We start from the raw sequence: 57,671 nt of genomic DNA, 5'->3' as shown, positions 1-57,671 counted from the left end.
CTTCCTGATGACTTTCATTATGATAGGTTAAACGAATCGCACTGTATTCACGACGATCCCAATAATTTTTACGCATAATATCAAACGCTTTGGATTGTTGTTCTGCTTGATTAACGCAAATATGGCGACGGAAAACCGCATCATCATGGCGGACATCATAAATCAACTGAGTCAAATTGTGCAGTAATGCTTGGTTTTTCTCGTCATCGGCACTCCAACCGCTTGATAATTGCACTTGAGGGATCGGAGCGACAGGAAGCAAGTCATCCGGATTTGCCCTTAAATCTAAACCAAGAAACTCGCAATAGCGATTAAATATCATGGTTGTGCCACGCGCTTTGCCTTCTAAACCATAGCCTGCAATGTGAGGAGTGGCAAAAGCTAACAATGGCAAAAGTTCTAAATCAACCAAAGGCTCTTGTTCGAAAACATCAAGTACTGCCGTAAATCCATCTTGTCGTTGTAAGCGATCTTTTAAAGCTTGGTTATCCACCACGGGGCCACGAGCAGCGTTGATCAATATTTGATCGCCACGTAGATCATTAAGCGTAGACTCATTCATTAAATGATGAGTGGGATGACTACCGGTTTGAGTAATTGGTGTATGTAACGAAATAACGTCAGCTTGCTTTAACAGCCTGCCTAATTCCGTAAAGTCACGAATATCACCTTCGGCCTGCTTAGGAGGATCGTTTAATAACACCTTGATGCCAATGGAGCTCAAGCATTGCGCTAAATAACTGCCAACTTGACCGGCACCAATAATCCCAACGGTTTTGTCAAAGATAGAAAAACCTTGTTGCTGCGCTATCACTAATAAAGAGCTGATCACATACTCGGCTACTCCGACTTTATTGCAGCCAGGAGCAGCAGTAAACGCGATACCTTTTTTCGCCAGCAACTCTTGGTCAACGTGATCCATTCCCGCTGTGGCAGTGCCGACAAATCTTAATTTATCGGCTTTTGCCAGTAAGTCGGCATTAACTTTGGTTACCGAACGAATCATCAGTGCGTCAACATCCACCAAATCATCCGCACACAGCGTTCGACCTGACTTCATCTCTACCTCACCTAATTGACTGAATAGGGCTTCGGCGTAAGGCATATTTTCATCAATGATGATTTTCATTTTAAGCTCTCGGAAATTTACAATAATGCCATCATAAAAAAATCCCCGACCTAAGCCGAGGATTTTTTAACATTCATATTCTTGGTACTTGAATAGAATTCAAAGCAATTAAGCTTCGTATTTCTTGATCACAAGCGTGGCGTTAGTACCGCCAAAACCGAAGCTGTTTGACATTACCGTCTTCAGCTCTTGCTCGCGAGGTTCGGTCACAATGTCCAAACCTTCTGCTGCTGGGTCTAACGTTTCAACGTTGATGCTTGGAGCAATAAAGTTATTAACGAGCATAAGCGTAGAATAAATCGCTTCATGTACGCCAGCCGCACCTAGTGCGTGCCCCGTCATTGCTTTGGTTGCAGAGATTGCAGGGCATTTTCCGCCGCTGTCTTTACCAAAGACTTCTTGAATAGCACCTAACTCTTTTACATCACCCACAGGGGTAGAAGTACCGTGAGTGTTGACGTAATCGATAGAATCGACATTTTGCATTGCCATCTTCATACAACGTACTGCGCCTTCACCTGATGGAGCGACCATGTCGTAGCCATCTGATGTTGCGCCGTAACCGACGATTTCGCCGTAAATTTTTGCGCCACGAGCAAGTGCGTGCTCAAGCTCTTCAATCACCACCATACCGCCGCCGCCAGAGATAACAAAACCATCGCGGTTTGCATCATAAGTACGAGACGCCTTTTCTGGCTCTTCATTGTACTTAGTTGATAGTGCGCCCATCGCATCAAACATCATTGCTGATGACCAATGCAGTTCTTCACCACCACCGGCAAAAACCACATCTTGTTTGCCTAATTGAATAAGCTCAAGTGCATGACCAATACAGTGTGCAGAGGTTGCACATGCTGAACTGATGCTGTAGTTCACGCCGCGAATTTTAAATGGTGTTGCAAGGCAAGCAGAAACCGTTGAAGCCATAGTACGTGGAACCATGTAAGGCCCAACACGCTTTACGCCTTTTTCACGAATTGTATCTACTGAAATCACTTGGTTTTGTGATGAAATACCACCAGAACCGGCCACTAAACCTGTACGGTCATTAGAAACTTGCTCTTCAGTCAGCTTAGAATCTTCTACCGCTTGTTGCATTGCAAGGTAAGCGTAAGAGGCCGTATCACCCATAAAACGCATTTGTTTACGGTCAATGTGCTCACTTGGTGTGATTTTTAGCTCACCCCAAACTTGAGAGCGTAGGCCTGCTTCTTTAAATTGCTCAGAACCTGTAATACCAGATTTGCCTGTTTTTAAAGACGCTAATACTTCTTCTACGTTATTACCAATACTAGATACAATGCCTAGACCAGTGATGACGGCTCGTTTCATGTGACGTTCCTATAATTCAAAAATCGCTTAATGATAACTGACTTAACTGTAAAAGTGGTCAGCTTTCCTAGAATAATGATTCTTTATCACAACTATTGCGTTGCTGTTTCTAACTTGTGACTATTAAAACACAAAATATCGCGTTGTGAGTCATGCTACCGAAAAGTCTTTAATGTTAAAAGCTTACCTTTAAATTGTATCGACCGTCAGAAGCCAGCATAGTTAGCTTGTTTGAGTGTGTCTTGGGTATATAATAGCCCCAAATTGATACAAAATGACAGGTAATATGAGCGTAATACGAAATGCACAATTAGATTGGAATGAATCTGGCACCCCTATTTCCAATCAGTTTGATGATGTCTACTTCTCAAATGCTAACGGGCTAGAAGAAAGCCGTTATGTCTTCATTCAACAAAATCATCTTACGACACGTTGGGATACGTTTAAGAAATCTCGCTTTGTGATTGCAGAAACTGGCTTCGGAACTGGGTTGAACTTCCTTGCTGTTTGGCATGCTTTTAAGCAATTTCGACAACAAACCCCAGATGCAGCGCTCACTCAATTACACTTCATCAGTTTTGAAAAATACCCAGTTAATATCGACGATTTAATAAAAGCGCATCACGCTTGGCCTGAACTGGCTGACTTGGCAAAGGAATTACAACAACACTACCCTATCGCAGTGCCTGAATGTCATCGCTTAGTCTTAGCCGATGGCATGATTACACTCGACTTATGGTTTGGTGATATTCACGATAGCCTGCCTAAAATAGCTCAGAATGAAGAAGGGTTAGTTGATGCTTGGTTCTTAGATGGCTTTGCCCCAAGTAAGAATCAAGACATGTGGAATGATGCACTTTTTTCTGGCATGGCGAAGTTAACAAAATCACAAGGCACTTGCGCGACATTTACTGCGGCAGGTTTTGTGCGTCGCGGTTTAATCGATGCAGGTTTTGACATGAAAAAAGTCAAAGGTTTTGGCACGAAACGCGAAATGATAGCAGGGACATTAACTCAGAAAATCGCACAAACCAACATCGCACCATGGTTTCAACGCGTTCCCTCTTCCCACATCAGTACAGAAGACAATATTGCCATCATTGGTGGAGGTATTGCCAGTGCGACGCTTGCTCTGGCGTTACATCGTCGCGGCGTAAACGTCACTTTATATTGTGAAGACAACACTCCCGCACTTGGTGCATCTGGCAATCGCCAAGGCGCATTATATCCTTTGATTGCCGAGCCAGAAGCGCCACTCAATCGTTTCTTTGCACCAGCATTTTTATTTGCAAGACAGTTAGTCAAGCAAGCCTCTCAACAGCTTGAATTTGATCATGACTTTTGTGGTGTTACCCAACTTGCTTGGAATGACAAAGCCAAAAGCAAGCTGGATAAAATGTTGTTGAATCAATACCCAGAACGCTTATTGCAATCATTAAACGCTGAAGAAACTTCCGAGACTCTTGGTTTGGAAGTGGATGTAGACAGTATTTATTACCCACTCGGGGGTTGGTTATGTCCTCAACAACTGACGCAAGCGCTGATTTATGAATTAGACCGACAGCCAAATTTTGACGCGAGATTTGAAACCAAAATCAAATCCTTGGTATTTAACACCGAAGATGAAAGCTGGAACTTAACCAGTGGCGATCAAAGTTTTCATCATGGTTGTGTGGTGGTGGCGAACGGTCATCAATTTTCTCGTTTTGAGCAATTACAACCTATCGCGGCAACCTCAGTAAAAGGCCAAGTGAGCCATATTCCAACCACAGACACTCTTGCCAAGCTCAATACCGTATTGTGTTACGACGGTTATATGACACCACAAAATACCAATAATGGTCATCACTGTATTGGCGCAAGTTATGACAGAAGTCATATTGATCATGAATTTGATCCTGACGCTCAACTCAGTAATGGCGAACGCCTTAAAAACTGTATTCCCAACCAACGTTGGCCAAATGACGTCGATACCAGTGGCAATCAATCTCGCCAAGGCATTCGCAGTGTCACGCGTGACCACTTACCGTTTGTGGGCAACGTGTGTCAATTTGAACCTGTGGTACAAGGCTATGCAGAGCTTGATCCGCAAATATTGCGTAAGCGATCTGATCTGATGCCTGATGTTCCGATTTATCCCAACTTGTTTTGCATGGTGGGATTAGGCGCGCGTGGGTTATGCTCTGCGCCACTATTAGCGGAAACCTTGGCATCACAAATCGTGGGAGACCCACTGCCTTTACCCATCGAAGTGTTAGAAAAAATTCACCCCGCCAGAATGTGGGTGAGAAAAATGCTTAAAGGCCGCCCAATCAACGAAAAGTCATGATTTAAACAGCAAAACGGGATGAGCGATAATCGTTCATCCCGTTTTTAATTTGATATTCACTTTAAACCGTTCAGCAAAAACTAAGCATGTAACGCTGCAGCAGCTTTAGCTAATTGTTCAGCAATCGCAGAATCTGTGACTTCGCCTTTTTCCATATCAAACACATCATAAAAACTTGGTACTGAAAGCGATGCTTTAAGATCCGCATGGAAAAATGCAGCTGAACCAACCGCTTGAGCTAATACGCTCTTCGCACCACCAGGACCTGGGCTCGTTGACAAGTACACGACGGGTTTGTGAGCAAACATTTGCTGATTGATACGTGATGCCCAATCGAACAAGTTTTTGTAATAAGCAGTATAAGTGCCATTATGCTCCGCAAAAGAAATCACGTATGCATCAGCGCTTTCAATCTTATCAAAAAAGGCTTGTGCGCCTGCAGGTCGACCCACTTCTTTTTCCGTATCTTCACTAAACATCGGAACCGGAAAATCATTCAAATCGAGCACTTCAACCTCAGCCCCTTCAACTAAGTTGGCAGTATAAGTGGCTAATGCTTTATTTATTGAACTGAAACTTGAGCTTGCGCCGAATGCGATAATTTTCATAATGACTCCGTAAACAATGAATAGGTAAGTAACTGAGATAACAATACTCTATTCTTTTGAGTCGAACAGCCAAGCAATCTAATAGACTTGTTCGAAAAATTAGAACAAGTCTATTAGATATTAAATCTGAGCCGCAAGAGATTGCCACATATCAGCAACAATAACCTGATCAGCAGGAGTTAACTCATTACGCGCTGCATCTAAACTGGCTTGAATGCGTTGCTTAAATATTGCCACCTCTTGAATGCCTTCCGCTTCACAATCAGCGGCAGACAACGAAATATGCCCACGCAAATAACCACCAGCAAATAATTCATCATCTGATGCGGTTGCGACTGTCAGGTCTATGGCTTCTAATAACTGTTCTTCTAATTCAATGATCATCCGTTACTCATTATTTAACGATTAATGTTACTTAATTATAAATTGGCTTAGGGTAATTTCTGGTGTTTGGTAGAAATTACGTAAGGCATCCGACAGCATCTGAACTCGCAATGGCAGTCCTTGCAGTAAGATTTGTTCGACTTCTTGATGTACTTTCGCCATAAAGGCTAAACGATCCGGTTCAAAATCGCCATTGAGATTATCGCAACTGACCGAAAAAGGCAGCCCCGCACTCACCGATAAAATCCACTCATAAGCTTGAGGGCGAATCTCTACCTTTTCAAATTCCGCTTGAACTTGCTCGGTACGCCCATCCGGTTCATACCAATACCCAAAATCTTCCAGTAATCTGCGCTTCGCACCCGCGACGCACCAATGCGCTATCTCATGCATGGCAGAGGCGTAAAAACCATGCGCAAATATCACTTGATGGTAAGGCACATCAGCATTAGCGGGTAGATAAATAGGCTCATCATTACCGCGCACTAATTTGGTGTTATACGCATCAAAAAAGGTACGGTTAAATATTGAGATAATATCGTCTGGTTTATGGGTTATATCAGCAAAGCTCATTCGATTTCATTACAACTATTGGTTTATTGGGCGCTATTGTCCTTACTTTTCACGCTTAGGTAAAGGCTAGAAAAGCCAACATGAATAATAACGAAGCTAACCACAATCCAACCATTAGTTTTTCTAATCAATACCCCATCCATTTTCACAAAAATTTTCATTCGTCATTTCTATTTTTTATCCCTACAATCCGCCCTCTATTTTGCTCTAGAAAAAATGTTAAGTGAGCACACCATGTTGTTAAGCATTATTTATATTATTGGAATTACGGCGGAGGCCATGACAGGTGCATTAAGTGCTGGTCGAAAAAACATGGATTGGTTTGGCGTGATGTTAGTCGCCAGCGCTACAGCGATTGGCGGTGGAAGTGTCAGGGATATTTTGCTCGGCCACTTCCCTTTAACTTGGGTACAACACCCTGAGTACCTATTAATAACGTGCGTCGCCGGCATTGTGACCACATTACTTGCAAAATGGGTGATTAAATTTCATGGCGTATTCATTCGATTAGATGCGTTAGGTCTTGCCGCCTTTAGTATTATTGGCTGCCAAGTTGGCATCAATATGGGGCTACATTACAGCATCTGCATTGTCTCAGCGATTGTGACTGGCGTGTTTGGTGGACTGCTGCGTGATTTGATTTGCCGACAAGCTCCGTTGGTATTGCATAACGAATTATACGCATCCGTTGCATTAGTGGTGGCGGTTTTATACTTAGCCATTTTACACTTTGGTTTTAGTGATCTAACCGCAACAGTGAGTGCTTTGGTGGTTGGTTATTTACTGCGCATGGCATCGGTAAGGTTTAAGTGGCGTTTGCCGAGCTTTCAGCTAACCGTTGAAGAATCCAGTTCACTAAAGCATTAAACTGTTAAATTTCAAATATAAAAGAGCCCACAATCAATAATGTGAACCATTGATTGTGGGCTCTTTCTTATTCAAATCTGAGACTAAGAATTAAATCTTCGGCGTTTCAGTTTGCACGTTATGATTTTGTCCACGATGGCGCAATAAGTGATCCATCAGTACAATCGCCAGCATGGCTTCGGCAATCGGTACCGCACGAATACCAACACAAGGATCATGACGACCTTTAGTGATCAATGATGTGGCTTCGCCTTTGCGGTTAATCGTTTCACCCGGAACGGTAATGCTCGATGTCGGTTTAAGCGCAATGCTTGCCACAATATCTTGGCCTGACGAGATCCCACCTAAAATGCCACCCGCATGGTTCGATTTAAAACCTTGTGGCGTCATTTCATCACGGTGCTCACTGCCCTTTTGGTTAGCAACTGCAAAACCATCACCAATTTCAACGCCTTTTACCGCGTTAATGCCCATTAAAGCATGAGCGATATCCGCATCTAAACGGTCGAAAATAGGCTCACCTAAACCAACTGGTACATTGGTTGCGACAACCGATAGTTTGGCACCAATAGAATCACCTTGCTTTTTCAAGTCACGAATCAATTCATCAAGGGCATCAACTTTATCCACATCTGGGCAGAAGAATGGGTTATTTTCAATCTCATCCCAATCGACTTTATCAATAGTGACATCGCCCATTTGAGATAAGTAACCACGGATCTCAATTCCAAATTCTTGCTTTAGGTACTTTTTAGCAATGCCCCCTGCGGCCACTCGCATCGCGGTTTCACGCGCAGAAGAACGGCCACCACCACGGTAATCACGTACTCCATATTTTTGATGGTACGTGTAATCTGCATGGCCTGGGCGGAATTTATCCATTATTTCAGAATAATCTTTTGAACGCTGATCGGTATTTTGAATCGTTAAACCTATAGATGTACCTGTGGTCTGGCCTTCAAAAACACCACCTAAAATTTCCACTTCATCCGGTTCACGACGTGCTGTGGTATAACGAGACGTTCCCGGGCGACGGCGATCCAAATCTTTTTGCAGATCGGCTTCACTCAACTCCAAACCTGGAGGACAACCATCAATAATACAACCTAATGCTTTACCGTGACTTTCACCAAATGTCGTCACTCGAAAATGTTGACCAATACTGTTCCCTGCCATGAATCCCTCTTTAACTTATTCTTATCGCTTTACAGCTCATTTTAATTGCATCATTGAATAGTGTCGTCAAGGCAGGGGCTTGTAAACCCCATTTTTGAAAATAATCGACGAATAGACAGAAATAAAAAATGCCAACCTAATCAAAGGTTGGCATTTATCGGATGTTCATGACCTTAGTTTGTCTTATTTTTTATAAATAGCAAACTCATCAGCATGTTCAATCAGTTGCTCACGAGTAAGTAAAAATACCCCATGACCACCATTTTCAAATTCAAGCCAAGTAAATGGAATATGTGGATACTGATCCATCACATGCACCATGGAGTTACCCACTTCGCAAATCAAAATACCATTGTCGGCTAAATAATCAGGCGCATCAGCAAGAATACGTCGCATTAATTTCAAGCCATCCGATCCCGCCGCTAAACCTAACTCAGGCTCATGCTTAAATTCTTCTGGCAAGCTATCCATATCATCTTGATCCACATAAGGCGGATTGGTCACAATGATATGGTATTTGTCTTCTGGAATATCATTAAATAAATCTGAACGCAGCGGGAAGACTTGTTGTTCTAAGCCGTGATCGTGAATATTACGCTCCGCCACTTGAAGAGCATCAAGTGAGATATCAACCGCGTCAACTTCTGCACCTTCAAACGCATAAGCACAAGCAATCGCAATACAACCACTGCCAGTACATAAATCCATAATGCGAGTTGGCTCTTCAATTAACCAAGGTTGGAATTGTTGTTGGATCAACTCTCCAATTGGTGAACGAGGCACAAGTACGCGTTCATCCACATAGAATTCAAGACCACAAAACCATGCTTTATTGGTTAAGTAAGCTGTAGGAGTACGTTCATTAATACGTTTAATCACACGCTCCACAATGCGCAAACGTTCACTGGTGATCAAGCGTGAATTTAATACATGCGGTGGCACATCAATTGGAAGATAAAGCGTAGGCAAAATAAGCTGAACAGCTTCATCCCAAGAGTTATCTGTACCATGCCCGTAAAACAAACCCGCCGCATTAAATCGGCTGACCGTCCAACGGATCATATCTTGAAGCGTATGAAGTTCCGATACTGCTTCATCTATAAAAATTTTATCCAAGTTTGCCTCCGCATGGCTACACTGCCAAACCTACATGTCTATGGCGAGTATATTGGAACTCGCTTCTTAGCTAGGCTTAGGGTTACAATACCGCCCTCATTCATAAGGACTTATCATGTGCGAAAAAGACACCAATTTTGATGATGAATTTGCGCTATTTAAACAAGAAATGAAGGGCGTAAAAAAGTTGTCACAGGATACCATAATCCAGCAACCGAAAAAGAACTTACAACAAAAAGAAATTCGTCGTACATTCCGAGACGCGAAGGACAATGAGTTTTATTTTTCAGATGAATTTGTGCCGTTACTCAATGAAGATGGTCCGACTCGCTATGCTCGTAGTGATGTTTCTAAATATGAATTGAAACGTTTACGCCGTGGCGTGTACGTACCGGATGTCTTTTTAGACTTGCATGGTATGACTCAAATGGAAGCGAAACGTGAATTAGGCGCAATGATTGCACACTGCATAAAAGAAGGTGTGGCTTGTGCTAGTGTGATGCACGGTATAGGCAAGCACATCCTCAAACAAAAAGTGCCACTTTGGCTCGCTCAACATCCAGATGTCATGGCTTATCACCAAGCACCATTAGAATTTGGCGGTAATGGCGCTTTATTAATATTACTTTCTATTCCTGAATAATTAAATAGCTCGCCACTGGGTCAAAACCAGATCAAAAAAGGAGACAGTTGACCGTCTCCATTCTTCTATAGTTGCCTACTTCTATGGCTGAGCTTGCCAAACTATTTGGCCTTTTCTGGTGTCTACATCGTAATCCACACACACCATGCCAGAAGTTGGAAACATAGGTGGTGGTATATCCGTTACAAAGTCTGCAGTTAAATACCCCACCAAAGGTAAATGCGATACTAATAGGATATTTTGCAAAAATTGTGTTTCCGCAAGAGCACAAACATATTCCACTACTGATTCAGAATCACCATAAGGTGTAATCTCTGCGCAGTCCTCAATATGATTAGCCATCAATATTGGTGAAATTGTCTGCCATGTTTGTTGTGCTCGTAAGTATGGACTCACTAGCACTAAATCAAATTCAACTTGCCCGTTCTCTTTGCAGTGCTGTGCCACTTTCAAAGACTGATCGTGCCCCATTTGGCTTAATGGTCGCTCTGCATCCGAAGCGGCAAACGTTTCCGCATCACCATGACGCATTATATAAATGTGCATAACATCAACCTTACATACCATCTAAACTAAAACTCGATCGCGGAAGGTCAACAACCCTTCGACTTTAGTATAACAAGTTGCCACCAGAGATTGTCGACATAAATAACATTCCTATCAAATAAATGCGATATACCTGACAAGCTTAAGCTATTTTCATCGATTTTATCCCACTCTGAGAACAATTTTTTCTATTATTCATCATTCCTTAAAGAAACCATTTGCAGCGATTCATTCCCAAGTCATAATTGAGCTATATTCAAAATATCCTCAAGGTGACGTTTCTGAACGTGACCCACTTGCTGAGCTTTCTTGTCTCAAATTCAGCAAGGTCATTTCTCATCGAAAAAGGGAGTGTACCGTGCACATTAGTCCAAATGATAAAAAACAATATCGCTATATCACCCTACCAAACGGGTTGCGAGTATTACTGGTGCATGATGAGGATGCGCAAAAATCTGCTGCAGCATTAGCCGTAAAAGTTGGTCATTTTGATGATCCTTACCATCGAGAAGGTCTTGCTCACTATTTAGAACACATGCTGTTTTTAGGCACTGAAAAATACCCAGTCATTGGCGAGTTTCAGTCATTTATTAGCCAGCACGGTGGAAAGAATAATGCGTGGACGGGTACTGAACATACTTGTTTTTTCTTTGATATTATTTCAACGTCTTTTGCTGAGGCATTAGATCGCTTCAGCCAATTTTTTATCGCTCCTCTTTTCAATCAAGAAGCATTAGAAAAAGAACGCCAAGCGGTGGAATCTGAGTTTCGCTTGAAATTAAAAGATGACATGCGTCGTTTATACCAAGTACATAAAGAAGTCGTCAATCCCGAGCATCCTTTCGCTAAATTTTCTGTTGGTAATGATGAAACTTTAAGTGACCTTTTCGATGATAATGGCAATCCAACAACCTCTATTCGAGATGAAATCATTGAATTTTATCGCCAACATTACTCTGCCGACCTGATGACCGCGACACTCATTAGCCCTCATTCTTTAGATCAGTTAGAAGAAGCGGCAACCACTTACTTTTCTTCGATTGAAAATAATCATAAACAAGATAAAAGCATCAATATTCCGCTATTAAGAGAACAAGATTCCGCCTTATTTGTAAACGTTGAGCCAGAAAAAGATTCACGTAAGTTAATGCTCACATTTAACTTTCCGGGCATGGACCAGTTTTATCAAACCAAGCCTCTCTCTTATATCGCCCATCTATTAGGTGATGAAAGTGAAGGCAGTTTATTGCAACATTTAAAATCTGAAGAACTGATCACGTCATTAACTGCAGGAGGTGGGATCAGTGGCAGTAATTTCCGTGAGTTTTCGATCAGTTGCAGCCTTACAAAACTCGGCATCGAAAAAGTTAACTACATTGTCAGCTGCATTTTTGAATTTATTGAACTGATACGCCAGCAAGGGTTAGAAGAGTGGCGATACCAAGAAAAACAAGCCGTTTTAGAATCTGCATTCCGTTTTCAAGAAGCGTCTCGTGCCATTGATGTGGCTAGCCATTTAGTGATCAATCTGCAAAACTTTTCACCTGAAGATGTCATCTATGGTGATTATATGATGACGCACTATGATGAGGGCCACTTGCGCCAACTTCTGCATCACTTTACTCCGTACAACATGCGAATCATGTTAATCGCGAAAGGGCTTACTTACGACAAACAAGCCAAATGGTATAACACCCCATACAGTGTCACGCCAATTTGTGATGAAGACCTTCACGCTTGGAGCCACCCTCCGATTAGCGGTGAATTACATTTACCTGAACCTAATCCTTATATTTGCTACGAACTTGATCCTGCACCACTAGAGCGTGACAACACATTACCAGAACTGATTGAAGATAAACCCGGATTTCGTTTATGGCACTTACAAGAAACCGAGTTTCGAGTACCCAAAGGACTCGCTTTTATTGCGATTGATAGCCCTCATGCGGTTTCAACACCTCGCACCATTGTAAAAACCCGCTTATGTGTGGAAATGTTCTTGGACTCTTTGGCGAAAGAAACCTATCAAGCTGAGATTGCAGGAATGGGTTACAACGTATATGCCCACCAAGGCGGTGTCACGTTGATGTTATCTGGCTTTAGCCAAAAACAAGCTCAATTATTAGATGTGATTATTCACCGCTTTGCTTCACGCGAATTTAACCAAACACGTTTTGATTCCATTAAAAAACAAATGCTGCGTAATTGGCGAAATACGGCAAAAGATCGCCCTGTTTCTCAATTATTCAATGCCATGACAGGGATACTGCAACCGAACAATCCTCCATACCCTGTGTTAATTGAAGCTCTAGAATCCATTGAAGTGGATGAACTGCCTTCATTCGTTGATGCGATGTTAGCCGAATTGCATATTGAAATGTTTGTTTATGGTGATTGGAGCCGAAAAGCCGCAATTCACTTAGCTGACAGTTTAAAAACTGCGCTTCATATGCAAGATCAGCAATATGAAGAGTCGTTAAGGCCTTTAGTGATGCTTGGGGAAAGCGGTACATTTCAGCGTGAGGTTTGTTGTGACCAAGCCGATTCGGCATTAGTGGTGTATTACCAGTCCCCCACAGTTTCACCAGAAAATGTTGCGCTGTATACACTGTCCAACCACTTAATGTCGGCCGCTTTTTTCCATGAGATACGCACCAAGCAGCAATTAGGCTATATGGTAGGAACAGGCAATATGCCACTTAATCGCCACCCGGGTCTGGCTTTATATGTTCAATCCCCTAATGCTGCGCCAAGTGAGTTACTCACCTCTGTCGATGAATTCCTTAATGCTTTTTATCTAGTGTTATTAGAACTCACAGAAGAGCAATGGCAAAGCAGTAAACAAGGTTTACTCAATCAAATAATGACACCAGATAGCAACCTGCGAGCGCGCGGTCAGCGTTATTGGGTTGCTATTGGTAATAAAGATTTAGAATTTAATAACCGAGACATTGTGGTGGAAAAAATCATCAAACTGGATCGCACCGAAATGATTCGCTTTGTGGTCAGTACCTTAAAGCCACGTACCGCCAATCGTTTGATTATGCATTCAAAAGGCCTTGAGCACCAAGAGGCACCCGACCTTAATGCAGGGTTGGAAATTGGCTCAATTGATGAATTTCAACTTAGACCCAAGAACCTCGATTTAGGATAAAAAGCATTACTCGTCCCTTAAAGTTTAAGGGGCGAGTTAATCAGATAATAAAATCGAGCCACCTCCCAACTCTGCACTTTAGGCTTATCGGTAACATTGCTACAATCGATACCACAATCAAAACGTAGGGTTCATCATGGAAAGCATTACCAAACATCTATTCCCTTTACCTAAGCAGCTATTACTTGATGAGCCAGTAAATCTTTGCCACGTTGATATCTATCTAGAAAATATTCCTACGGTGCTCCAACACACTTGTGATCACCCTAAGGTTAAATACATACATAACCAAAACCTTGCCGAACAAGGCTTTCGCTTAACCATTCAAAAACACAAAATCACCATTGAATACCATAGTGATGTAAGCCTGTTGTATGCCCATTATGCGTTACGTCAGATCAAGCAACGTTATCAACACCAAATGCCATGTTTATTGATAGAAGATGAGCCTAGCTTTGATAAAAGAGGCGTATTACTTGATATAAGCCGAGATAAAATCCCCACGATTGAGCGTTTGTTTCAACTCATCGATATCTGGTCAGAATTAAGATATAACCAACTCCAACTTTATACCGAGCATACTTTCGCCTATCAAAAACATGAAACGGTATGGAAAGACTATTCCCCATATAACGCGAGTGACATTCAAAGAATTGATGCTTATTGCCAAATAAAAGGCATTGAACTCATTCCTAACCAAGCCACTTTCGGGCACATGGAAAAATGGCTATGTCATTCTGACTATCAGCATTTAGCAGAACAAACAGAAGGCTTTTATGATCAACGCGGTGACTTTCGCCCGCAATCTTTTGGGCTCAATCCGATTAATTCTGACTTGCCTGCTTTTATTGAAGACCTACTCAACGAATTACTGCCCAATTTTACCAGTAAAACGTTGAATATAAATTTCGATGAAACAATGGATTTAGGGGTAAACGGCAGTAAAAAAGCCTGTGAAGAAAAAGGCAAAGGGCAAGTCTATTTAGAGTATCTACAACAAGTGGTTGCTATTGCGAAACAACAAGGCATGACCTGCCAAATATTCAGTGACATGTTATTCCAATACCCAGAAATATTACCTTATTTACCTAAAAACTTAGAGTTATTGAATTGGGGCTATGAAGAGAATCATCCTTACGACCAAGAGCATCAACAACTCGCCCATTATGGTTATCCTTTCCAAGTAGTCGTTTCAACCAATTGCTTTGCTTCAGTGATAGGAAGACGTCAGGCTGCCGAAGTACACATGCGTCGCGCAGCTATTTCAGCGAAAAAATATGGCGCAACAGGTTACATGGTGTCGGAATGGGGAGACATGGGGCATGCACAGTCGTTTTATGCGCCACTTTCTGGTTATATTTTTGGTGCAGCAATGGCTTGGGGTGAACAAGAACATAAATTTGTTCATACTCACGAGGCTCTCGTTCGAATACTTCCGGATGAGCCTTCTTCACTGATCACTCAACTGCTTCAGTTGCAAAACCGATATTTACACTCAGGAGTCGAGACACCAAATTGTGCTTTTTATGGCCCATTTGTATTTGATCAACTATCGAAGCGTCATATTAAACGAGCTAAGATCAAAGAAGATGATTCGTTAAAATTTTCTATTTCACAATTAGCAGTCGATCTTAAACAACTGCAATTGCTACCTTCAACCCAATTGCAACAACACCTAATTTGGTCAGTGCAAGTCATGACTCTCGCCAGTTATATTGCTTTGTATTATCAACAGCAAAATACTCGTGATGTCAGTAGATTACCCCCAGAAAGCAAAACACATTTATTAAGTTTACTTACCCCTATTCAATCAGACTACTTTCGTTTATGGCAGCAAGATTATCGTATTGGTGGAAGCCAACAAAGTTACGAGCGGTTACGGGTTTTAGAGCAAGCGCTTTCATAAACCCCACCCACCTCAACTAACAATACATTGCAAATGTGTAGTCAGCCTTAAAATACAAGGGCCTTTATACAAGGGCCTGTAAAAGAAAAAACCCCATGATTGAACCTATCATTGAAAACAACAGGGGAGCAATAACGGGGCTTTAATTGTTTATAAATATCTTATCCGTTATTAAGGATAAAACTTATCACCCGTACCTGCTCGAGTCAGTAAACCATCACAAGGCGCAAATCGTGAGCCGTATTTCTCCGTATATTCATTCATAGTTTCAACCAATTTAGCCGCGCCAATTTGATCAATATAACGGAATGGTCCACCTAAGAATGGAGGGAAACCAATACCAAAGATAGCGCCAATGTCACCGTCTCGTGGGCTCGCAATAATACCATCATCTAACGCACGTACCGCTTCGTTGATCATCAATAAAACACAACGCATCGCAATCACTTCTTCACTCAAAATCGATTCTGGCGATACATTCAACAAACGATATACCGACTTGTCGACGTCTTTCTTTTTACCTTTATAAGTGTAAAAGCCTTTGCCACTTTTACGCCCTTTACGGTTGTCTTTTAATAACGTATCAAAAACATCTGGCGCTTTAAAACGCTCACCTAGCTCTTCCACTAGAATGGGGGTAATTTTCGCACCGATATCCACACCAACCTCATCTAGTAATGCGATTGGCCCAACAGGGAAACCGAAATTAAGTAGCGCTTCATCAATATGTTCAATCGGCTCACCAGAAAGCAACACTTTAGCCGCTTCATTCATGTAAGGAGCAAGAATGCGGTTGACATAAAAACCCGCTTTATCCTTAACCACAATTGCGGTTTTGCCTTGCTTACGAGCAAATTTAACCGTCGTGGCAATCACTTCATCCGAAGTACCTTCATGTGGGATAACTTCCACTAGCGGCATTTTATCGACAGGGCTAAAATAATGTAGACCGATCACATTCTCAGGATTTATTGCGCCTTTCGCTATTTTCGCAATCGGTAATGATGAGGTATTAGTGGCGAAAATAACCCCCTCTTTAGCATGAGTTTGAACATCACGAACCATAGTTTGCTTCAAGCTTAAGTCTTCAAATACCGCTTCAATAACCATGTCTTTTTGCGAGAAACCGGTAAAGTCCGTTCCACCAGAAATAGACTGCATTTGTTTTTGTAATTGAGCTTGGGTAATTGCGCGGCGTTGAGCCAATTTACTCAGCAATTTGTAGCTATAGTTCATAGCATGCAAAATACCGTCGTTTGAAACATCTTTAATGCGAACCGGAACATTTGCCTTAGTTGCAGAAACGTACCCAATTCCCGCCCCCATTAACCCACCACCTAGCACACCCACACTTATTATGTCTTTCGGTTTCGCGTCAGTGCCAAAATCTTTTTTCATTTCTGTGGTTGCAAAGAAAATAGAACGTAAAGCACGCGATTCAGGTGTCATCACCAACTTACCAAATTCTTGTGCTTCTTTTTCTAAACCTTGAGTCATTCCTTTTTCTAAGCCATGTTGGATCACATCCAAAATAGCTTTAATCGCAGGATAATTACCACGGCTTTTGTGGTTGGCTTTTTTAGAGGCTTGGTCAAAAATCACTTTGCGACCAAAACCTGTGTTTGCCATCAATTTTTCTTTTACATCAGGCTTATTTTTACGTTTCGATTTAGAGATAAACTCTTGCGCTGCTTGCAATAAAATGGTCTGTGGTACACAAGCATCAGCTAATCCTAACTTTAATGCTTTTTTAGCACGAACCTGCTTGCCAGTTAAAATCATATCTAAGCTATCAAGCAAACCAATTAAACGCGGTAGACGTTGCGTCCCACCAGAACCAGGTAATAAGCCAAGTTGAACTTCAGGTAAACCAAGACGAGTGGCATTATCATCACTGCATACACGGTAATCACACGCAAGCGCTAGCTCTAAACCACCACCAAGGCAAGGCCCATGAATGGCTGCAACAACGGTAAACGGCAGCGCAGACAGCTGATTAAACATCTCCTGCCCTTGCTTACCCAATGATTCAGCTTCTTGAGCGGATTGGCAAGCATCCAACATACGCACATCTGCGCCCGCTATAAAGTTATCAGGCTTCAAGGAATGAATGACCATACCCTTGATGTCAGATTTCTTTTGCTCAAGTTGCTTAAAGATGCCCTGCATTTGTTCAGCGAATGCCGCTTGTAGGGTGTTCATTTTTTCATTCGGCACATCCACTGCTAACCAAGCAATTTGATTGTCATCAATGGTAAGCGTAAAGGCATTATTCGTTGCTTGACCTTCTGCAGTCGAAGTTTGAGTCTCAACAGTCATAATTATTTCGCTCCTTGTGTATGTGCATCGTTTTTATCGACTTCTAAAATCACCGCTGCGCCTAAACCACCAGCAGCACAGGCGGTTGTTAGTGCCACCCCACCACCACGGCGTTTTAATTCACGTAAGGTTTGCGTCATTAAACGCGCGCCTGTCGCAGCAAACGGATGCCCATACGCCAAAGAACCACCCAGCACGTTGAATTTTTCCATATCAATAACGCCAATCGCCTTATCTCGGCCTAACTTTTCTTTAGCAAACTTTTCTGAGGCAAACATTTTCACGTTCGCTAACGTTTGAGCAGCAAACGCTTCATGCATTTCAATTAAATCGAGATCGTTAAGTTCAAGCCCTGCTCGATCAAGAGCAATCGGTGTGGCATAAGAAGGCCCCATCAACATATCTTCTTCAACTTGAATAGCAGAAAATGCGTATGAGCGAATATAACCAAGCACTTCAAGCCCTAGCTCTTTGGCTTTGCTTTCACTCATCATCAATACAGCAGCCGCACCATCGGTTAATGGCGTACTGGTTGCTGCGGTAACTGAGCCAAATTTGCGATCAAATGCTGGGCGTAATTTTGCGTATTGCTCAATTTGACTATCTTCGCGAATATTGTTGTCTTTACTTATCCATTGCTTAAACGGTTCAGGGAAAGCGGTCATCACTTCATCTTGTATTAATCCATCTTCCCAAGCTTGAGCAGCAAGGGTATGAGAACGGTGAGCTAGCGCATCTTGTTCTTCACGAGGAATGTCATGGCTTTTTGCCATCTGTTCTGCTGTTTGTCCCATTGATAAACCGGTAGAGTACTCAGCAACCGCAGGAGGCACCGGCATTAAATCTTTAAAGGACAGCTTACGTAATACGGATAACTTTTGCGGTAAGGTTTTGGCCTTGCTTAGTTCAAGTAAGCCCTGAGCTAATGGCTTAGAAACACCAATAGGCAGAACAGAAGAAGAATCCGCCCCACCCGCAATACCAATTTCAATCGTGCCAGCCATAATACTTTCTGCCACATTGACAGCCGATTGAAAACTGGTCGCACAAGCTCGTGTGACACTGTAAGCATCCGTTGATACATCCATTCCAGTACCAAGCACAATTTCACGGGCAATATTGGGAGCAGCAGGCATTTGCACTACTTGCCCAAAAACCACTTGGTCAATCAATTTTGGATCAATGCGCGTTCTTGCCAACAATTCGCTGACCACCATCTTGCCTAAATCTACCGCGGGTACTTCTTTGAAGGCAGTACCTTGGCGAGCAAACGGTGTTCTTAGACCGGACACAATAGCAATACGCTCGCCATTGCGGGTTTTCACTTCCTGCTGACTCATATTCTTTCCTTATTTATTAGAAACGACAATCGACAACCAAAGAGGTCTGACCTGTTATTCTATACAAAGCACATTGAACTTAAAACCGAACAACGAGTCATTATCTGAATGATATTAAAAAATTGTGACATCTATACCGGACGCATGACAAAGTTTATGGCTACAGATTAAGATGCACAGCCAATTTTCAGGGTATTGACTGAGTAAAAGTCGTTAAAACCCTACAAAAATAACATTAATTACTTCTTTATTTGTGTTACAAAAACAGCACTCGATAAAAGGTGCATTCTTACATACTAACCATTTATCACTTAATTATAGAGTTATTGAATTATAATCAAGCTATTAGCGTAATTTTAATTCATTTTGATATTTGTAATGTGAAGCTTAAGTAAAGAAAAAAAGCACATATATTCACAGTGAGGGAACAAAAGTGGCTATTTCTCAACTTTTCGGAAAGAAAAAACGCCTAACTCGGTCAATAAGGATATGGATAAACAAAAACGTTACGAATCCCTTGTTAGGGCTTATCATCGAGATTTATATCGCTACGCCTATTGGCTGTGCAAAGACAAACACATTGCAGAAGATTTAGTGCAAGAGACTTGCCTGCGCGCTTGGAAATCACTTGATGCATTACAGGATGAAAAAGCGGCTAAAGCTTGGTTAATTACTATTTTACGACGTGAAAATGCTCGCCGATTTGAACGTAAGCAATTTGACTTGGTAGACATAGATGAACCCGGTAACAGTGGGAAAACAGATGATGATGCTCATCACCAGCAGAAGTGGCTCCAAAAACAAATTATGAAATTAGAAATAGAATATAGAGACCCTCTAATTTTACAGGTCATTGGAGGCTTTAATGGTGATGAAATTAGCCAAATTTTAGACCTCAACAAAAATACCGTCATGACGCGTTTATTTCGTGCTCGTAATCAACTTAAAGAATTAATGGATTCATCCACATCAGTTCAGGGGGTGACACATGGATGATTTAGAATTTAGACGACGCTTGCTCTCCGATCCAACAGATCGCAGCGATGAAATCATAGAACAAATTCAATCAAGCTCAGTTGACAGAAAGTATGCCGACAGCTTAACTGAGCTTAATCATAAGATTGAGCAAGCCATGATGGTTGATGTTCCTGATGATTTAGCAGATAAAATCATCTTCGCCACATCAGAAAGTAAACCCCGTATAAATATGACGAAACAGGCTTTTGCCTTGGCGGCTTCCATTATTTTTACTATTGGTTTGGCTATTGGGCAAATTAACTGGGGTGCTTTAGTTGTTAGCCCTGCCCATGCTAGTTTAGACAATATGGCAATCCATCATATACAAGAAGAAGATCCCTTTATTCAAGGAGTCAATGAAGCAAATAATGAGCAGGAAGTGCAAGCGAAATTAGGATCATATTCGTATAAAATGGCCTCTAGTTTCCCTTATCACATTTATTATTTGAATCATTGTGGCTTTAGCGCAGAACATCATGCATTGCATATGGTGTTCCAAGGTAAAAAAGGCCGTGTGACTGCCTTTATTTCTAATATTGCCGCCCCCAAGGCTAGCAACTTTACCAAAGATAATATGAAAGGTGTCATCACCCCCTTACCAAAAGGCAGCTTAATTGTCGTTGGTGATATGGATGAAGATGTCACCGAAATTTCACAACAATTAGCGCCAATGCTTACGCTAAAAAGCTAGATTTATTCAATTGATACACTATATACCTAAATCATCTAGGTATATTTCTTAATAAATAAGGGGCTTTTGTTATAAAAGCTCCATATTTACTCCAAAAGCACCCCCTCAAAACAAAAATCAATTACTTAGAACGTTTATCATTCACCAGATAAATATCAACTATACTATTCATTCAAGCAAACCACCAACAGCAACATATAAACCCAGCACAACATACAACCAAAAAACATTTTAACTACAATTTCATTGATTTTAATGAATTTTAGCGACCAAGTTTAAGATGGTCGGATATGTTGTTTGTTTTTTTAACACCATAATGCGCCTCCTTTAAGAACGACCCCCATTTTCAAACTCAACACTGAAAATAATAACAAGTAGGTATGACTAAATGAAAAAGTTGCATGTGTTAACCACATCTACTATTACTGGCGCATTACTTCTTGCCTCTCAATCTGTCTTTGCGGCTGGCTTTCAGATCAGCGCTCAATCTGCAACAGGTGCCGGCAGAGCGTATGCGGGTGACGGAATCATTGGGGATAATGCTTCTGTTATGGCGATCAACCCTGCAGCCATGGCACTGTTTGATAAAACCTCTTTTACCATGGGCGCAACTGCGATTAAGCCTAAGATTTCCGTAAAAGATGGTACATACACCAGTAATGTCTCCCCAAATTCTTCTGGATCTGTAGGTTATGATGATGCTGGCAGTTTGGCTGTTGCACCCAACATGTTTTTGGTCATTCCACTGAACGAAAAATTTGCTGTAGGTGCCGGTTTGTACTCTAACTTTGGTACAGCTTCGAGCTTTGATTCTTCTTTCCCTGGCGAATATGGCGGTGAATCCAGCATCATGAGTGGTGAATTAGCTTTAGCCGCTTCATATCGCTTAAATGAGCAATGGAGCTTTGGTGCGGGTTTGGATCTAATTTATGGTATTGGTCAATTTGCTCGTAACCTTCAAATTCAAGGTAACCCAACCGTTTCAATTACACCGAATGTAAATGGCAATAAATTTCAGCAGGCTTGCTCTGCATATAATATCAAGACGAATTCCAAAAACCCAAGCAAATGGAATAATTGTGACCATACATTCTCAGCAGATCGAGATGCCAATATGGCTGACGTCGATGCATCCGGTTTTGGTGTAGGCTGGAACGTGGGCACCACTTACGAGCTAGATGAAAATAACCGTTGGGGCATTTCATACCATGCTAGCCCCAAAATCACCGCGACTGGTGATATGGATGGTACTTTAAAAGCCACTGGTGCCGACGAACTTTACGTACCGCTACCTGACTTTGCACAATTCTCTGGTTATAACCGCATTAAGGGCACTAAGTTTGCTTTAAGCTATACCATAGGTTGGACTGACTGGAGTAAGTTCGATAAGTTAACCACCAATGGTACCCCAAGCACGTTAGAAAACTTTGAGTGGAAAGACACTTGGAACTTTGCAATTGGCGGCACCTACTACTTAACCGACAAATGGACACTGCGTACCGGTTACATGTTCGACCAAGGCGCACAAGATGAAGTGACTACCATTGCGGTGCCGGATTCAAACCGTAACTGGTTATCGGCGGGCTTCTCTTACGCACCAAGCAAGGATTCAAGTATTGACTTCGGCTTTACTTACTTGCTAGGGAAAGATGTGGATGCAACTCAATCTTATGATCATATATCAAGCATTGAAGCAACCACTCATACAGATGCCATCATTACGGGTGTTCAATACAGTAAGACCTTCTAGGTATATTCTATACTCAAAAATTAAGCCTTGGTTCATTAAATGAACCAAGGCTTTTTTGTTATCGACAGAACTTACATTCGAGTAACTTAGTAATCGTGACCTAAGTACTCTTCTAACAACTGTTCATCGAGCGCCTCTTTTGGCTCTTCTTTTATCTCAGCTTTGAAGTCCTGATGCTGTAAATAAATACTTTTACTCAACTGATAAGAATCCGGCGAATCTTTAAGCAATCCTTCCTGTCCAATCAACTCATAGCGAGATTCAAGCCCTTGGAATGTCCACTTGGTAGCTTTTTGCCAAAAGGTGAGCCAATTTAACGGAATATAAAGAGAATCGACCGTATCAGTAACATCTCTTGGTGTTAAAGGACCGTACCCTGGTAGCATCATATACATGCCATTTCCTACCCCATAATGACCTAACACGTCCCCAAACTCACGAGTCGTTCGAGGGATATCCACCATGGAAGCAACATCGATAAGCCCTAATAAACCAATAGTGGTATTAATCCAAAAACGGTTAAAGTTATTCATTGCTAACTTTCCATTTCCCATCAATAGATTATTTATCGCACTCGCAGGTTCATCTAAGTTATCTAAGAAATTATTGAAACCGGCTCGGATAGGTGAAGGAGTCCACTCCATATAAACGATAGACATAGGACGAACAAAATAAGGATCAAGATAATCATAATTGACACTCCACATCACACGGTTAAAACCTTCAAGTGGATCGCCAGACTCATCTTTAGGTTCAAACGTTGATGGATGGGGGTTTGTAACGTTCGTTTGTTCGACTTCGGATGTCTTTTCTTCAGGTACAGAGCTGCAGCCCGACAATAACAGTGACGTCAGAAGTAATAGCGGAGAAAGGCTGGTAGAGTTCATGTCACTCAAATGACAACATCCTGTATAATGGCTAACTAATAATTAGCTCTGCGTTCCTAGTCACATAAAAAGAAAAGGCAATTTTAATCATTGCCCTTTCTCTTCATGAGTAAATATACATACAGATATTAAGTGTATGGCATATTCAACCTAAATATCAATATTTCTTATCGATAGATACAACTGCATCATCACCCAGATGTATTGGTAAGCTTTCACCATGCCAGTCATTATCACGAGTCGAAACATTACCATCAGTATCAATACGAGCACGGACCATGATATCGGATAAGCTAGACAGCTTACGGCTTTCAATCATGCTATTACTATCATCCAGTACTACGGTTACCGGGAATTTAGTTAATGGATAACGTGCTGCGGCAACAGGCATTGGTGATCCATCTGCACTGTGAATTGAAACAATTAACACGCCCGATTTTGGTACTTCTACCTCTGGAGAGAGTGAAATTGTCACTTTAACAGGTGTGCCTTGATGCTGCTGTGATTGCGGATTAGCTTGTAGATCTAGTTCACGTTGTGCCGTGTTAATACTGCGTTCTAACATTGCATAACGCGAGTCATCTTCACCAATTTGCGCTTGTAACCCTTTCCAGTATTTAATCGCTTCAACATAGTTACCATCGTTGTAAGCTTTAAACGCCAATAAAGAGTAAACACGTAAATCAACTTGTGGCTGTTGCATCAAGTAATCAAGCATATTTTTTGCTTTATCCAAATCGGCTTGGTCACCTGAAAAAAGTAACGCTTGTGATAAGCTCAGCATAATATCTGGATTATTCGGCGTTAAGTTATCGGCTTTTGTTAATGCTCCGATTGCCGTTTCCACATCACGATTAGCTAATCCGATACGGCCAAGTAAAACCCAACCCGTAGCATCATCAGGCGTTAACTGTAAGCGCGTACGCAAGCCCAAAGTTAAGTCGTTCATTTCTTGATCGGTTAATTGAACGCCTTCAGGGTTCATCAATTTTTTTGACAGTTCAGGTAAGTTACTTTCTACTTTTGCCCAATCAGCAACTTTTGTCTGCGCCCCATACATGGCATACATTCCATAAGACATCGCTGCCATGAAAATAACAATGGGAATCGCCATCCACTTTACTTTTTCAGCGCCAGCCTTAACCTGAGTTTTCGACGTTGGAATATCATCTAACAATAACTGTTTAAGATCCGTCACCAAATCTTCTTTGTTATTCACGATACCCGCTTGATCTTCAGAATCGAGTTCTTCAAGGCGGTCTTTAAAAAATGCTTTATTTAAATCATCACGCTGTGTCGCTTCATCAATCTCTTTCGGATTAAACAAAGGATAAATAATCAATATGCAAGACACTGCCAGCAGTAGTACCGTGCCAATCCAAAATGCCATCATGAGTCAGTACCCTTTTTTTCATTAGAATCTGAAGAAGTTTCTTCCAATAGTTGCTTGAGACGCTGTTCTTGAGTTTCATCCAATGCTTCGCTATGAGCAGTTTTGCTTGAGGCTCTGCGACGGCTGCGTATTACGATGAACCCAAAACCAAACAACACGATAGAAATAGGTGCAACCCACAACACTGCCGTAGACGGTGTCATTGGTGGGTTATAAGTTACGAAGTTTCCGTAACGAGCAACCATATAATCTACAATCTCTTGCTTTGATTTTCCGGCTTTTGTCATTTGGTAGACTTTCAAACGTAAGTCTTTAGCAAGCTCTGCATTAGAGTCTGAAATAGAGTTATTCTGACACTTTGGGCAACGCAATGTATGACTTAATTCTTGAAATTGAGCCTCTTGCTGTGGCGAATCAAAGTCAAACACTTCGATAGCCGCCATCACAGGAAAAGCCATTACCATTAAAAAAGTTAACAGAATTGAAGAAGGCTTAATCATTGAACACGCTCCATTGGAACAGGGTTCAATGGCGCTTTCTGTCCGGCAAGCTTATTGTACAAAGGCAATAATGTTTCATTCCAATTATCGACATTCACATCACCAACATGACGATATTGAATCTTCCCTTCTGCATCAATCAAGAAAGTTTCAGGTGCGCCATACACGCCTAAATCCAAACCGAACATACCACTGCCATCAAAGAGCACAATTTGGTATGGGTCTCCTAATTCACGTAGCCACTTTTTAGCCTTCTCACGATCATCTTTGTAGTTCAAGCCAATAATGTTAACCCCTTGGCTTGATAACTTATTCAAAAATTGATGCTCAGCGTAACAGGTTGGACACCACGTCGCCCATACATTCAATAGCAAAGGCTTACCTTTAAATAAGCTTTGATCATAAGTTTTATTTTCTTCAAATAGATCTTGCAGTTGGAAATCAGGCACCGGCTTGCCCACCAATACCGACTCCAATTTCGTAGGATCATCACCGTCTGCATTTCTCGTTAATTGAGTTGCAAATACCGCGACTAAAACAGCAAATAAAGCTAAAGGCGCAAATAAAATATTACGGTTCATTGATTACGCCTCCTGCTCATTCAGCGTTGAGTTCTTAGAATCGCCATCTGACTTTTTACGGAAGCGATAACGTTTATCACTGATAGCCAAAATACCGCCAATCGCCATCAAAATTGCGCCAAACCAAATCCATCGAATGAATGGTTTATAATAAATACGTACTGCCCAAGCGTTTGTCCCTTCCAACTGCTCACCCATCGCAACGTACAAATCGCGAGTGAAACCACGATCAATCGCCGCTTCGGTCATCATCGAGCGAGCCGTATGGTAGAAACGTTTTTCAGCATGCAGTTCATTAATAAACTTGCCATCTTCTGTAATGTTAAAATCAGCAATAAAACCATCATAGTTCGGGCCATCATGATCACGAACACCAACAAAATCAAATTGATAACCTTCAATTTCAAACGTTTGCCCAGGTTCTAAGCGCACATCTCGCTCAATGCTGTAATTTTGCACCATCGCAATACCGATAATGGTAACAGCCAAACCAAGATGACCTAACATCATCGCCCAATGACTGCGTTGCAATTTAGTTAAACCTTTAAAGAAGGTATGACGGTGAGTAGCACGTTGATGCAATTCAAAACCATGCATCGCAAAGATCCAAATCGCCATAAACCAACCTAAGGTGGCAAGTGGCATAAACCCTTTTGATGACATCAAGGTAATAATCAAAGAGCCAATAACAGAAATCAGTAGCGAGACGATCATCGGAATTTTCACTTCCGCTAAGTTATCGCGCTTCCAACGAATCATTGGGCCCACACCTAAAATTAAGGTGAATGGGACGATTAACCAAGTAAACAAGGTATTAAAGAATGGTGCACCAATAGATACCGAGCCCATTCCTATTTGTTTATGAACAAGAGGTAAAAGTGTACCAATCAGCACCACAACTAATGCGGCCACCAATAGTATATTATTCGACAATAAAGCGTTCTCACGAGAGAACAATGCGTAGTTACCGCGTACACGCACCTTCGAACCTTTCAGAGCAAACAGCAATAATGAACCACCGATAACTATCGCTAAGAACACCAAAATGAACATGCCACGAGCAGGATCGGAAGCGAATGAGTGAACCGACACCAAAATACCCGAGCGAACTAAGAATGTACCAAGTAAGCTCAATGAGAAGGCGCTGATCGCTAATAATACCGTCCACGCTTTAAACGTACCGCGTTTTTCTGTTACCGTAAGGGAGTGCATTAATGCCGTACCCGCAAGCCATGGCATGAAAGAAGCGTTTTCTACTGGATCCCAGAACCACCAACCGCCCCAGCCAAGTTCATAATATGCCCACCAAGAGCCTAGTGCGATACCTACGGTTAAGAATACCCAAGCTGCGGTTGTCCAAGGACGAGACCAACGAGCCCATGCCGTATCTAAACGGCCTGTCATAAGAGAGGCAATGGCAAAAGAGAACGCAACCGAGAAGCCAACATAACCCATGTACAACATTGGTGGGTGAATAATCAAACCCGGATCTTGAAGCAATGGGTTTAAATCTCGGCCATCAATGGGGAAATAAGGCAGTGTTCGCAAAAATGGATTCGACGTTAGGATAATAAAGAGTAAGAATCCAACTGAAATCATGCCCATTACGGCAAGCACTCGAGAGACTGACTCTTGAGGCATTCCACGGCTAAAGGTTGCCACTGCAATCGTCCAGATTGCTTGGATAAGCACCCAAAGTAATAATGAACCTTCGTGTGCACCCCAAACAGCCGTTAGACGGTAATACCAAGGAAGCTGGCTATTGGAGTTACTCGCGACATATTGCAATGTAAAATCGTTGGTATAAAAAGCCCACAATAGCGTGATAAACGAAAAAGCTAACATGAGGAACATTCCCCAAGAAAGCGGCCTCGCCATACCCATCAGGGTGCGATTATTGGTGCTAGCCCCATACATAGGTAACACACTTAATAGAACCGAAAACCCTAATGCTAGAATTAAGGCAAAATGTCCAAGTTCAGCACTCATTACTCGTATCCTTGCTTAGTCTCAGCGTTCATTTTTGAATCAGACTCTAAGTTAGAATCCGGGTTATGGTTCTTTTTCATTGCCTCAGCAATTTCTGGTGGCATGTATTTTTCATCATGCTTAGCAAGTACTTCAAAAGCTTCAACCGTGGTAGCATTCACTAAAGTACCTTGCGCCACAATGCCCTGCCCTTCACGGAACAGATCCGGCAAGATACCGTTATAAGTAACCGTAACGGTTGGACCCACATCTTTTAGATCAAAGCTCACTTCAAGTGAATTAGGATCACGCTTCACAGACCCTTCAACTACCATTCCACCAATACGCAAGCGCTCACCCACATGAGGTTTCGTTCCGTCTGGTTTACCGTTAACCAATTCAGTTGGCGTATAAAATAAATTCATATTTTGGCTTAATGCATACATGGTTAAGCCAACTGTCCCAGCAACACCAATCAGAATGGCTAAAATAATTGCAAGTCGCTTTTTACGTCTAGGAGTCATAGTGTGTTTTCCATTTTTTTCGCCGCTTGACGACGAGCTTCACGGTCAATTTTTTGTTGGATATCTTTTAAGAGCGCTTTACCTTGTGAAACACTCTTCCAAAACAGAGCGAACATACAGAAGAAAGTAATACCAAATGCACTCCATACATAAGCGGCATAACCACCCATTGCAATAAAGTCACTGAAAGAATCAAAATACATTATTTCACTCCATGTCTGTGGCTTGCATCTGCAGCATTATTTTTGACAAGATCCAGCACCCAAGGCCGATGACTTTCACGACTTAAAATCTCCGTACGCAAACGGATCATAGTGACGGCAGCAAAGAAAAAAGCAAAACCAAAGATATTACAGAGCAAAGGCCATAACATCTCGGGTGCGATAGAAGGTTTACCAATTTTAGTAATCGTTGCGCCTTGATGAAGCGTGTTCCACCATTCAACCGAATAATGAATAATCGGGATATTTACGACACCCACAATGGCTAAAATTCCTGCTGCTTTCGCCGCAGTTTTTTGATCATCAAAAGCATGATAAAGCGCAATCACACCTAAATATAAAAATAGAAGAATAAGCTCAGAGGTTAAGCGTGCATCCCACACCCACCATGCCCCCCACATAGGCTTACCCCACACTGCGCCTGTAATCAACGCAATAAAAGTAAAAATCGCACCAATTGGTGCCATCGCAGCAGCGGCCATATTGGATAATTTCAATTGCCAAACTAATCCAATAAATGCCGCAATCGCCATCGAGGTGTAAATACCCATCGACCAAATAGCAGCAGGAACATGAATATAAATAATACGAAAGCTTTCGCCTTGTTGGTAATCGGCAGGCGCAAAAGCCAACCCCCAAATGGTACCAACAATCAATAAGCCCACAGCCAAAACTGAAAACCAAGGTAATAATGAACCGCACAGCTGATAAGTTCTTTCAGCTTTTGCGTATGGGTGTAACCATTTCCACATGTTGCTTCTCACTTTTTTATGCGGCCCTAGTGACAATCCAGAGCTCACTTTATTATTTTAATAATTTGATACTGTTAAACGGATAACGTTAATTCACACTGATTCTCAACGAAGCACTGATAGCAAAAGGCGTTAAAGTTGCTGCGCCAAGTAACATTGCGCCTAAAATAGCTAATTGACCACTGTAGGCAAACCCACTGGTCGCCGCTTCGATAGCGGACGTCGCAAAAATCAAAACTGGGATATATAAAGGTAAAACCAATAGGCTTAGCAACACTCCACCTTTTTGCAAACCGACTGTCAGCCCCACCCCAATTGCGCCAATAAAACTTAATGTAGGCGTCCCTAGTAGCAAAGTTACCACGACCGCCAACCAAGTGTTGAAATCTAATGAAAGCAATACCGCAAGCAATGGGCTGATTAAAATCAAAGGCAACCCTGTTAACAACCAATGCGCGATTACTTTTGACATCACCACTAAAGGTAAAGGGATCGGTAATAACATTAATTGCTCTAACGCGCCGTCATGAAAATCATCACGGAACAAACGCTCTAACGATAACAGAGCCGAAAGCAATGCCGCTACCCAAATAATGCCAGCTGCAATACGTGCTAACAAATTAGGCTCAGGGCCAATACTCAAAGGAAACAAGGTAATAACGATGATAAAAAACCATAACGGATTAAAAATATCCGCTTGGCGACGGTAAGCAATCAAAAGCTCTCGGCGAATAATCTCGACCATATTAGCAACCATTTACTCACCTAACCGAATGGTTTTTAACGTGACAACATCGGTAAACATATCTTGGTGAGTAGTAAACAAAATCATGCCACCTTGATTGGTGTGTTCAATAAACAATGCTTCGATCACTTTAATTCCCTGTTTATCTATTGCAGTCAAAGGTTCATCTAAAATCCACAATGGGTGCTTACTTAGCCATAAACGGGCTAAGGCAACCCGACGCTGTTGGCCTGCCGACAACTTCCCTGCTGGGATATCTTCTTTGCCAGCTAAACCCACTTTTGCCAACGCAAGCCAAATATCATCTTCAGTAACGCCCTTTGAACCATTCATTTTTTGATAAAACGATAAATTCTCAAACGCTGTCAGTTCTTTTTTCACCCCAGTCTGATGGCCGATAAAGAGTAAATCTTCATGGAATGCATCACGATCTTTATGGGTATCAACCCCTTTCCATAATATCTTGCCTGACTCGCAATCCCCTAACCCCGTGATAATTCGCAACATTGTTGTTTTACCAGAACCGTTACGACCTTCCACTTGTATAAGATCGCCAGGACTAACTGAAAATGCTATCGATTGAAACAATTCTTTCTCATCACGAATCGCAGTTAAATCACGGACTTCTAGCATTGCTTATCAACTATAGTTAAAGGGAAAATGCTGTCTATGTTATCACAACAGACAAGACTCGAAAGCCTAAGGATGCAAACCGTTTACGAGATGTACGCATAATCACAAAAAAAGGAAAAATTACCTAACCATTTGAATAAAAAAACATCAACCTAGCAATTCAAACACTCATTTAGATGAATGAACAATATAAAAGTTCAAACCAATCATCATATCCTAGTGGTCAAATCATAGAATCTAACTACATCAAGCACCCATAACCCACAAGAGGTATACTTTACTCTAATCAATGTTTTAATGATTTAAGTCAAACGGCTTGTTATATCGAAAAGTAATACACGATAGAAAGGGGATAAAATGAAGTTACCAGAGCACAAACCATCTATTGGCATCAGCGCTTGTGTTGCAGGACAACAAGTCCGATTTGATAAAGGACATAAGAAGTCTGATTTTTGTATGACTCACCTAGCTCCGTTTGTTGAATATCAACCTTTTTGTCCTGAAGTCGCCATTGGGCTGCCCATTCCTAGACCAACGATACGCCAAGTACAATTAGACGATGGCATTCATGTTAGTCGACCAGACGGTAATGGCGATGTAACACACAAGCTAACCGAATATGGTCAAAAAACAGCGCAAAACATTGAGCACTTAAGCGGCTTTATCTTTTGTCAAAAAAGCCCAAGTTGCGGTATGGAGCGAGTAAAGGTTTATCAAGCGGATGGAAAAGGCAGCATGCCTTCTGGTACTGGGCTTTTTGCCAAACAAATCATGGAAATGAATCCGAACCTACCTTGTGAAGAAAATGGTCGGTTATGCGATCCTGCGTTACGTGAAAACTTTATGATCCGAGTTTTTACTTATCGTCATTGGCAAGACTTATTGAGTTCTGGATTAACGAAACACAAATTAATTCAATTTCATAGCGCAAGAAAATATTTGCTCATGAGCCATCATTTAATCAGCTATAAAGAAACGGGCAGAATATTGGCAAGAGCCGATCTTAGCGTTGAAGACATGGCTCAACAATACATCAGCATAATGATGGCAGGGTTAAAGCATGTGGCAACACACAAAACCCACACTAACACATTACAGCACTTACAAGGTTACTTTAAGAAGGTATTAACCAAAGAACAAAAACAAGAATTGTCTGGACACATCGATGATTTCCGTCAAGGATTAGTGCCTTTGGTTGTCCCTTTAACTTTAATTAATCATTACTTAAAAGAATTTCCTCAACAATATCTTGCCGCTCAAGTGTACCTTTCACCTTACCCGCAAGAACTGAAGCTTCGTTATATTTAGCTTAGAATGATGTGATGGGGACCACCTCATCGCAATTTATAATGACTAAAACAACACTATTACTCATAGAAAGGTATTTATGAATCTCATCTGGTTTCGCAATGATTTGCGCATCGACGATAACCCAGCCCTCCAAGCAGCAATGGACACTAACCAACCTTGCCAAGCCATATTCATTTCAACACCCCAACAATGGCAACATCATAACCTTGCCCCCATCAAAATTGACTTCATTGAACGTCATCTGAACTTATTGGGTGAGCAGTTAGGGAAAATGGGTATTGCGTTATTTCATCTAGAAAGTACGGATTTCAAAGCACAGTCTCAATGCTTACTAGAATACTGCCAACAGCATAGCATCGACCAAGTTTTTGCTAATCAAGAAGTCGAACTCAATGAGCAAGTACGTGATCATGCGCTTAGTGAACAAGACATTGATATTCTTTTTTTTGAATCGGATGTTATTGTTACTAAAGGCTCGGTATTAAATGGTCAAGGTGAAATGTACAAAGTCTTCACTCCATTCAAAAAAGCATGGGCAGCACACTTACAACGCACTTATCAAGCACCACTGTCATCAGTATTTACCAGCAACACTTCATTATCTAGATCGGTTCAAAATATCGCTATTTCTTTTAATGCCCCAAAGCAAGATTCAAGTAAATGGCCATTAGCCAATGTCGTTCTACAACAAGTCGTACCCGATTTTATGCAGCATAAATTAAACAATTACCATCACGACCGAGATTTCCCTGCCATAAAAGGCACATCTGGGCTTTCACCTTATCTTGCTATTGGTGCAATCAGTCCTAAACGGATACTGTCGGAATTATTGCATCAACACCCACAAGCCTTAGAGGCTATCTCACAACCTGAAGGCAGTTGGCTTAATGAATTAGCGTGGCGTGATTTTTACCGTCACTTATTGCATCATTTCCCTGATCTCAATAAGCATAGAAATTTCAATGCCAAATACAATGGATTAAGTTGGCTGAACTCACCTAAACTTCTCCATGCTTGGCAACAAGGAAAAACAGGGTATCCAATCGTTGATGCAGCAATGAGGCAATTAATACAAACGGGCTGGATGCATAATCGATTGCGTATGATTGTGGCGAGTTTTTTAACTAAGCACTGCTTAGTGGATTGGCGTCTGGGTGAGAAATTCTTCATGCAACATCTTATTGATGGTGATTTAAGCGCGAACAATGGAGGATGGCAGTGGGCTGCTGGCACTGGCTGTGATGCTCAACCATATTTTCGAATTTTCAATCCCATTACCCAAAGTGAAAAATATGATCCAGATGGAAGCTTTATTCGTAAATACTTACCCGAACTCGACAATGTCCCGTTAAAACATCTGCATTTTCCTCACGACTATTTAAAGCAAAACCATATTGAGAGTTATTGGCCAGCAGTTGTCGATCATGCAACGGCAAGGCAGCAGGCTTTGAGTTTTTATAAAACAGGAATCTAAATTAGTCATAACCGTGCATTGAACATTTATCTGCGGTTATAACATTTTGATATGGCCAACAAAGCGGCAACAACTACATACTAGGCATCATTATTTTCAAATAAGAAATAGATTGTCATTGCTTTAAATTTTATCGGTGCCAGCAAACAAACTAACATCCCTGACTGCCAATACATCTTCAGGTAAATCCAACGCCAATTGACTTCGCTTTAACGACATTTGTGCATGATGTTTTGCTGATTGTTTCATGCGCTCATCTCCTAGCAAATGCAAAGCAACCAGTGACTTTTGTAAATGCGTCACAACCTCCAAGCAAGCCGCTCCATCACGCGCAATTGGGGTAAAGGCATCATTAAACATATCTTCAATTTTAACTTCTGGAACTTGTACTCTATCGTAGCAAGAATCTTGTTCATCCTTTTCTTGAACAGGCTCTGACCAAGTTGCAAATAAGCGAACCATACTACCAATTACTTTAATCGCCGAACCTGGATCATTCACCGCAGGTGATAACGCTTTACTGGCAATTTCCGAGAGCACAACCAAACCAAATCTAGGGTCATCATCGAAAAGCCGGTCAGCACCAATTTGAAATGCCCCAATGACACCTTTGTAATCAAATTCTAATTCATCTTTATGCTGATCATTTAATATCACTCTCGCAATCTCTGTTCCCGGAGCGACAAAATCTCCAGGGAGTGTAACCAAGATCACATTCGCATCAAATTTTTCTGCCCATTGATGTAAACGACTAATATCAACATGTTGAATATAACCCACACTCGTCGCAACGACAGGTTCACCCTTACCTCGATCAATACACCGCGCACCAGAAAGATTAGGGGTATTACGCTGGCGAATAAGCGCATCCATCGCCACCTTTTCAACCCGATCAACCGTTGAGCCGATCCGCCCTAATCTCGCTAAACGATCCACCCAACGAATAAACGTTAAAATCACTAATGCAAATACAAACCCAGTCAAAATAAACAGTACAAAAAGGCCAGACACCCCAAAAAATTCATTTTTAACCGCAGTAAGCGCAACAATACTAAAGATAAATGAGCCAATAAAACGCGATAAAGCATTTTTAGACACATCATCAGAAACCACCAAAGTAAAAGCTCTAGGCGTCGCGGAGGTACTCGCCGATGCATATGCAGACACCATAGAACCAACTGAAAACGTCGCAATCACCAACATACTAGAAGCCATGATTTCAAGTAGTGTCACCAACGAATCTAAGCTAACAGGAAGAATAAATAGCTCTGTTTCAATGTGATCAGCTACTTTTGCTACAAAAACTGCGAAAATAGAGCAAATACACATCCATAGGGGTTTCACCCAAAGCTTATCTTTAAGGCGATTAAATAAGAATCGAATATGATCACGAGAAAAACTAACAGCCATACAAGCCTTCTTTTGAAGAAAAATACCAATAGTAAAACATAAATAATGGCTCCCTTATGAACAAAAGAACTCAACATATTTTTTATATCTCATCACTTAAGATTCATTGTAGGAATTATCAACAATTAAACAACCTATCTTAAAATGCAATGTAAAACTCCGGCTTGTTGCTTGGCTTATTCGATAAAAATCCGTATTATCCACGCAGATTAAAGTAAACCACCTAGTGTGTTCATACTTTGACTTATACCCAAAGTACTTTAAGTGGTGACTTTAAATAACCTAAGTAAACGCAACACCTTTTGTGTCCCCTTAGTTCAGCTGGATAGAACAAGGACCTCCTAAGTCTTAGACACAGGTTCGAATCCTGTAGGGGACGCCATTAGGCTAAAATACCACCTATCAATAATGGCTAACCAATTTCTAGCCCTTTTTCTCATACAGCAATTCATCAACTCTTTTATAAACTTGGTCGAAAGTCTCATTTGGTAACATTTGAGTTGTCGCACTGGTGATTGTAACCTCAACGTCCACAGAGTCTATAGAACGCTCCCGAACTTTTTTTTCTAAACGTGCTGCTATTTTATAAGCTGGCTCTAGAGGTAGATTAGGTAAAACAATGAAAAATTCATCACCACCCATACGTATACAATAGTCGTGACTACGTGTACATGTTGCTAAGCAGTCAGCTATGTGCAGTATTGCTTTATCTCCTACCTGATGACCATGGTTATCATTGATTTTCTTAAAGTTATTGGCATCAATAGCAATAATACAGACAGGATTATTTTGTTTATTTAACAAATCAATTTCTTGGATCACCTGCTCATCTAAAATTCGGCGATTATATAGGCCAGTCATCGAGTCATGCGTAAGCTGTTCTTTTAGTAGTAATTTTTCTTGTTTTTGTCGTTGAGATGATGACCAAACTAGATGGAAAATTATCGATAGCATGACCAACAAACATAATTCAGGAAACAGTTTTGTAGAAAAATAAAGAACATCATAATGTGCAACTAGTGTACCTAAATTTGGAACTTCATACTTATAATGAAATACATCCCAACTGTTATATCTCGCCTCGCTTACAGGAACAGAAATATCACCACCATTAAATACTAAATCTACTTGAATTGACTTTTTTAGATCTGGATAAAGCTGAATAATAGTTTTTAACTCATCAAGTTCAATATCAGTTCCAATATCAACAAATAGCTCACCTTGATAATAAACAGGAGTAATTACTGAAAATACTTTGCCGTCATCAAGTAAGTTTTGATAGGGCAAAGTAAAGAAAAAACCATATTGTTCAAGGTCTTTTGTATATTGTTCTTCTAATCCTTTACGGAACCGCTGAGGCTTAATCATTCCTTCTTTTATAAAATGTTCCCTATTTTCAAGTAGACGGATATTTGATAAGTAAACAAATTGATATTCATAGTTGACTACGAAATGATTGTGGAATTTATTCGCCTTACGGTAATTATTCCAAATTTTATCCATTGTCAAAAAACGATTACCATTTTCAACTAAAATTTCAGGTGGCTTGCCATAACCAATTAACATGCCATTAGCTGCCACATTTGGATAAACACCTTGATTGAAGCCATATTCATTACGTGAAGGAAAATAATGTAAATCTACATTCGAGAGCACACTCGGTGAGCTCTTAACTTTAGAGCCGTGCTCAATCATCACCTGAGCGTAGTTAGCATCGGAAACATTGTTATCACCAATTTGCTGTAAGGTAGATGCAAAAATATCAAAGACAGATTTCAAATAAGAACGAGATTTATTTACTTCATAGATAAAACTCATTGCTAAGATAGCAATAATCACAACTGCGTTGAGTAAAGCTCGTACGTAACATTTACCTAGCATATACAACCAACCTATACTTAAATGAGACGAGTTACCGACCTATTCGAGAACTTGAGAAAAAATAAGAGCGAGAGTATAGAGTAGTGACTTTTTAATTAATCTGCGCGAGCACGCAATAATTGAAAATTCAAAAAAACCACAAAAAAAGGCTTGCTATCGAAGTAACGAGCCTTTCATTTGATATCAATTTATCTAGAGCAATAAGTTACGATACTTTTGCATCCTCAAGTGAATCCGCTTCATCACTTCCTAAAAACCCGCCAGTTTGATGCGCCCAAAGTTGTGCATAAACCCCACCTTGTGCAATCAATTCTTGATGTGAACCTTGCTCCAGAATCTGACCTTTATCTAACACAATCAAGCGATCCATAGCCGCAATTGTCGACAAACGGTGCGCAATGGCAATAACCGTTTTACCTTCCATTAGTTCATACAGGCTTTCTTGAATCGCCGCTTCCACTTCTGAATCCAGTGCCGAGGTCGCTTCATCCATAATTAGGATTGGCGCATCTTTTAATAGCACACGAGAAATAGCGATACGTTGGCGCTGTCCACCAGAAAGCTTCACCCCACGCTCGCCCACTTGCGCATCGTAACCAACATTACCGAAAGTATCGGTTAAATCGGCAATGAACTCATGCGCGTGTGCTTGAGTGGTCGCAGCAAGTAATTCTGCTTCTGTGGCATCTGGGCGACCGTATAAAATATTCTCGCGAATACTGCGATGCAGCAATGAGGTGTCTTGAGTAATCATACCAATCTTTCCACGAAGTGAATCTTGCTTCACTTTAGAAATATCTTGGCCATCAATACGAATGGTGCCACTTTCTAAATCATAAAAACGTAACAGTAGGTTCACTAACGTCGATTTGCCCGCACCAGAACGCCCCACTAACCCGACTTTTTCACCAGGTTTAATGTTGAAATGCAAATCATCAATCACACCCTTATCTTTTTCACCATAGTGGAATTTTACATGGTCAAACTCAATGCCGCCGTTTTGTACTTCAAGCGCTGGTGCGTTATCCACATCTTGGGTTGTCACTGGTTTAGACAGGGTGTTCATACCATCGACAACGGTTCCTATATTTTCAAAGATGGCGCTAATTTCCCACATAATCCATTTAGACATGCCTTGAATACGCAATGCCAAACTAATCGCGACAGCAATTGCCCCAACCGTGATCATGCTATTCATCCACAAACCTATCGACAACGCCGCAACAGAGAAGAGCAATAAGTAGTTAAGCATATCAATACTAAATAAAAACACCGTCGCCATACGCATTTGCGCATACACGGTTTTCAAGAAAGATTGCATGCTTTTTTCAGCATATTCGGTTTCACGGTTAGTGTGTGAAAAGAGTTTGACTGTCGCTATGTTGGTATAACTATCAACAATTCGGCCCGTCATCAAAGAACGCGCATCGGCTTGTGCAGTCGCGATGCGTTTCATTTTTGGTACAAAGTAAACTTGAGTGAGCACATACGCCACCAACCAAATCACCATAGGAACCATTAACCACAGATCGGCTTGCGCCATGAGCACAAACATCGACACAAAATACACCGTAATATAAACCAACATATCGGCGAATTTCATTACCGTTTCACGGATAGCAAGCGAGGTTTGCATCACTTTAGTGGCAATTCGTCCTGCAAAGTCATCTTGATAAAAAGTCACACTTTGATTCAACAAATAACGGTGAGCAAGCCAACGAATCGACATCGGGAAGTTACCCAATAACGTCTGATGCATAATCATCGAATGCAGAAAACCAATGACTGGAATCACCACAATAATGACCAGCCCCATGCCGATAATACGTGAGCCTTCCGCGGCCCATAATGTTTCTGGAGTATGGGTAGAGAGCATGTCTACAATCGACCCCATAAAGCTCATCAAAGACACTTCAATAATAGCAATACCGGCACTAAGCAAAGACATGAAGAGAATTGGCAATAAAAAGTCGCGGCTATAGTGCATGCAAAATGCAAATAAAGTATTCGGGGGTGTTTCTACCTTATCTTTTGGAAAGGCGGAGGTTAAACCTTCAAAAAACTTGAACATAAAAAAGGGTTCCATTAAGAAAAGAGTGTGCTCAACGATATGATCTTTAAGAAAAACCATTATCTAATAAGGGGCCAACCTCATTATCACTAATGATTTCCAATTCACTGCGTGCATGATAAAGCCAAAAGGGAGCTTTGCCCACCCTCACTTGATTTTGATCATTGTAATTATAGTTTTATTAATAATTATCTAATTAGTTCTAGAAATCTGTTAAATAACACAATAAGATTACGAATGGTAACAATTATCAATAACAATTGTATTCACACTTATTGGAACTTATTCATGATAGCGCTCTCCCCTTTGTCTCAAGCTATAGCTAAGACGGTTCGACCGAGTATGGGTTTATCTTTACTTCTTTTTGCTTTACCTACTTTTGCTGAAGACAAACCTGAAAATGATCAACTCGATACCATCACGGTAACAGCTTCTGCCTTAAAAGTTGCAACACCATTGGCAGAAACGCCGCGCAGTGTGTCGGTGATTGATGAAGAACAACTTTCAATCCAGCAACCTAAAAAATTAGATGAAGCACTTCGCTATCAACCAGGCGTGCTGACTCAGCCTTATGGTTCAGATAATGATCAAGATTGGTTTAAAATTCGTGGCTTTGATGCAGCCACCTACCTTGATGGTAACCGCCTTTACAATGTTGGATATTACAATTGGACACTAGAGCCATTCGGCCTAGAGCAAGTTGAAGTATTGAAAGGTCCTTCTGCAATTTTATATGGTGAAGCCCCTCCTGGTGGCGTAATCAATGCCGTATCAAAACGCCCTGGTTACACAGAAGGTGGTATGTTGCAACTTCAAGCGGGGACGAATAATCAACAGCAAATAGGTATTGATGTCACCAGCTTTGTTGATGACGACGGGGATGTTCGCTTCCGCTTAGTTGGCATGATGAGTGAAAGAGATGGCATGCTTGACGACACATATACCGATCGTGTTTATCTTGCACCAAGCCTTGCTTGGGATATTAGCCCAGACACTTCCATCACCTTTTTAGCTTCCTATAAAAAAGATGATGGCGTACCCACGAACCCATTTAAACCCGCTTATGGCACACTTATCGATACACCTGAAGGTAAATTAGATCCAAGTACCAACCTTGGCGAACCTGGATACGATAAAAATGAAAACACTCAGCTGTCACTGGCTTATGAATTAGAGCATCATTTTAATGATGTTTGGCAATTCAAACAGAACACACGTTACGCCCATACTGATTTATTACTTCGCAGCACTTATGCTTTTGGCAGTGAAACAAGCGCCGATCTCGCTCGCGGCATCGTTTATCGTGACGGTACGACCGATTCATACAGTATGGACAACCAAGCCATTGCCAATTGGAGCACCGATCGTACAGAAAACACCTTCTTGTTTGGTGTCGATTTACAACACTACAATAACGACAGTATGGAAGCCGATGACTGGGGCGTAAATTACGGTGGAACGACTGGAAACATTAATGCCTTTGATCCTGTTTATGGTAATTATCAACCGATTGATGACCGAGCCACCCTTGTTGATATTACTAAAGGGCAAGCGGGTTTCTATGCGCAACAGCAAGTAAAATTAGATGATAAATGGATAATGAAAGTCGGTGGTCGCTATGACATCGTTCGTTTACAAAATGACAGTGGTTCGACTCAAGAAGACATTCATAATACCAATTTGGCTTTAAGTGGCGGCTTAATGTATCAGACTGATTTTGGTTTCACTCCATATATCAGTTATGACGAATCTTTCGAAGTTCTTGCATCAGTAGACGCAGCAACAGGTAAAGCTTATAAACCGCTTGAAGGTCAACAAACTGAAGCTGGTTTTAAATATGAGCCATCATTCATAAATGGCTATATCAATATGGCATGGTTTAATATCAATCAAAAAAATGGTCTTGTTTACGATCCGAGTACCGCGCAACAAACTCAAACTCAGGAACTCACTTCGCAAGGCGTAGAAATTGAAGGCGTAGCAAATGTTACCCAAGATCTTCTAGTGCGTGCAAACTATACCTATACAGATGCAAGATCAGATGACGGATTAGGTAACGAACAGCGTACTCCCTTGATCCCTCGTCACATGGCTTCAACATGGTTGGAATATGACTTTAGCCATTTAGGATTAGATAGCTTTATTATTGGTGCTGGTGCTCGTTATATGGGTAGCTCCGTTGGTCATACTTCAGATGGTGCAGGCACTTTACAAGTACCAAGTGTCACCTTGTTTGATGCCATGGCTCGTTATGACATCACTCAGAAATGGCGCGCACAAGTAAACGTTAATAACTTAACCAACAAAGAGTACGTTGCAAGCTGTGATTACTATTGCTATTACGGCGAAGAAATGAGCGCAACAGCAACCATTAATTATCTGTGGTAGAGATTTACCTTTAAAATCATAAGGGCTGAAAAGTACACCAGCCCTTAGTTTTTGTTTTAATGAATCAGAGACAAATATGTTCAAACTTAACCAAGTTCGAGTACATCGGGATAACCGTGATATTTTATCGATAGATGAATTAACCATTCCAACCAATGGCCTCACCATCGTACTCGGCCATAACGGCAGTGGTAAATCGACTTTGGTTAACCTCCTTTCTGGTCAAGCTGAAGCGGATTCAGGTTCAGTCACTCTAAATAACACAGAAATTACTCAGTTTTCGCAAAAACAACTCGCGCGAGAGATTGCTTTTTTGCCACAAAAACTGCCCGATGTGGCAGGGCTCACTGTACAAGAGTTGGTGCGTTTAGGTCGCTTTCCTTGGCGCGGTGTCTTTGGTCGTTGGCAACATAATGACGAGCAAATCATTAGCAAGGCAATGGAAAAAACCGGCGTTCAGCAATACGCCAACAACCTTGCCGACAAACTCTCTGGTGGAGAACGCCAACGTGCTTGGGTTGCCATGTTACTGGCGCAACAATCACCAGTATTAATTTTAGATGAGCCGACATCAGCGCTTGATATCCATCATCAATATCACCTAATGGACTTGCTACAAGCGCTCAACCAAGAGACAGGTTGTGGCGTTTTAGTGATCTTGCATGACCTTAATTTAGCGCTGCGCTACGCCACACATATCGTGGCACTAAAACAAGGCAAAATTGCCTTTAGCGGTAAAAAAGAATTATTACTGGATGAGCAACGATTAACCGAGCTCTATCACACCGACATTCAACTGCTCGATCACCCAAAACAACCCGAGCAGAAAATTGCGGTCGTGATTTAACCTTACTCGATTATCGACAGCTTATTTATCGAAAACTCGTTATTCGAAAAGCACACGCCAAAGGCCATGCCGCCATCCCGCACATGAGCCGAAGCGAAGAAGATGCAGGATCTCGCTTTCATATTAGTCACAGAAATTAAGCGTATTCGTTCTTATTTCTACATGATACTTAAAGGTTTTACCCATGAACAACATCATTCGCGCCATTGGTTCCATTTGGATTGCGCTATTATCACTGCCTTCTCAAGCGGCGATCACCGTCACCGACAGCCTTGGTCAACATCAATTGCCTGAAACGCCAAAACGTATTGTGGCGTTGAACTGGGATCTGGCTGAACAGTTGATCGAATTGGATGTCGTGCCGGTTGGTGTACCGAATATTAAAGATTATACCACTTGGGTGGTTCAACCGGCGATGCCAGCATCGGTGGAAGATTTAGGCACCCGCGCTGAGCCCAACATGGAAAAGCTAGCAGCATTAAAACCCGATCTTATTTTAGCGGCGTCACCACAAAAAGATTTGATCCCACGATTGCAAACTATTGCACCTGTCTTGTATTACCAAACTTACAATGCCGAGCAAAACAGTGCACAAGCAGCCATTGAAAATTTTAAACACATTGCACAAGTGGTTGGAAAAACGCCGCTTGCCGAGCAAAAACTCAATCAAATGCAGCAACGTTTTAGTGAATTAAAAGGTCAACTTGAAAGCGCATTCAACGGCAGCATGCCCAGCGTCGCCGCCATGCGTTTTGCCAATCAAACCACAGTGTATTTGTACGCACAAAACTCCACCACCGACTACGTGCTTCATCAATTAGGCTTAACCACAGCGCTGCCACAACCAGCCAAAGAATGGGGCATCGTACAAAAACGTCTCACCGATCTGCAACATGTGAAAGACGGCTACGTAATTTACTTTGGCCCATTTACTCAGCAGCAAAGTGAACAACTCAATAAGTCCATGTTATGGAACGCCATGCCATTTGTGCGCAATGGTCACGTCAACCAAGCGGATACCGTATGGAATTATGGCGGAGCGATGTCGATGGAATATATCGCCGAGTCGATAACGAAGAGTTTGTTAGAAATAAAACCTAAATCTTAACGTCAGGTTTAGTGTTTAAATCGTAACTAGAAAAACACGTTTCTCATTACTCGAAAAAGCGTAAATCCTTCCTTCGAGAACCGAGAACCGAAATACGAGAACCGTTTATGCTCCTCCCTCGCCCTATTTTATGCTTCACCATTGCGATTAGCTTTTTGCTTATCGCTTTTACCACGCTGCAATTGGGTGACGGTTTACCGCTATCTCAACAATGGCATTTATTGCAAGGTGTTCAGCCGCAAGAATTTGCTGACTTTAATTTTGTGTATGCACAATTGCCGCGTTTGGTAATGGCAATTATGGTTGGGGCGATGCTTGGCTTAGTGGGTTCGCTGATGCAGCAACTGACGCAAAACTCACTTACTTCACCTTTAACGTTGGGTACATCATCGGGCGCATGGCTTGCGTTAATCATTGCTAATGTTTGGTTTCCAGCCTTAGCTGCCGATCACATGGCGCTGGCGGCTATGGTGGGAGCCATGTTTGCCATGGGATTGGTGATCACCATTGCTGGCCCTAAAAACATCACCGGCTTGCCACTGATTTTATCCGGCATGGTGGTCAATATTTTGTTTGGTGCCATTGCCACGTCAATTATTCTATTAAACGATCAATACGCTAAAAATGTCTTTATTTGGGGGGCAGGCGATCTCGCCCAGAATGGTTGGGACATGGTGCATTGGTTACTCCCTCGGCTCAGCGTCGCCATCGTATTGATCGTTATTGCACCGAAGATTCTCAGCTTAATGCGATTGGGTCATCAAGGCGCTGCCGCTCGTGGCTTAAATGTTATTCCGTACTTCATCGTCTTAATTGGTTTAGGATTATGGGTAGTATCGGCATCAATCACAGCGGTCGGTGTAATCAGCTTTATTGGATTGTTATCACCAAACATTGCGCGAGCCATTGGTGCTCGAACGCCAAAAGCCGAGCTGTATACCAGTATGATCATTGGCAGCATGGCTTTGATGCTGACCGATATTCTCGCCTTACTGCTCAGCCAATTTACCTTAGAGATGATCCCAAGTGGCACCACGGCGGCCGCGATTGGTGCGCCTGCATTAGTGTGGTTTAGTCGCCGGGCATTAAAAGCTCAAGATCAGATTTCCATCAAGCTGCCACCGAGTAAATCACAGCTCTCTACTTGGACCATCCCAATACTCATTAGCGCGATTCTGAGTATGGTATTTATCAGTGCCACCATCGCCATGACCAGCAACGGCTTGCATTGGGCGATCCCAGATGGCTTCAATTGGAATTTACGTTGGCCACGATTTGTGACGGCTTTGGCGGCCGGTGTCGCACTTGCGGCAGCCGGTACCGTGCTGCAACGCTTAATCTACAATCCACTTGCCAGCCCTGATATTTTAGGTATTTCTGCCGGGGCAACCTTTGCCTTAGTCGGTGCGAGCGTCTTTTTTGGAGCCAATATTTTTGCCTCTGGTTCACTGGTAGCTTTTGCTGGCAGCATATTGGTATTAGTGGTGCTTCTACTGTTAGGCCGCAAGAATCAATTTGCCCCATCAAGCATGGTGTTAATTGGTATTGCCATTACTGCATTGATTGAATCGTTAGTTCAGTTTGCGTTGGCAAAAGGCACTCAAGACAGTTACACCATCATTAACTGGATGGCAGGGTCGACTTATCGAGTCACCGGCTCCGGTGCATTAACCCTTGGCATTAGTGTCGCCGTGATCTTTATTGGTTTGGTGTCGGTGTCTCGCTGGCTAACCTTAATTTCTGCTGGTCGACAATTTGCCGCCGCGCGAGGGCTCAATGTTCAAGCCACCAGCGTTATTCTACTTTGTAGCGTGGCACTATTATGCGCCTTGGTCACCACCACCATGGGGCCGGTGGCTTTTGTCGGGTTATTAGCCCCTCACATGGCGGTGATGCTCGGCGCAAAACAAACGCGCGCTCAATTAATTGTCGCCTCTTTAGCCGGTGGCTTATTAATGTTGATGGCCGATTGGATTGGGCAGACGATACTCTTCCCAATGCAAATTGCCGCAGGCACTGTGGTATCTGTGGTGGGTGGCAGTTACTTCTTAGTATTGTTGATTCGTGGGCAGAAAAACTAAATAAAAGTTAGGCATGAAAACGTAACATGTCTACTAAGACGTGCTTTTGTTCTAATCTAGTGCAACAAGAATCATTTCAGAGCACCGTAATCGTGAGTCACGATTCCCTTAGATTACAGATGAACCACAACTCATTGATTAATAATAATTATAATCTTAAATCAGAAATTGGCACCATTGTTGCTTATTGTTAATTAATCAATAAACGCATGCTCTACACAATTTAACCCTAGACAAAGACGTCTACTCATTTGCTAAATAACCTTAGCAAATAGTAGGCGTTTTTTTATGCCTAGGCTGCAACGTTAAAGCGATTATTGACCTTAAAAACACGACGCAATTTAACCCGAATATCTGCATGTATGCAGACGCGAATTAAGGTAGAAAATATGGCTTATTTAATCCCAACTGAATTTGTAACCAAAATGGTGGATTCTGGCGAATCTAAAATTTACATGTCGACTCGAGACACCCTGATCCGCTCTTTTATGGCCGGGGCTATTTTATCATTAGCCGCCGTTTTTGCTGTCAGTGTAGCGATTGCTACAGGTTCTCACTTATTAGGTTCCGTTTTATTTCCTGTCGGTTTTATTATGCTGTACTTAATGGGATTTGATTTATTAACCGGTGTATTTGTATTAACCCCTTTAGCCTGGTTAGCCAGAAGACCGGGCGTCACTTGGTCGCAAATTCTACCGCATTGGGGAAAGGTCTTTTTAGGTAACTTTTTAGGAGCATTAGTCGTCGCCTTTATGATGGCGTTTATTTTTACGTATGGATTTAATACCGATGGTGGAGAAATCGCTTCCAAAGTATCTCATATTGGTGAATCGCGTACGTTAGGCTATGCCGAATATGGTGTGGCGGGTTGGTTCACTATTTTCATTCGCGGCATGTTATGTAACTGGATGGTTTCGTTGGGCGTAGTTGGCGCAATGATTTCAACCCATGTAAGCGGTAAAGTTATCGCGATGTGGATGCCCGTCATGTTGTTTTTTTTCATGGGGTTTGAACACTCTGTCGTCAACATGTTCCTATTCCCATTTGCGCTTATCATGGGCGGCGACTTTTCAGTAATGGACTATATTGTGTGGAATGAAATCCCAACTGCATTAGGTAACCTTGTTGGAGGCTTAGCCTTTACCGGCTTAACGTTATATTCAACCCACTATAAAACCGCGCCAAAGCGTAGTATCAAAACTACAGCATCAACAAAACCCGTTGTGAGCTAACCCACGATGGCTCAATTAACCCATACGATTGGGTCAGTACTCAAGCGCCGGATGCAAAGAAATCAATCAAGATAGCTTCGGCGCTGTTATCCCAGAATCTCCTGACTTAGAACTAAAAGGTGCAGTCATTGCGTTAAGCGATGGCGTAAGCAGCTCTCAAGTCAGCCAAATTGCGAGCGAAACTGCCGTTAAAAGCTTTTTAAGTGATTATTATTACACATCAGGAGCATGGTCGGTGAGTCATGCCGCCAAACAAGTTTTAACCAGTACCAATGCTTGGTTATATGCTCAAAACCAACAAGGACCTTATCAATATGATGTTGAAAAAGGGTATGTTTGTACTTTTTCAGCCTTAATACTTAAAAAGCAACATGCTCATATTGTTCATGTTGGAGATAGTCGTATTTACCATCTACGTGGCGGTAAAGTAACAGTGCTAACCCGAGATCACCGGTTATATGATGAACAAAAAACCAGTTACCTAAGTCGAGCATTAGGCGCTGGAGGCCAAATCAATATTGACCACCATCATTTAGCGCTAGAAGAGAATGACATTTTTATATTAATGACAGATGGTGTCAGTGATTATCTCAATGCCACGCTAATACAGCAATTACTTGATAGCCACAGTGATAACTTAACCCATTGTGCCAATGCATTTGTACAACACGCCTTAGACTCAGGGAGCGATGATAATTTAACCGTTCAAGTTGTCGTTGTAGATTCAGTCGATGATAACGATCAGCATGTACTGTTTGATCAACCCTTACCTATTCCTCCTATACTCGATATCAACCAAGAATTTGATGGTTATAAAATCATCCGAAATATCCACAGCTCTAGTCGAAGTCATGTGTATTTAGCCGTTGATCTCACCACAAAACAACAGATCATCATAAAAACACCGTCTATTGAACTCTCCCATGATGATATTTACTTAGAACGGTTAATGATGGAAGAATGGGTAGCTAAACGAATTCATAATCCCCATGTTATTGAGGTTCCGGCTATCAATAGACCTCGACATTATTGGTACACCATCAGTAAATTCATCCAAGGACAAACGTTAGCCCAGTGGTTATTAGATCACCCACAGCCTAGTTTGTCACAAATCCGAGATATTGTTCAACAAGTAGCAAAAGGATTAATGGCTCTGCATAGGAGTGATATTTTGCATCAAGACTTACGCCCAGAAAATATCATGATCGATGAAACCGGTACGGTAACCATCATTGATCTGGGGGCTGCTCGGGTGGCGGGCATCACCGAATTTGAGGACGATCAAGTACTCGGTACCGCAATGTTTACTGCGCCCGAATATTTCATTGGAGCAGGAGCCAATGAAAATGCCGATCTCTATTCATTGGCAGTGTTAACTTACTATATGTTATCTGGACGCTACCCTTATGGACTCAGTGCCGCCAAAGCCCGAACCTTATCGGCGCAACATAAATTACAATACCAAACCGTGGTTGACCCTAAACGCGATATCCCTTTATGGCTTGATGCGACACTCAAAAAAGCATTGCACCCTAACCCCACCAAACGCTATCAAGTGCTTTCTGAATTTATTTATGATTTGCATCACCCCAATCCAGTATTTCTGAGAAACCTAAATCCCCCATGGATAGAAAAAAATCCTCTCAAGTTTTGGCAAGGGTTATGTCTATTACTAGCCATCTTATTGCTTATATCTTTATTAAAACCATTTAACTAGCAAACTTAGTTAATTAAGAAATACTTAATGAAAACTTAATCTCAACCCTCTTGAAGTGCGCATTAATTAAGGTAGTCTAAAAGTGCGATTATCTATGATGAACAACAAACCAGAAAGGATTATCAAAATATCAAGAATGATTAAACTAACTCATTAAAACTGATACCCATGAATAATAAATTCAAAAAAACCACACAACATAAACAATGGTTCTCAGCAATATTGATCACTATTGCAACGTTCTTAACTGGGACGTTTATCATTATCGCTCAATCGATATATTCATATGATAATTATACTGTTGAACAACTCAGTATGGCCGTTTCTATTATGGAACGAAAATTAGAATCCACCGACGAACTCATTCAAAAATTAATGCCACTCGTTTCTGCACCCTGCAAGACTACCCAACCTAAACTCATGGATATGATCGTCCGATATTCTGGTTTTCAAACACTAAATATTGTTCATGATAATGCCGTTTCTTGCTCTACTCATTCACGAATGGTCAATACCGTAAAAATACACGCCAACACCGAAAATAATAAACTCTATTTGTTTCAATCTAACGTCCTTACACCAGGTGATTCCATTGGCTCAATTCAAGTTTTGGACGGTTCTAATGGTGTTCTCGTTACCTTCAATGGAAAGAGATTTCACTCAATTTTAGAGAATGTAAATGGTAGTGATAACTTCCAAATTGACGCATCGATTATCAAACTCAACAATCAAGATGAAATGTATCACCCACATGATAACAAGACATTAACGGTTTCTTCTCAAAAATACGGCTTCAATATCAATACTCAAATTGGCATGTCTGATTATATTAATGAGATTAAAAACCATTACTTGTTCATTATTTTACTGGTACTAGGGTTATCTCTTCTGATTGGTCGTTATGTATTTTTAAATGTTCGAAACAACTCTAGCTTTTCCATTATGAAAGAAAGTTTGGCCAATAATGAGTTTACACCTTACGCTCAGCCTATTATGGATAGTAATGGAACGTTAGCAGGGCTCGAAATATTAATTAGATGGAATAACAAACATTTAGGAATCATTTATCCTGATACTTTCATTCCTTTAGCTGAAGCAAGTGGCTTAATCATCCCAATGACAACGCAGTTAATGGATAATACCTTTCAAACGCTTGAAACCGTGACACATAAATTGCCTGATGGTTTCCATGTCGGCATCAATATTAGTGCACTTCATCTGGATAAAACTAACCACTTACACTTAATTAACAGCTGTCAGAAATTTAAAAATAGCCTTTTAAGCACCAAAGCTCGTTTGATTTTAGAATTAACGGAAAGAGAGGTCATCGAAGACTACAATGAAACTCAAATTGTTTTCGATACTTTACATGAAATGGGAATTAATATCGCGATTGATGACTTTGGAACCGGACACTCCACATTGTCATACATCAAAAATTTAAGTTTCGATTTTATAAAGATCGACAAAAGCTTTATTGATTTAATTGGTTCAGAAGCTTTATCTGCATCACTGGTAGATAATATTGTTGATTTGGCTAAGCGACTAGATATCGCAATTGTTGCAGAGGGTGTCGAAACCCAAACCCAATTAGACTACCTCAAAACAAATAATGTTGATTACATTCAAGGATATTATTATGGTAAGCCGATACCGTTAACAGAGTTCATTACACACTATTTTGATGTGTAATCGCAATTCAAGCCATATAATAAGCACTACTTATACATAGTGGTTTTATTTGAAAATTTTTAAGGTAATGTTATGGATTTAAATTTATTAAAAGTTTTCATTTTGATCATGCGAACTAGGAGTATTACTCAGACGGCTGTCTTATTGGATGTGAGTACCCCCGCAGCAAGCCAGGCTCTTAGCCGTTTAAGAGATCACTACAACGACCGGTTATTCATTAGGCAAGGTCGCTCTATGCACCCTACTCTTTTTGCAGAAAACTTATATGAAACGATCTACGACGCGTATGAGGTATTAGATCAACATAGCAAGTCGAATCGAACATTTTCACCAGAATTATCTAATCGGGCTTTTCGTATCGCTTGCCATCAAGATGTATCTAGCTTTATTTCTGCACCATTACTCAAATACTTAGCAGAAAAGCCACCTAATACTGCCATTCATTTTGAAGTTGGGCATAAGAATGATGAAGAAAGGCAAACTGCACTAAAATTTAAAAAAGTCGACTTCATTCTGACGACAACAGAGTTAGATAAACACAGTTATGACAATGAGTTACTCTACTCAGATTCGCTTTATGTCGTCTATCGAAAAGACCACCCTCGTTTAAAGGGGCGAGTCGACTATGATGCCTTTTTTAACGAACAACATATTTTATGGCGACCTCAAAGCAGTGTTATTACCACGCTGGACATTTTATCCACGCTACCATTGCCAAAACGTAACAGTGTTATTCAGGTTGATTCTATTTATCATGCATTATTGCTATGCGCTGAAACCGATCTAATATGTGCAGCTCCCTTCGTTATGATAAATAAAATCCTTTCCGCTAATCCTATTTTAAATGTCAGTGTACTTCCTTTTGAAACGAATCAATTACAATTTTATCTTTCTATGCATAGGGCACACAAAAGTGATCAAGGCGCTCAGTGGTTGAAAAATGCCATTATTGATATTAGCCACAACATCAAATTTGGTAGCCAATTCGAACAAGTTCATCGTTAATTATGCCAGCACTAATGCCATTTAAGTAATTTCCTGCCCTTAAATACAAAGCTATAAACAAGCAGCCGTACCCAAAGTAATTGAAGTTGCAGTGAAGCAAATGAACCTCATCACAAAACTGCACCTTCAAGTACAAAGGGTGTATATACTAAAGTTGCTAAATACTCATAAACCTTACCGTAAAATCACTAGTGGAATATGAGTATGTTCGATCATTTTCAACGTGTTACTCCCTAAAAACACTTGAGAAAGCTTCGAGTGTGAAAAAGCCCCCATCACGAGCATCTCAACCTCATTATCTCTTTTATAATCCATGAGAGAGTCGAAGATATTGCCTTCCAACAAGCTCGATTTCACTTCAAAACCACGTTCGATCAACAATGCTTCTGTGCTTTTAAATTTCTCTGTTAAATCTTTTTGCTTATTTTTTACCGAGACCAAATGACAAGTTAAACCATGAAGTAAACCACCTTCAATAATACGCTGTACGGCTTTATCTGCGGTTTCTCGGCCATCGTAAGCCAACATAAAGCTTTTAGGCTCAGAAAAATCTTTATTCGCAATAAGTAAAGGCGTGTGTACTTGGCGGATGATCTGCTCGATATGTGAGCCTAATACTTTAAAATTCTGACTATGAGTTTCGCCTGAACGACCAATCACCACTAAACGAGCATCCGATTCCAGATCACAAATCGCTTCAACAATATCACTGTGTCTTTGAGTATACTCAATTTCTTGGCAACCTTGTTGATGGGCAATTTGTGAGGCATGTTCTAACATCTCTCTTCCCACTTCCAACGCGAGTTTATTTTTTTGTTCATCTAACGAGGCCATCTCATTAAGCAACGACGAACGAGCGCCTAACCCAATAGCGCCGCTTAAATCTTCTGCATTAGTGGTGTTATTTTTTTCAATCGCATGTAGAAATACGATGGATCTATTTAATTTTTTTGCTGCCCAAACTCCTGCATTGCAAACTGCGGTGGCATAAACGGAACCATCTACACATGTAATAATTTTGTTCATCATCTTCTCCTTAGTGGCCAGCCATCAGTTTTTCAACTTCTTTCGGATCGTTATGGACGCCAAATTTATCAACGATGGTTTCCGTTGCTTCGCTCATCCCTATAATGTCAACATCTGTTCCCTCTCGGCGGAATTTAATCACTATTTTATCTAATGACGATACTGACGTAATATCCCAAAAGTGGGCGTTGGTGAGATCAATAATGACCTTATCAACCACCTCTTTAAAATCAAATGACTCAGTAAATTGCTCTGATGAAGCAAAAAACACCTGACCGATAACCTTGTAAGATCGGATGTTATCATTCGAGATATCAGACTTAACCACCATAAAACGGCCAATCTTATTGGCAAAGAACAAGGTGGCAAGTAAAACGCCGGCTAATACACCAAGCGCTAAATTGTGGGTCGCGACCACCACAACCACCGTAACAATCATTACAATGTTAGTGGAAAGAGGATGCTTTTTAAGATCTTTAATTGAGCTCCACGAAAAAGTACCAATCGACACCATAATCATCACAGCCACCAAAGCGGCCATCGGGATTTGTTTTAGCCAATCATCCAGAAAAACCACCATAATGATTAAAAACACACCAGCAGAAAAGGTTGATAATCGACCTCGGCCACCCGATTTTACATTAATGATAGATTGGCCAATCATGGCACACCCAGCCATACCACCCATCAAGCCCGCACCAATATTAGCGATACCTTGACCTTTGCATTCTTGGTTTCGGTTACTTTTCGTATCCGTCAAATCATCGACAATGGTTGCTGTCATCATTGACTCCAACAAGCCCACCACCGCAAGTGCTACCGAGTAAGGTAAAACAATCAATAAAGTTTCAAGATTGAAAGGGACATCTGGCCACAGGAAAATAGGCAAGGTATCTGGTAATTGCCCCATGTCACCCACGGTACGAATATCAATACCACATGTAACGGCGACGACCGTTAACACAACAATACAAACTAAAGGCGATGGAATCGTTTTACCAACAAACGGTAGATAAGGGAAAAGGTAGATAATCCCCAATCCAGCCGCAGTCATTGCATAGACATGCCATGTTACGTTGGTTAGCTCAGGTAATTGTGCCATGAAGATCAAAATCGCTAACGCATTCACAAATCCGGTCACCACAGAGCGAGAAACAAAGCGCATTAAACTGCCCAATTTCAAGTAACCAGCAATAATTTGTAGAACACCGGTTAACAAGGTCGCCACTAATAAGTATTCCAGCCCATGATCTTTCACCAGCGTCACCATCAGCAAAGCCATTGCACCGGTTGCGGCAGATATCATACCCGGGCGTCCACCCACTATCGCGATAATGACCGAGATACAAAATGAAGCGTATAAACCAACCTTTGGATCAACTCCTGCAATAATAGAAAATGCAATAGCTTCAGGAATCAGCGCTAATGCAACCACAATCCCAGCAAGTAGATCGCCGCGTACATTTGAAAACCACTCTAATTTCATTTTTTCTAACATGTAAAACCTTATTCGGTATCAATTATGATCATTCAATTATTTTGACCATAAGAAGCGTTTGAGAAGTAAAACAAATACACAAAATGAAATGAACACCCAATTTTATTGATTCGTCGTTATTTAACAGAAAAATATAGAAAACGAGAGTAATCAAAAAAATTAAGCATCAATGAGATACAACTAGCCAAAACGCAAAACGCTTAGCTCAATCACATCAAAAAGTTAGTATGTATTTGTATTAAAAATATTGATGCAAAAGCACCTACCGTGGGGACGGTATAAAGATGTCACGCGATAGCAATCATAGTGAATGCAGTGACAATTAAAGAAAGGAGTATCTAGGGCGGCGTAACAAGCAAAAAACCATACCTTCTGTTAACAAATCGTAAACGAACTATATAACAGCTTTTTATGTAAGGAAATAAAAACATCCATTACTTTTCAAATTCTACGAATGACTGGGGAAATATTAAGCTCAACCCTAAATTTGATGGCTAAAAATATCACCCCACCATACCTTGGTGACTTAAACCTGCCACACCAACAAGAAATTATTGGCTGGCATGGTGTGCATTTCTATCAACTGCATGCCTTTTGCCCAAGTTTTAAGTTGCTCAATATCACGGATACCTCCGCAACCTTCACTGGTTATCTTGGCATCAAACTCGCGGTTGCTTTCACTGGTAAACGCACCATCAATTTTCATAGGCCCATACTGACAAAACACACCACCTTTGGGTAGGCTATCTGCAACAAGCCCCATCATCTGCTTGGCTTCTTCTGGCTGCATAATGTGCGTGGTATTTGCAGTAAACACAGCATCGGTAGGAAGATCTGGCCATGCATCGCGCCCCATCATTAGCTCAATGGGTTCGTTAAGGTTTGCTAATGCCGACTCTTCTCTCCACGCTTTGATGCTTGGGTGATTGTCTATTATGTCACTGGTCTGCCAAGTCAGGTGCGGCAAATTTTCTGCAAAAAACACCGCATGTTGTCCCGTACCAGAGCCTATTTCTAATACTTGTTTTACATCTTGAAAGTGTATTGCTAAATGTTCAAGGATCGGCTGTTGGTTTCGTTCACAAGACGGCGAAAAACGTTTAGACATAACTAATATTCCCAGAAAATAAACAAAGACATCAGTATACCATTCATCACAGAGTGAATAGATTCTGTGAGTATACCAACCCTACTGATTAGATGAACAGCAATTACGCCTGAAAATTCGATGAGAGCAAGGCATCCATTTTCGATTAGTCATTGCCCTACAATCAAAATTGATAACGCTGCTATCGAAGATTTGAACCCCTAATAATGACCAGATAATTAGTACGGTTGGTATTAACTCTCATGTCTGTTATTTGTGCAATAAATCTGTATAATCCGCCGCCTATTGATTCGCACTTTTATTCAAACGATTGGCTTAATTGAAGCCAGCCTAAAACCTAGGGATACTTCTTTGATTTCCACCGCAAACATCACCATGCAATTTGGCGCCGAGCCTTTATTTGAAAACATTTCAGCTAAGTTTGGTAACGGTAACCGTTACGGCTTAATCGGAGCCAACGGATGTGGTAAATCAACCTTCATGAAGATCCTAAGTGGCGCACTTACGCCGAGCTCTGGCAATGTCTCCATTACTCCAGGATTAAAATTGGGCGTGCTTAGCCAAGATCAGTTTGCTTTTGAGCAACACAATGTTATCGACGTTGTGATCATGGGTGACCGTAAATTGTGGGAAATCAAACAAGAACGTGACCGCATTTATTCTCTGCCAGAAATGAGCGAAGAAGACGGTATGAAAGTCGCGGAACTTGAAAGTGAATTCGCGGAAATGGACGGCTACACAGCAGAAAGCCGCGCCGGTGACATTTTAATTCAAGCCGGCATCGAAGAAGAGTTTCATTTCGACCTCATGCAACGTGTTGCTCCGGGTTGGAAACTGCGTGTGTTATTGGCACAAGCACTATTCGCGAACCCAGATATTTTGCTGCTTGATGAACCCACCAACAACTTGGACATCAATACCATTAACTGGTTAGAGGATGAACTTAATCAACGTAAGTGCACCATGATCATCATCTCGCACGATCGCCACTTCCTCAATTCTGTATGTACTCACATGGCTGATATCGATTACGGTGAACTGCGTATTTATCCGGGCAACTACGAATACTTCCTTGAAGCATCAGGGCTGATCCGTGAGCAGTTACTATCAAGTAATGCGAAGAAAGCCGCTGAAATTAGTGAGCTACAAGACTTCGTTAACCGTTTTGGTGCTAATGCTTCCAAAGCAAAACAAGCCAGTTCTCGTGCCAAGAAAATGGACAAAATCAAACTTGATGAAGTGAAATCCACCAGCCGCATTAGCCCATCCATCAATTTTGGTGAAGGTAAAAAACTGCATCGCTTAGCGCTTGAACTGCAAGATGTCGGCCATGCATTTGATGATGAATTACTGTTCGAAAAAGGGAATTTATTACTTGAAGCCGGTACGCGTTTAGCCGTCATTGGTGAAAATGGCGTGGGTAAAACCACCCTACTTCGTTGCTTAGTGAAAGAATTACAGCAAAACCACGGTGTTGTGAAATGGTCGGAAAACGCTTCTATCGGTTACTGCCCACAAGACAGCACCGCCGATTTTGATAATGATTTGTCGATTTTTGATTGGATTTCACAATGGCGTACAGTCAAACATGATGACTTAATGGTACGTGGCATTTTAGGTCGTTTGTTGTTTACCGCCGATGATGCCAACAAGAAAGCCAAAAACTGCTCGGGTGGTGAAAAGAACCGCTTGTTGTTTGGTAAGTTAATGATGCAAGACATCAACGTACTCGTGATGGACGAACCGACCAACCACATGGATATGGAAGCGATTGAAGCGCTAAACAACGCGTTGAAAGTGTACGAAGGCACACTGATTTTTGTCAGTCACGACCGTGAGTTTGTCTCATCGCTTGCGACATCCATCATTGATATCAAAGATAAGAAATTGGTGAACTTCCAAGGTACTTATGATGAATATTTGGATCACCAAAAGAAATTGTTAGCGGTCGCGTAAGTCATACAATTTCAATGATATTTAAAAAGGCAGTAGGAACTTCAAGGTTCTTACTGCCTTTTTCTATTTTAATCGACTACAGCACTGAGATACCATCTTTCAAAAGCAACTTTACTGTTACACTCTATCATTGAAAATACCTCTAACTATAAATAGTAAAATTGCCCAATATAAACATAAATTAAAGAAGTGAAGTTAAGCAAGAAATGAATAGACACCGAAGAGAGCAACCCTAACCATATTTTCACTTCAGACCATACAAGGTATGAGATAGAGAATACAAAAAATGAAAATAAGGATATTACTCCCCAAAAAGGAACAGCTAAGCTATGAAGATAAGACATAAAAACCGCAACCATAATAGCTTTTATATTTCTATTTTCAATAAATAACCCCAAGATGGAAATCAATATAAATATAATTAATGTTTCAATAACAGGTGAGACAAAACTTCCCCCTAAGACATCATAAAATGTAATATTTTCTGTCGGGGATTCATTTGGTAAAGTGTAGAAATAATCAAACGCAAGAGTAATAGATATCGCTACGATGAAACATAATATGAATGATTTAAGAATGTAAAAAACTATTGTTTGATTAGAATTGTATAAAAACATATTTGGTCTAAGCCTAAATGAAAAGGTAGGTAGGCACTCAGGCCTACCTAAAATAATTTATCAACTCCACTAGAACAATTAACGGTCGAAAAATATTGTCAACTTATTAAGACAATAATAATAAATTTGAATAAACCCCATCCCTGATGAAACCTTTATTATGGT

The 57,671-nt window shown here is 41.2% G+C and carries 45 protein-coding genes and 1 tRNA gene (1 of these 46 running past the window's edge); 20 read left to right on the top strand and 26 right to left on the bottom strand.

The genetic code is table 11. The features are described from left to right. Together A1QC_RS12155 and fabB are read right to left on the bottom strand one after the other, a co-directional pair. A protein-coding gene (locus A1QC_RS12155; RefSeq protein ID WP_017025813.1) for a 4-phosphoerythronate dehydrogenase crosses the window boundary here: on the bottom strand, positions 1 to 1,129 show its 5' portion. Its footprint begins 56 nt before the window's first position; only the first 1,129 of its 1,185 coding nucleotides appear in the window; the start codon lies at positions 1,127 to 1,129; the stop codon falls past the left edge of the window. A 108-nt stretch (positions 1,130 to 1,237) separates the two neighbouring features. Continuing rightward, a complete protein-coding gene (fabB, locus tag A1QC_RS12150) occupies positions 1,238 to 2,461 on the bottom strand; it encodes a beta-ketoacyl-ACP synthase I (protein WP_017025812.1) in 1,224 nt (407 codons plus the stop codon). A gap of 286 nt (positions 2,462 to 2,747) precedes the next feature. Here fabB and mnmC point away from each other — a divergent pair, with 286 nt between their 5' ends. Beyond that, positions 2,748 to 4,790, top strand: coding sequence for a bifunctional tRNA (5-methylaminomethyl-2-thiouridine)(34)-methyltransferase MnmD/FAD-dependent 5-carboxymethylaminomethyl-2-thiouridine(34) oxidoreductase MnmC (gene mnmC / locus A1QC_RS12145; RefSeq protein WP_026025910.1), 2,043 nt, complete (start codon positions 2,748 to 2,750; stop codon positions 4,788 to 4,790). An 80-nt stretch (positions 4,791 to 4,870) separates the two neighbouring features. On the opposite strand, the gene A1QC_RS12140 is transcribed toward mnmC, so the two are convergent. The 3 genes from A1QC_RS12140 to A1QC_RS12130 all read right to left on the bottom strand — a co-directional run bounded on the left by A1QC_RS12140 (position 4,871) and on the right by A1QC_RS12130 (position 6,355). Further along, complete coding sequence (locus A1QC_RS12140; RefSeq protein WP_017025810.1) at positions 4,871 to 5,398, bottom strand: NADPH-dependent FMN reductase; 528 nt, start codon at positions 5,396 to 5,398, stop codon at positions 4,871 to 4,873. Between the two features lie 120 nt (positions 5,399 to 5,518). Further along, positions 5,519 to 5,782, bottom strand: coding sequence for a YfcL family protein (locus A1QC_RS12135; RefSeq protein ID WP_017025809.1), 264 nt, complete (start codon positions 5,780 to 5,782; stop codon positions 5,519 to 5,521). Positions 5,783 to 5,809: 27 nt separating this feature from the next. After that, complete coding sequence (locus tag A1QC_RS12130) at positions 5,810 to 6,355, bottom strand: elongation factor P hydroxylase (RefSeq protein WP_017025808.1); 546 nt, start codon at positions 6,353 to 6,355, stop codon at positions 5,810 to 5,812. Positions 6,356 to 6,589: 234 nt separating this feature from the next. On the opposite strand from A1QC_RS12130, the gene A1QC_RS12125 reads away from it, so the two are divergent. Next, on the top strand, positions 6,590 to 7,222 hold the full coding sequence (locus A1QC_RS12125) for a trimeric intracellular cation channel family protein (RefSeq protein WP_026025908.1): 633 nt from the start codon (positions 6,590 to 6,592) through the stop codon (positions 7,220 to 7,222). A gap of 90 nt (positions 7,223 to 7,312) precedes the next feature. Here the strand turns inward: A1QC_RS12125 and aroC are convergent, their stop codons facing one another. Both aroC and prmB read right to left on the bottom strand, forming a co-directional pair. Further along, positions 7,313 to 8,398, bottom strand: coding sequence for a chorismate synthase (aroC, locus tag A1QC_RS12120; protein ID WP_017025805.1), 1,086 nt, complete (start codon positions 8,396 to 8,398; stop codon positions 7,313 to 7,315). A 183-nt stretch (positions 8,399 to 8,581) separates the two neighbouring features. Further along, positions 8,582 to 9,514, bottom strand: coding sequence for a 50S ribosomal protein L3 N(5)-glutamine methyltransferase (prmB, locus tag A1QC_RS12115; RefSeq protein WP_017025804.1), 933 nt, complete (start codon positions 9,512 to 9,514; stop codon positions 8,582 to 8,584). Between the two features lie 115 nt (positions 9,515 to 9,629). On the opposite strand from prmB, the gene smrB reads away from it, so the two are divergent. Continuing rightward, positions 9,630 to 10,157 (top strand): endonuclease SmrB, encoded by a 528-nt coding sequence (gene smrB, locus A1QC_RS12110; protein WP_017025803.1) that lies wholly within the window; start codon positions 9,630 to 9,632, stop codon positions 10,155 to 10,157. An 81-nt stretch (positions 10,158 to 10,238) separates the two neighbouring features. Here smrB and sixA read toward each other — a convergent pair whose 3' ends face one another. Next, complete coding sequence (sixA, locus tag A1QC_RS12105) at positions 10,239 to 10,703, bottom strand: phosphohistidine phosphatase SixA (protein WP_017025802.1); 465 nt, start codon at positions 10,701 to 10,703, stop codon at positions 10,239 to 10,241. Between the two features lie 358 nt (positions 10,704 to 11,061). On the opposite strand from sixA, the gene A1QC_RS12100 reads away from it, so the two are divergent. After that, positions 11,062 to 13,857 (top strand): insulinase family protein, encoded by a 2,796-nt coding sequence (locus A1QC_RS12100; RefSeq protein ID WP_017025801.1) that lies wholly within the window; start codon positions 11,062 to 11,064, stop codon positions 13,855 to 13,857. 136 nt (positions 13,858 to 13,993) lie between these two features. Continuing rightward, the gene (locus A1QC_RS12095; protein ID WP_017025800.1) at positions 13,994 to 15,763 is read left to right on the top strand and encodes a family 20 glycosylhydrolase; all 1,770 of its coding nucleotides are present in this window, start codon (positions 13,994 to 13,996) and stop codon (positions 15,761 to 15,763) included. 171 nt (positions 15,764 to 15,934) lie between these two features. Here A1QC_RS12095 and fadJ read toward each other — a convergent pair whose 3' ends face one another. Together fadJ and fadI are read right to left on the bottom strand one after the other, a co-directional pair. Then, positions 15,935 to 18,082: a fatty acid oxidation complex subunit alpha FadJ gene (fadJ, locus tag A1QC_RS12090; protein WP_017025799.1), complete on the bottom strand. Its 2,148-nt coding sequence runs from the start codon at positions 18,080 to 18,082 to the stop codon at positions 15,935 to 15,937. Between the two features lie 2 nt (positions 18,083 to 18,084). Further along, complete coding sequence (gene fadI, locus A1QC_RS12085) at positions 18,085 to 19,422, bottom strand: acetyl-CoA C-acyltransferase FadI (RefSeq protein ID WP_017025798.1); 1,338 nt, start codon at positions 19,420 to 19,422, stop codon at positions 18,085 to 18,087. A 489-nt stretch (positions 19,423 to 19,911) separates the two neighbouring features. Here fadI and A1QC_RS12080 point away from each other — a divergent pair, with 489 nt between their 5' ends. The 3 genes from A1QC_RS12080 to A1QC_RS12070 all read left to right on the top strand — a co-directional run bounded on the left by A1QC_RS12080 (position 19,912) and on the right by A1QC_RS12070 (position 22,880). Then, positions 19,912 to 20,418 (top strand): sigma-70 family RNA polymerase sigma factor, encoded by a 507-nt coding sequence (locus A1QC_RS12080; protein ID WP_017025797.1) that lies wholly within the window; start codon positions 19,912 to 19,914, stop codon positions 20,416 to 20,418. Then, on the top strand, positions 20,411 to 21,130 hold the full coding sequence (locus tag A1QC_RS12075; RefSeq protein WP_017025796.1) for a DUF3379 family protein: 720 nt from the start codon (positions 20,411 to 20,413) through the stop codon (positions 21,128 to 21,130). The genes A1QC_RS12080 and A1QC_RS12075 overlap by 8 nt, the downstream gene beginning before the upstream one ends. Positions 21,131 to 21,518: 388 nt before the next feature. Next, positions 21,519 to 22,880 carry an outer membrane protein transport protein gene (locus A1QC_RS12070; protein WP_017025795.1) on the top strand — a complete coding sequence of 454 codons (1,362 nt, stop codon included), beginning with the start codon at positions 21,519 to 21,521 and terminating at the stop codon, positions 22,878 to 22,880. 86 nt (positions 22,881 to 22,966) lie between these two features. Here A1QC_RS12070 and A1QC_RS12065 read toward each other — a convergent pair whose 3' ends face one another. From A1QC_RS12065 to ccmA, 10 genes are all read right to left on the bottom strand, one after another. Beyond that, a complete protein-coding gene (locus tag A1QC_RS12065) occupies positions 22,967 to 23,767 on the bottom strand; it encodes an MlaA family lipoprotein (RefSeq protein ID WP_017025794.1) in 801 nt (266 codons plus the stop codon). A gap of 157 nt (positions 23,768 to 23,924) precedes the next feature. Beyond that, on the bottom strand, positions 23,925 to 25,160 hold the full coding sequence (gene ccmI / locus A1QC_RS12060) for a c-type cytochrome biogenesis protein CcmI (protein WP_017025793.1): 1,236 nt from the start codon (positions 25,158 to 25,160) through the stop codon (positions 23,925 to 23,927). Beyond that, positions 25,157 to 25,660 carry a cytochrome c-type biogenesis protein CcmH gene (locus A1QC_RS12055; RefSeq protein ID WP_017025792.1) on the bottom strand — a complete coding sequence of 168 codons (504 nt, stop codon included), beginning with the start codon at positions 25,658 to 25,660 and terminating at the stop codon, positions 25,157 to 25,159. The genes ccmI and A1QC_RS12055 overlap by 4 nt, the downstream gene beginning before the upstream one ends. Further along, a complete protein-coding gene (locus A1QC_RS12050) occupies positions 25,657 to 26,241 on the bottom strand; it encodes a DsbE family thiol:disulfide interchange protein (protein ID WP_017025791.1) in 585 nt (194 codons plus the stop codon). The genes A1QC_RS12055 and A1QC_RS12050 overlap by 4 nt, the downstream gene beginning before the upstream one ends. A 3-nt stretch (positions 26,242 to 26,244) precedes the next feature. Beyond that, positions 26,245 to 28,230 (bottom strand): heme lyase CcmF/NrfE family subunit, encoded by a 1,986-nt coding sequence (locus A1QC_RS12045; RefSeq protein ID WP_017025790.1) that lies wholly within the window; start codon positions 28,228 to 28,230, stop codon positions 26,245 to 26,247. Next, positions 28,230 to 28,733: a cytochrome c maturation protein CcmE gene (gene ccmE, locus A1QC_RS12040; RefSeq protein ID WP_017025789.1), complete on the bottom strand. Its 504-nt coding sequence runs from the start codon at positions 28,731 to 28,733 to the stop codon at positions 28,230 to 28,232. Before ccmE ends, A1QC_RS12045 begins: the two co-directional genes overlap by 1 nt. After that, positions 28,730 to 28,936: a heme exporter protein CcmD gene (gene ccmD / locus A1QC_RS12035; protein WP_017025788.1), complete on the bottom strand. Its 207-nt coding sequence runs from the start codon at positions 28,934 to 28,936 to the stop codon at positions 28,730 to 28,732. The genes ccmE and ccmD overlap by 4 nt, the downstream gene beginning before the upstream one ends. Then, complete coding sequence (locus A1QC_RS12030; protein WP_017025787.1) at positions 28,936 to 29,706, bottom strand: heme ABC transporter permease; 771 nt, start codon at positions 29,704 to 29,706, stop codon at positions 28,936 to 28,938. Before A1QC_RS12030 ends, ccmD begins: the two co-directional genes overlap by 1 nt. Positions 29,707 to 29,794: 88 nt before the next feature. Beyond that, on the bottom strand, positions 29,795 to 30,463 hold the full coding sequence (gene ccmB, locus A1QC_RS12025; RefSeq protein ID WP_017025786.1) for a heme exporter protein CcmB: 669 nt from the start codon (positions 30,461 to 30,463) through the stop codon (positions 29,795 to 29,797). Further along, complete coding sequence (gene ccmA, locus A1QC_RS12020; RefSeq protein ID WP_017025785.1) at positions 30,464 to 31,084, bottom strand: cytochrome c biogenesis heme-transporting ATPase CcmA; 621 nt, start codon at positions 31,082 to 31,084, stop codon at positions 30,464 to 30,466. A 357-nt stretch (positions 31,085 to 31,441) separates the two neighbouring features. Here ccmA and A1QC_RS12015 point away from each other — a divergent pair, with 357 nt between their 5' ends. Continuing rightward, a complete protein-coding gene (locus A1QC_RS12015; RefSeq protein ID WP_017025784.1) occupies positions 31,442 to 32,392 on the top strand; it encodes a YbgA family protein in 951 nt (316 codons plus the stop codon). Positions 32,393 to 32,471: 79 nt separating this feature from the next. Further along, on the top strand, positions 32,472 to 33,869 hold the full coding sequence (phrB, locus tag A1QC_RS12010; protein WP_017025783.1) for a deoxyribodipyrimidine photo-lyase: 1,398 nt from the start codon (positions 32,472 to 32,474) through the stop codon (positions 33,867 to 33,869). A gap of 123 nt (positions 33,870 to 33,992) precedes the next feature. Here phrB and A1QC_RS12005 read toward each other — a convergent pair whose 3' ends face one another. Beyond that, the gene (locus A1QC_RS12005; RefSeq protein WP_017025782.1) at positions 33,993 to 35,279 is read right to left on the bottom strand and encodes a DUF2254 domain-containing protein; all 1,287 of its coding nucleotides are present in this window, start codon (positions 35,277 to 35,279) and stop codon (positions 33,993 to 33,995) included. 306 nt (positions 35,280 to 35,585) lie between these two features. Between A1QC_RS12005 and A1QC_RS12000 the strand changes: the two genes are divergently transcribed. Then, positions 35,586 to 35,661: transfer RNA gene (locus A1QC_RS12000), tRNA-Arg, on the top strand. 41 nt (positions 35,662 to 35,702) lie between these two features. Here the strand turns inward: A1QC_RS12000 and A1QC_RS11995 are convergent. Together A1QC_RS11995 and A1QC_RS11990 are read right to left on the bottom strand one after the other, a co-directional pair. Beyond that, positions 35,703 to 37,160 carry a diguanylate cyclase gene (locus A1QC_RS11995; protein WP_017025781.1) on the bottom strand — a complete coding sequence of 486 codons (1,458 nt, stop codon included), beginning with the start codon at positions 37,158 to 37,160 and terminating at the stop codon, positions 35,703 to 35,705. Between the two features lie 205 nt (positions 37,161 to 37,365). Then, positions 37,366 to 39,231 (bottom strand): ABC transporter ATP-binding protein, encoded by a 1,866-nt coding sequence (locus tag A1QC_RS11990; protein WP_017025780.1) that lies wholly within the window; start codon positions 39,229 to 39,231, stop codon positions 37,366 to 37,368. A 288-nt stretch (positions 39,232 to 39,519) separates the two neighbouring features. Here A1QC_RS11990 and A1QC_RS11985 point away from each other — a divergent pair, with 288 nt between their 5' ends. The 8 genes from A1QC_RS11985 (at position 39,520) to A1QC_RS11950 (ending at position 51,301) form a co-directional block, all read left to right on the top strand. Next, a complete protein-coding gene (locus A1QC_RS11985) occupies positions 39,520 to 41,619 on the top strand; it encodes a TonB-dependent siderophore receptor (protein WP_026025905.1) in 2,100 nt (699 codons plus the stop codon). 76 nt (positions 41,620 to 41,695) lie between these two features. Then, entirely contained in the window at positions 41,696 to 42,466 is a 771-nt protein-coding gene (locus A1QC_RS11980; protein WP_017025778.1) for an ABC transporter ATP-binding protein, read from the top strand. A gap of 184 nt (positions 42,467 to 42,650) precedes the next feature. Further along, the gene (locus tag A1QC_RS11975; protein ID WP_017025777.1) at positions 42,651 to 43,574 is read left to right on the top strand and encodes an ABC transporter substrate-binding protein; all 924 of its coding nucleotides are present in this window, start codon (positions 42,651 to 42,653) and stop codon (positions 43,572 to 43,574) included. Positions 43,575 to 43,681: 107 nt separating this feature from the next. Beyond that, entirely contained in the window at positions 43,682 to 45,655 is a 1,974-nt protein-coding gene (gene fhuB / locus A1QC_RS11970) for a Fe(3+)-hydroxamate ABC transporter permease FhuB (protein ID WP_017025776.1), read from the top strand. A 389-nt stretch (positions 45,656 to 46,044) separates the two neighbouring features. Continuing rightward, on the top strand, positions 46,045 to 46,887 hold the full coding sequence (locus A1QC_RS11965; RefSeq protein WP_017025775.1) for a formate/nitrite transporter family protein: 843 nt from the start codon (positions 46,045 to 46,047) through the stop codon (positions 46,885 to 46,887). A 28-nt stretch (positions 46,888 to 46,915) separates the two neighbouring features. Then, on the top strand, positions 46,916 to 48,604 hold the full coding sequence (locus A1QC_RS11960; RefSeq protein ID WP_017025774.1) for a bifunctional protein-serine/threonine kinase/phosphatase: 1,689 nt from the start codon (positions 46,916 to 46,918) through the stop codon (positions 48,602 to 48,604). A 168-nt stretch (positions 48,605 to 48,772) separates the two neighbouring features. Continuing rightward, entirely contained in the window at positions 48,773 to 50,296 is a 1,524-nt protein-coding gene (locus A1QC_RS11955) for an EAL domain-containing protein (protein WP_017025773.1), read from the top strand. Between the two features lie 72 nt (positions 50,297 to 50,368). After that, positions 50,369 to 51,301, top strand: a complete 933-nt coding sequence (locus tag A1QC_RS11950; protein ID WP_017025772.1) for a LysR family transcriptional regulator — start codon at positions 50,369 to 50,371, stop codon at positions 51,299 to 51,301. A 174-nt stretch (positions 51,302 to 51,475) separates the two neighbouring features. Here A1QC_RS11950 and A1QC_RS11945 read toward each other — a convergent pair whose 3' ends face one another. The 3 genes from A1QC_RS11945 to A1QC_RS11935 form a co-directional block, all read right to left on the bottom strand. Further along, positions 51,476 to 52,327 carry a universal stress protein gene (locus A1QC_RS11945; RefSeq protein WP_017025771.1) on the bottom strand — a complete coding sequence of 284 codons (852 nt, stop codon included), beginning with the start codon at positions 52,325 to 52,327 and terminating at the stop codon, positions 51,476 to 51,478. 10 nt (positions 52,328 to 52,337) lie between these two features. After that, on the bottom strand, positions 52,338 to 53,825 hold the full coding sequence (locus tag A1QC_RS11940) for a SulP family inorganic anion transporter (protein ID WP_017025770.1): 1,488 nt from the start codon (positions 53,823 to 53,825) through the stop codon (positions 52,338 to 52,340). 526 nt (positions 53,826 to 54,351) lie between these two features. Further along, positions 54,352 to 54,933 carry a DUF938 domain-containing protein gene (locus A1QC_RS11935; RefSeq protein ID WP_017025769.1) on the bottom strand — a complete coding sequence of 194 codons (582 nt, stop codon included), beginning with the start codon at positions 54,931 to 54,933 and terminating at the stop codon, positions 54,352 to 54,354. Between the two features lie 351 nt (positions 54,934 to 55,284). On the opposite strand from A1QC_RS11935, the gene A1QC_RS11930 reads away from it, so the two are divergent. Then, positions 55,285 to 56,889 carry an ABC-F family ATPase gene (locus tag A1QC_RS11930; protein WP_084021888.1) on the top strand — a complete coding sequence of 535 codons (1,605 nt, stop codon included), beginning with the start codon at positions 55,285 to 55,287 and terminating at the stop codon, positions 56,887 to 56,889. Positions 56,890 to 57,671 lie beyond the last annotated feature (782 nt).

The organism is Vibrio rumoiensis 1S-45, from assembly GCF_000286955.2.
Taxonomy (GTDB): Bacteria; Pseudomonadota; Gammaproteobacteria; order Enterobacterales; family Vibrionaceae; genus Vibrio; species Vibrio rumoiensis_A.
Note: the sequence above shows the minus strand (reverse complement) of the source record. Positions and strands in the feature narration are given on the sequence as shown.

What these genes read in the sequence shown, in the direction of transcription:
- mnmC (WP_026025910.1), top strand. Translation starts at nt 2,748, where the DNA reads ATGAGCGTAATACGAAATGCACAATTAGATTGGAATGAATCTGGCACC.
- A1QC_RS12075 (WP_017025796.1), top strand. Translation starts at nt 20,411, where the DNA reads ATGGATGATTTAGAATTTAGACGACGCTTGCTCTCCGATCCAACAGAT.
- fadI (WP_017025798.1), bottom strand. Translation starts at nt 19,422, where the DNA reads ATGAGTCAGCAGGAAGTGAAAACCCGCAATGGCGAGCGTATTGCTATT.
- A1QC_RS12065 (WP_017025794.1), bottom strand. Translation starts at nt 23,767, where the DNA reads ATGAACTCTACCAGCCTTTCTCCGCTATTACTTCTGACGTCACTGTTA.
- ccmE (WP_017025789.1), bottom strand. Translation starts at nt 28,733, where the DNA reads ATGACTCCTAGACGTAAAAAGCGACTTGCAATTATTTTAGCCATTCTG.
- A1QC_RS11975 (WP_017025777.1), top strand. Translation starts at nt 42,651, where the DNA reads ATGAACAACATCATTCGCGCCATTGGTTCCATTTGGATTGCGCTATTA.
- A1QC_RS11955 (WP_017025773.1), top strand. Translation starts at nt 48,773, where the DNA reads ATGAATAATAAATTCAAAAAAACCACACAACATAAACAATGGTTCTCA.
- A1QC_RS12070 (WP_017025795.1), top strand. Translation starts at nt 21,519, where the DNA reads ATGAAAAAGTTGCATGTGTTAACCACATCTACTATTACTGGCGCATTA.
- A1QC_RS12140 (WP_017025810.1), bottom strand. Translation starts at nt 5,398, where the DNA reads ATGAAAATTATCGCATTCGGCGCAAGCTCAAGTTTCAGTTCAATAAAT.
- fabB (WP_017025812.1), bottom strand. Translation starts at nt 2,461, where the DNA reads ATGAAACGAGCCGTCATCACTGGTCTAGGCATTGTATCTAGTATTGGT.
- A1QC_RS11995 (WP_017025781.1), bottom strand. Translation starts at nt 37,160, where the DNA reads ATGCTAGGTAAATGTTACGTACGAGCTTTACTCAACGCAGTTGTGATT.
- A1QC_RS12125 (WP_026025908.1), top strand. Translation starts at nt 6,590, where the DNA reads ATGTTGTTAAGCATTATTTATATTATTGGAATTACGGCGGAGGCCATG.
- ccmA (WP_017025785.1), bottom strand. Translation starts at nt 31,084, where the DNA reads ATGCTAGAAGTCCGTGATTTAACTGCGATTCGTGATGAGAAAGAATTG.
- A1QC_RS12015 (WP_017025784.1), top strand. Translation starts at nt 31,442, where the DNA reads ATGAAGTTACCAGAGCACAAACCATCTATTGGCATCAGCGCTTGTGTT.
- A1QC_RS12135 (WP_017025809.1), bottom strand. Translation starts at nt 5,782, where the DNA reads ATGATCATTGAATTAGAAGAACAGTTATTAGAAGCCATAGACCTGACA.
- ccmB (WP_017025786.1), bottom strand. Translation starts at nt 30,463, where the DNA reads ATGGTTGCTAATATGGTCGAGATTATTCGCCGAGAGCTTTTGATTGCT.
- fadJ (WP_017025799.1), bottom strand. Translation starts at nt 18,082, where the DNA reads ATGACTGTTGAGACTCAAACTTCGACTGCAGAAGGTCAAGCAACGAAT.
- aroC (WP_017025805.1), bottom strand. Translation starts at nt 8,398, where the DNA reads ATGGCAGGGAACAGTATTGGTCAACATTTTCGAGTGACGACATTTGGT.
- A1QC_RS11985 (WP_026025905.1), top strand. Translation starts at nt 39,520, where the DNA reads ATGATAGCGCTCTCCCCTTTGTCTCAAGCTATAGCTAAGACGGTTCGA.
- A1QC_RS11980 (WP_017025778.1), top strand. Translation starts at nt 41,696, where the DNA reads ATGTTCAAACTTAACCAAGTTCGAGTACATCGGGATAACCGTGATATT.
- smrB (WP_017025803.1), top strand. Translation starts at nt 9,630, where the DNA reads ATGTGCGAAAAAGACACCAATTTTGATGATGAATTTGCGCTATTTAAA.
- A1QC_RS12050 (WP_017025791.1), bottom strand. Translation starts at nt 26,241, where the DNA reads ATGAACCGTAATATTTTATTTGCGCCTTTAGCTTTATTTGCTGTTTTA.
- A1QC_RS12005 (WP_017025782.1), bottom strand. Translation starts at nt 35,279, where the DNA reads ATGGCTGTTAGTTTTTCTCGTGATCATATTCGATTCTTATTTAATCGC.
- fhuB (WP_017025776.1), top strand. Translation starts at nt 43,682, where the DNA reads ATGCTCCTCCCTCGCCCTATTTTATGCTTCACCATTGCGATTAGCTTT.
- A1QC_RS12055 (WP_017025792.1), bottom strand. Translation starts at nt 25,660, where the DNA reads ATGATTAAGCCTTCTTCAATTCTGTTAACTTTTTTAATGGTAATGGCT.
- sixA (WP_017025802.1), bottom strand. Translation starts at nt 10,703, where the DNA reads ATGCACATTTATATAATGCGTCATGGTGATGCGGAAACGTTTGCCGCT.
- A1QC_RS12095 (WP_017025800.1), top strand. Translation starts at nt 13,994, where the DNA reads ATGGAAAGCATTACCAAACATCTATTCCCTTTACCTAAGCAGCTATTA.
- A1QC_RS12080 (WP_017025797.1), top strand. Translation starts at nt 19,912, where the DNA reads ATGGATAAACAAAAACGTTACGAATCCCTTGTTAGGGCTTATCATCGA.
- ccmD (WP_017025788.1), bottom strand. Translation starts at nt 28,936, where the DNA reads ATGTATTTTGATTCTTTCAGTGACTTTATTGCAATGGGTGGTTATGCC.
- ccmI (WP_017025793.1), bottom strand. Translation starts at nt 25,160, where the DNA reads ATGATGGCATTTTGGATTGGCACGGTACTACTGCTGGCAGTGTCTTGC.
- A1QC_RS11950 (WP_017025772.1), top strand. Translation starts at nt 50,369, where the DNA reads ATGGATTTAAATTTATTAAAAGTTTTCATTTTGATCATGCGAACTAGG.
- A1QC_RS11965 (WP_017025775.1), top strand. Translation starts at nt 46,045, where the DNA reads ATGGCTTATTTAATCCCAACTGAATTTGTAACCAAAATGGTGGATTCT.
- phrB (WP_017025783.1), top strand. Translation starts at nt 32,472, where the DNA reads ATGAATCTCATCTGGTTTCGCAATGATTTGCGCATCGACGATAACCCA.
- A1QC_RS11940 (WP_017025770.1), bottom strand. Translation starts at nt 53,825, where the DNA reads ATGTTAGAAAAAATGAAATTAGAGTGGTTTTCAAATGTACGCGGCGAT.
- A1QC_RS12130 (WP_017025808.1), bottom strand. Translation starts at nt 6,355, where the DNA reads ATGAGCTTTGCTGATATAACCCATAAACCAGACGATATTATCTCAATA.
- A1QC_RS12045 (WP_017025790.1), bottom strand. Translation starts at nt 28,230, where the DNA reads ATGAGTGCTGAACTTGGACATTTTGCCTTAATTCTAGCATTAGGGTTT.
- A1QC_RS11990 (WP_017025780.1), bottom strand. Translation starts at nt 39,231, where the DNA reads ATGTTCAAGTTTTTTGAAGGTTTAACCTCCGCCTTTCCAAAAGATAAG.
- A1QC_RS12030 (WP_017025787.1), bottom strand. Translation starts at nt 29,706, where the DNA reads ATGTGGAAATGGTTACACCCATACGCAAAAGCTGAAAGAACTTATCAG.
- A1QC_RS11935 (WP_017025769.1), bottom strand. Translation starts at nt 54,933, where the DNA reads ATGTCTAAACGTTTTTCGCCGTCTTGTGAACGAAACCAACAGCCGATC.
- A1QC_RS11945 (WP_017025771.1), bottom strand. Translation starts at nt 52,327, where the DNA reads ATGAACAAAATTATTACATGTGTAGATGGTTCCGTTTATGCCACCGCA.